Below are 57,671 nucleotides of genomic sequence, written 5' to 3'. Positions count from 1 at the left end.
GCAGTACGAAAAAACAGCGCCAGGAAACTACTGTGACCGAGTATCTGAATTATCCGGTGCGGATCTATCCGGTAGGACGTCTTGACAAGGAATCAGAAGGGCTTTTGCTTTTAACCAACCAGGGAGACCTGGTGAATAAGATCATGCGCGCCGGAAACTATCATGAAAAGGAATATCTGGTGACGGTGAACAAGCCGGTAACGGATGGATTTGTTAAAAAAATGTCATCAGGTGTTCCCATTCTTGATACAGTTACCCGTCCCTGCTTTGTAGAAAAAACAGGGAAAAATTCTTTCCGGATCATTCTGACCCAGGGCTTGAACCGCCAGATCCGCAGAATGTGTGAATATCTTGGATACCAGGTGCTCACCCTGAAGCGGATCCGGATCATGGACCTGACACTGGACGGGCTGAAAGAGGGAGAATACAGGGAAGCGACCAGAATAGAGTGGGAAAATCTGGAGCGTAAAACTGCGGATTCTTCCCAATTGCCTGCATTTTTGCGCCAGGAAATGCAAAGAGTTTCCTTACCAGCTGCAAAAAAGCAAAAGGGTTTCTCTATGAAACCCAAACCAGCTTCAGGTAATCAGAACAGAAAAACAGGAGGACATCATGGAAAATTCTCTACAGCGAATGAAAGAACTGGTAGAAACCCTGAACAAGGCCGCAAAGGCATATTACCAGGAAGACAGGGAAATCATGAGCAATCAGGAGTACGACAGTCTGTACGACCAGCTGGAGCAGCTGGAAAAAGAGACCGGTACCGTTCTCACAAATAGCCCGACTGTCCGGGTGGGATATGAGGCGGTCAACGAGCTTCCCAAGGAGGAGCATCCAAGCCCCATGCTTTCCCTGGACAAAACGAAGGACAGGGAGGTACTTAGGGGGTTCATTGGAAGCCATAAATGTCTTTTGTCCTGGAAACTGGATGGACTGACCATTGTCCTTACTTATGAGAACGGGGAGCTTGTGAAAGCTGTTACCAGGGGCAATGGAATTGTTGGAGAAGTAATTACGAACAATGCAAGGGTATTTCGGAATATTCCGCTTCGAATTCCGTATAAAGGCCAGCTGGTGCTTCGAGGAGAAGCTATTATTACTTATTCTGAATTTGAGCGGATCAATGAGACAATCGGAGATGCAGATGCAAAGTATAAGAATCCCAGAAACCTTTGCAGCGGTTCTGTGCGTCAGCTGAACAATGAGATCACAGCGAAGCGAAACGTACGTTTTTATGCATTTGCGCTGGTTAGCGCCCAGGATGTGGAATTTTATAATTCCAGAGAGCAGCAGTTTATCTGGCTGAAAGAACAGGGCTTTGAGGTTGTGGAATATAAAATCGTTACCTCTGAAAGTCTGGATGAAGCCATGGATTATTTTTCCACTGCGATTGTAAAGAATGATTTTCCATCCGATGGACTGGTTGTCACTTATGATGATATCGCATACGGGGAGTCTTTGGGAAGTACCGCCAAGTTTCCGCGGAATTCCTTTGCTTTTAAATGGGCAGATGAAATGCGGGAAACCAGACTGGTGGATATGGAGTGGAGCCCGTCAAGAACCGGGCTGATCAATCCGGTGGCTATTTTTGAACCGGTAGAATTGGAAGGTACAACAGTAAGCCGTGCAAGCGTGCATAATATCAGCATTGTGAAGGAGCTTAGGCTTGGAATCGGAGACAGAATCAAAGTTTATAAGGCGAATATGATCATTCCCCAGATTGCGGAGAACCTGACAAAGAGCGGGAATCTGGTGATTCCGGATAAATGTCCGGTGTGTGGTCATGAAGCACGTATCCGTCAGGACAATGATGTGGAAACCTTATATTGCATGAATCCTGACTGCGTTGCCAAGAAGATTAAGTCCTTCAGCCTGTTTACCAGCCGTGATGCCATGAACATTGACGGCCTTTCAGAGGCAACTCTTGAGAAATTCATCGCCATGGGATTTATCCATGATTTCGGGGATATTTTTGAAATAGGGAAATATAAGGAACAGATCGTGGAGATGGAAGGCTTTGGACAGAAATCTTTTGATAATCTGATGGCAAGTCTTGAGAAAGCGAAGGAGACGACTCTGGCAAAGGTGATCTACAGTCTTGGAATTGCCAATATCGGTCTTGCCAATGCAAAAGTGATCTGCAGGCATTTTGATGATGATATTGAAAAAATACGTCATGCCGACGAAGAGGAAATCAGTTCTATTGAGGGAATCGGACCAGTAATTGCCAGAAGCCTTGCCGATTATTTTAAAAGTGAAGAGAACAATCAGAAGCTGGAGCATCTGCTTAGCCACCTTCATCTGATCCATGAAGAAAATACTGAAGAGCAGGTATTTGCAGGGAAAACCTTTGTTATTACTGGAAGTGTGGATCATTTTGCCAATCGTTCAGAAGCAAAAGCATATATTGAAGCACGGGGCGGTAAGGTGACAGGCTCTGTGACAAAGAAAACCGATTACCTGATCAATAATGACAAGGCTTCCACATCTTCAAAAAATAAAAAAGCCCAGGAACTGGGAATCCGGATCCTGTCAGAGGAAGATTTTCTTAAGCTGGCGGGAGAGTAGTAGGGATTGTTTTTGAGACATATTATTGAAATAGGTACTTGTTAAGCTACGAGGAGGAAAAGAAATGCCAATTAAAATACAAAGTGATCTTCCGGTAAAAGAAATACTGGAAAAAGAAAACTTATTCGTTATGGACGAGAATCGTGCTATGCACCAGGACATCCGTCCAATCTATATTTTGATCCTGAATCTGATGCCATTAAAAGAGGAAACAGAGCTTCAGCTGCTTCGTTCCCTTTCCAATACTCCTCTTCAGGTAGATGTAAGCTTTATGGCGGTAGAGTCTCACCAGGCAAAGAATACATCGAAAAGCCATCTGAATAAATTTTATCAGACATTTTCTGAATTAAAAGATAAAAAATTTGATGGAATGATCATTACCGGAGCTCCTGTGGAGCAGATGGAATTTGAAGAAGTAGATTACTGGGAGGAAGTAACCAAGATTATGGACTGGTCCGAAACACATGTGACCTCCACGATTTTTCTGTGCTGGGCTGCACAGGCTGCTCTTTATCATTTCTATGGGCTTAAGAAACGTATGCTGGATAAAAAGATGTTCGGTCTTTTCTGGCATAAGGTTATGAACCGTAAAATTCCGCTGGTAAGAGGCTTTGATGACGTATTTCTGGCACCTCATTCCAGACATACAGAGGTTCCGATCGAGGATGTACATGCCTGCAAGGCTCTTACCGTTCTTGCTGAATCTGACGAAGCAGGACTCTTTCTTGCTATGGCAGAAGATGGCCGCAAGATTTTTGTAATGGGACATCCGGAGTATGACCGCGTGACTCTTGACGGTGAGTACAAACGTGATCTGGGAAAAGGTCTCCCTATTGAAATGCCTGAAAATTATTACCGTGATAACAATCCGGAAAACGGGCCGCTTCTTCTCTGGAGAGCACATGCCAATAACTTATATACCAATTGGCTCAATTATTACGTTTATCAGTCAACCCCATATGACCTCTACGGAACCCCTGATTTTTCCAGTATTTCCAAGGAGTGACAGAAACTGGTATTTCATGTAAGGTGTTATAATTTCACGCTGTTTGAGATGAAAATAGTGTCAAAATGGTGTCAGATCCAATAGAAAATGGTGTAGTAATGGCGTAAAAGTGGCATAAAAATGGTGTAGTATATGTGCGAATATAGAAATCCCCCCGGAAGTCAGGTGTACCTTCGGGGGGATTTGTAAATCTGTTTTTGGGAAATCTGCTGTAGGATATAGAAGTGTGATGGCCTTTTGACTAAAGTATATTCTAATTATCTGTACTTCCGGAATCTGGCATCCAGGAAGCCGTGTTTTCTTCAATTACGGCCATTCCACATTTTATGACGAGCGCCTGGTTTTCCTTTAAATTGAGAATTGCTGTTTCGGGAGTTTCCCCTTCTTCTGGTTTATGCAGTTGTATCAGGTTCGTGTAAGCATCGCCGTTTACATCATTTTCTACGGTATTAAAATCCCTGTAAACAGCAATATCTACAGAAGAGTCACGCATTGTACTTAAAGGGGTTACCCTGAAACTGCAGGCTTTTATATCAGTTCCCACCACATAGGTGCCCTGTCCGATCACATTGTCTCCGCCCCGATTGCCGATTTCTACATTGATTTTGTCACGAAGAGTCACAAGATCTTCAGTGCTCATGGAAGCAAGATCAAGTGCGCTCTGCTCGGATGCCTGTACAGGCACAGCAAGAAGACCGATGGTTAAAAGAATAGATGCAAAAGTAGTTCTTTTCATCATAAGTACCCCCTTTAAAAGAAATTATATGTTTACCAGAATTGTATCATATATACGTTTCCATGTATATGAGCAAAGTAAAACAATTTTTACAAGTAGACACAACTATTCCGTCAAAAGAAAAAACTTTACATCTTGTGGATATTGTGCTATACTTTGTAAGTCGAAGTGGTTGTACATTGATAATTCAACACTCGAATTTTGCACCTGTAGCTCAGTGGATAGAGCAGTGGTTTCCGGTACCATGTGCGGGGGTTCGATTCCCTTCAGGTGTGTTGCCTGGAACGATCGGGCGTTCCGGTGCGTTGTATTAAGGAGGACAAGAACTTGGATAATTTCAGAGAATGGTTATCAGATAACCTTCGCTATTTTATGCTTGGCGGAGCGATTCTGTTAATCGTGATTGTCCTGTTTTTCGGTGTCCGTGCATTTATGGGAAGCGGGAAGGGCGATTCCACGAAGGACACAACCGAGAATCAGACATCAGCAGACAAAGACCAGGGAAATGTTCCTTCTTCTCCGGCAAATGATGGGGAGACTGACGGGAAGAAAGACGCCAATCCCATGGAAACAGCTAATGAAGACATTACTTCATTGATCAAGAGCTATTATAAAGCTCTGGGGGATAAAGATATTACCACATTGCGTACATTGGTTGAGAATCTTGCGCCAACAGATGAATCTAAGATTACCAATGCCAAGTACATTGAAGGGTATGAAGCAGGTAATATCTACACGAAAAAGGGGCTTGATGACGATTCCTATGTAGTATATTCCTGTTTTTACTACATCTGTCAGGGTATTGATACAAAGGTACCTGCGCTTGCTGAGTTCTATGTAGTGAAGGACACAGACGGCAATTGGAAGATTGATGGTGCTGCCCATGATGACAGCGACGAGATAACGAAATATGAAGTTTCTTTACGCCAGGATGATGACGTGAAAGAATTGAAGTCCAAGATACAGAAATTGTACGAGGACGCACAGAAGTCAGATTCTGCACTTGCAGCATTCCTTGAGGGGCTTGGAGATGATGTGGCAGGATCCACAGAGACAGCAGATGGCACTACATTGGTTGTAACCGAGGATTGTAATGTACGTGCAGAAGCAAACAGTGATGCAGAAATCATTGGTGGTCTTGCTGCCGGGACTGAAGTAGTTAAGAAGGGCGAGAGCGGAGACTGGATCCTGATTGATTATGAAGGAACAGATGCTTACGTACACAGCAGTCTTCTGGAAGAGAAATCAAAATAAACATAAAAGAGGAATTGTCTGATTGGGCAGTTCCTTTTTTGATTGAAAAATTCTGCCTAAATTACCTGGAGCGTGTTTGAAAAAACATTCCAGATAAAATTTTCTCTGTCATACATACAAAAAGACCAGAATACAAAGTTTATGAATATCTATAAACTTTGCATTCTGGCCTGAATTTAAGTACCTGTCACTAAAATTATTCTAACAATCATCAGAAGGATCCATAAGAGACTCCGTTCTCCAGGGTAATTCCCTTAGCTGCGGCAAGTTCACTTACGGTCACCAGCTGATATCCCTCCTGGATCAGTTCCGGGATGAAAATTTCTGCGGCATCTACGGATTCTTTAAAAATATCATGCAACAAAATAATCTGTCCATCTGCGGCTCCATCCATTACATTTTGTACGATAGAATCTGCATTCTGGGTTTCCCAGTCTAAGGTATCCACAGACCAGAGAATCAAAGGTCTGGCGGCGATACTGGCTACGGTATCGTTGTAGGAGCCGTAAGGCGGTCGTACCACAGTGGCAGCATGTCCGGTCAGTTCACTGATCAGCTGATCTGTACGGGAAAGCTGACTGGAAATATCATCAGAAGAAAGTGTGGTAAGATCAGGGTGGTCGTAAGAATGATTGCCGATTTCGCAGCCAAGTTCTGCCATACGGGTTACAGGCTCCTGAAAGTAATCAACCTCCTGACCTGCAAGGAAAAAGGTGGCTTTGGCATTATTGGCTTCCAGACAATCCAGAAGCCGGTCAGTAAAATCGCTGGGACCGTCATCAAAAGTAAGGGCAACCATTCCCTTGGGTACTGGTGAAACGATATCAGCTTCTGGAGCTGGTGCAGAAGCACCTGCCGCAGAAGCTGTAAGATTATCAGTGCCAGAAGCTGCTGATGCAGTATTCATATAAAACACCAGTCCTGTATCAGAACTATCATCTGCTGAAGCAGGATCGCCCTGCTGTGCGCCATCTGCACCAAAATGGTAAAGCGCACCGTCTATGGTCACATCACCAGTCTGAAGAACACCATCTGCATTCAGATAATAACGTTTCCCATCAAGCTCAAGCCATCCGGTCTGCATAACTCCGTTTTCATTAAAGTAATAGCGGTGTCTGTCTGTATCGGTGAGCCAGCCCTTGTAACCCTCTCCGTTTATCATAAAGTACCAGTCGCTTCCAACTGGTGTCCATACTCCCTGGGAGGCTTCTGGAGAAACTTCAAAAGAAGTATTCTGCTCCTTGGTACCTGTGGCTTCATCTGGTGAAGGTGTAGCTGTTTCTGGAGGCGCTGTGGGAGTGACTGTCTCCTGCACAGATTCTTCATCTGTATTTTCAACGGTGGCATCATCTGGCTGAAGCAAAGAATCATCTGTATTTCCTGCTACGAACATATCAGGAGTCTGGGTATCTGCTATCGGTGAACGGGATGCGGAAGACTGAGTGAAAGTGACTCCGCATGCAAGGCACATAAAAACAGCAGCAACTGCCAGCCCCTTGTTTGTCCGTGGTTTATGGCCAGGCATATAATTCCTCCTTTATGTAGCAATATTTTGTCTTTTCTAATCATACAATATATGACAGAAAAAAACAAGACCGGCTTAATAGTTCCATTCCTTGTGCAATTTGCATGTTTTCAGAAAAAGAATTCACAGAAAATTAGAAAATGTTTATTTGAAATTTACATAATATTCTGCTATATTAAACTGTGATAACGATAATAAAAAAGCATATACAAAAGCTTTTTACAGTTTATTGTTTCTTGTCTGTTACAATAGATGAGAACAGGAAAGAAGAGGAAGCGGTTGCGTAAAAAATCCCATATACTGGTAGCCAGATATCTGGCAGACCAGATACCTGCTGCCAAGAGTCTGCAGTCTCACAGGAAGGCATTCTGCCTGGGAAGTATTCTTCCAGATATCAAGCCCTCCTTTCTGACAAAGAAGCACGAGTATTTCGGTACGTTCGAAGAGATTCAGAATAAGATGAAGACTCTTATTGACAGCAGTCCCCAGGAAGGCAAGGAACGTGTTTACTGGCGCAGATTTGGTGAAGTCATGCATTATATGGCAGATTATTTTACTTTTCCACATAATAAGAATTTTACCGGTAATCTGTATGAGCACAATAAATACGAGAAGCACCTTAAGAATCATCTGAAGCGCTACATAGAGAGCGGCGCAGCAGGACAGATCGTGATTGAACCGGTCAGCTTTGATAACTTTCAGGAACTTGTGAATTATATACAGAAGGTTCATGAGAGATATCTTCTTAAGGAGCGTAATATTGCAGAGGATGTTCAATATATTCTCAGAACTTGTTTACAAGTTATCTGCGGAATCCTGCAGCTTGCCACGAAACGGCTTGGCAGGGAGAATTTATTACTTCTGGCTGCATGCTGATAAGGGAGAGCCAGTGCCGGGAAAACACAGCAATTTCGCTGTGAGACCGGACTGGCTGTTTTTGTGTTCCGGTACATTCTTTTTTTCTTTGGAAAGGCTGTGAAGGTTGATTTAAATAGGTTAGTATGCTACAATAATCCATGTTAATGATTTAATACGAACTGCCTTTGAGGTAAGAACGCATACCTTTATATAGGGGAGTAAAGGGATGTTCATAGAAGAAGGGAGCATCTTTTGAATATGAAGAATAAATATCTGACAAAATGTTTATGTATCACCATGGCAACTGCCATGTCCATGACTGGACCGGTGGGAGCTTTTGCCGCAGACGAGGCATCCTTGTCAGGAATAGAAAATGTTACACAGATAGAGCCTACGGATATTCCGGCGGAGCAAGAAGTATCACAGGAGCCCAGTGAAACTCCGGCACCTGATGATACACCTGTGGTTCCCAGTGAATCACCAGAACCAAGTGAAAATCCGGAACCAGGCGATTCACCGGAACCAGGTGAAAATCCAGAACCCAGTGAAACCCCGGATCCAAGTGAAACGCCGGAGCCCAGTGTGACTCCGGAACCGGACGATACTCCGGTCCCCAGTGTGACCCCGGATCCAGGCGAAACGCCAGAACCCAGTGAAACCCCGGATCCAAGTGTTAGTCCATCTGTGACGCCTGCACTGTCTGCAGAGAGTCAGGAGAAAGTGGCGGGATTGATCAAGGAGATTGACGCTGCATATGCTATGGAGCTTAATGACACTAAGAAAAATAAGGTAAAGGAGCTCCGGAAGACATACGACAGCCTTACAGATACAGAGAAAGCTGCGGTTACCAATTATGATCTGCTTACCGATATGGAGAAGATCATCAGTCAGACATCAGAAGCAGCAGACGATTCCAGTGTTGGCTTTACTGATGGTACCGGTATTCAGGCACTTTATGGGACACCGGTGTACTACGCATCCAATCTCCATGCAGGTAAGGAATTTTATCTGAACAGTCTGCAGGAGAATTATCAGTTGTCTTTCTCGGATGATTTTGCGGACATTATGGATCAGATCGAGAGTGAGTATAAGCAGCAGAACCAGCTTACCGATGTGTCGGATACTACAGGCGGTATTACCACATCTGCAGATGCTCTCCTTGTGCGGAACTGGCAGGATATTCTGGCCGTGTATGTTTATGAGCAGAGTCTGAAAGGAGTTACCTCTTATACACTGGATGCGTCCTGCAAAGATGATCTGGCGGCTATTTTTGCCCAGATGAATCCGGTTATCCGTGATGAGAAGGATTCTGGCAAGGTTACCTATGGAAATTACCATATTAATTACTACATTAAGAAGAATAAGATTCCGAAATCTGAGCGGGGAGTTCTTAAGAAATATCTGGAAACAGACTGTAAGCTTCTCTGTGCTACGGTTACAGCTGCGAAGGGCTTTGTAAGACAGAGCGTAGGAGATGAGGTTTCCGAAGAACGTGTAAATGTAATTACCGCTGCTTATTCCCTTGTAGGAAAGATTGGTTATTTCTGGGGAGGTAAGTCTACTGTGATCGGAATGGATCCCGAATGGGGGGATGTTGAGCAGGTCACAGCAGAGGGAAGCCAGAGCACAGGCTCTTTACGTGCATATGGACTTGACTGCAGTGGATTTGTTACATGGGCGGTTATTAATGGATATAAGGACCAGGCAATGATCGCTGCTGTTGGAAGTGGTACTTCCGATCAGTGGGAGAGAGCAAATGTGGTAAGCGAAGCAGATGCTCAGCCTGGAGATCTGGTTTTCCAGAGAGGACCAGAGGCTGGAAGCTCCAACCATGTAGGTATTATCTGTGGCAAAACAGACGCTGGTGACTGGATCGTAGTTCATTGTTCATCAGGCAAGAACGGTGTTACCGTAGGGGAGGCTTATAGTGCAAGCTTCCGTTACATCCGTCAGCCATCGTTCTACCCGAATGCAGAGCAGGTTGCCCAGATGCGTCAGAGTGGAGAGGCTATTACTACTGCACAGCTTATTCCGGATATTGTTGTATCGAACAATCTGCAGGATCTGATCAATGCGAACCTGTCCACATCTGGAGATCTGGATACCGTTACGATCGATCCGTCTGGTAATGGTACTGTTTCTCCTGGAAGCCTGTATGTTGCCAATAGTCTTCAGGAGCTGTTTGAATCTGGACAGCGGGTAAGTGTTTTCAATGAGGTGACATATGGAGATGCTGCTGAAGTGGGTAGTTCAGATGCAGGTTCGGAAGGCAGTGTAAAGGCAGATAGGACATCTGATATAGATTTTTCGGGAATTATGGTTACCAATTCCCTTCAGGAGCTACTGGCTGCGACAATTGGAATACAGTGAGGTAAAAAGTGCTTCCACACCCATGCTCGGGCAGGAAGCACTTTTGCGTTATACAATATATTTGAAATGTTTTCAGCAGACTGCAATGGACAGTTTTACCGGTTAATACCAGATAATACGTCCTCAATCCACTTATCTGTATTATAATTGTCATCGAAAAATTTTACGATCACCCCATAAGGCTCTTTTTCGTTGGAAAAAGCGTTTGCTTCATCGGTATCTACATGCATGGCAAGACGGTAGCTCCAGTCTACACGGACGACTACATCTGCGTAAATAAGTGCCCGGCCATAGCTTTTGGTGAGTACAAAGATTTCATCATTATCTTTCACCTTAAGAGTGACTGCGTCTGCTGGCGTCATGTGGATGTGCCGTTTGGCAACAATCACCCCATGATCTATGGTAAGCTCTCCTCTGGGACCAATGAGAGTACATCCCGGGGAACCGTCTGTGTCCCCGGATTGCCGGATCAGGCCGGGAAGACCGATCTTGCGTGTATCGGTAAGAGAAAGCTCAATCTGGGTTTCCTTGCGGAATGGCCCGAGAATTGCCATATTTTCGTATTGCCCTTTGGGGCCTTTTACAGTGAGCCGTTCCTGACAGAGATATTGTCCAGGCTGGCTTAATTCTTTTATATAATGAAGCCTGGCATCTTCTCCGAAGAGGAACTGGAAATCTTCCTGGGAAACGTGGATATGCCGGGCTGAGGTTTCAATTGGGATTTTAATGCTCATGGAAATTCCTCCGATATCATACAAAGTGTGAGTGGAAATGCCAGATACTTTACTTTGGCACTTTAATACATAAAGTTTAAGCTTAATGAGAAAAAATAGCAAGACTTTTTTATGTAATAGGAGATTTGGCAGGAAGTGGCTATTACATAAAAAACTACAGGAGTTTATATAATGAAGAAATATTCAGACAGTGGTTTTACATTTGACATCAGAGATGACCATGCTATCGTGATGGAAATGGAAGGAGATCCCCAGGTGATAGAAATACCGGAGGCGGTTGATCATGTACCAGTGACAGAATTAGCAGAATATCTGTTTTCAGGGAAAAACTGCCAGATCATCAGAATTCCTTCAGGAGTGAAGAAAATAGGACGTTATGGTTTCTATAACTGCCGGAATCTGGAAGAATTATGGTTTTCCAGTGACTTTACCGATCTTGGAAGTGGTGCGTTTACCGGTTGCCATAAGATCCGGCGGATGGAAGTTCTGATGAAGGACGAGCAGTCTGGATTGAAGGAAATCCTTTCCGAGGTGGGAGAGGAGCTGCAGGTGCATCTTTATGGAAAAACAGAGGCAATGCTCTGGTTCCCGGAATACTATGAGGAAGGGGTTGAGAACACCCCAGCCAGGATTCTGATGACTGAGGTGCATGGAAGTGGGCTGTATTACCGCAACTGCTTTCAGGGAAAAGTATTTCATTTCCTGGAATACGATAAGCGTTTCGAGATGGCAAGAGCCCAGGAATCCTCAGATTTTCTCCGGGAAATGGTTTATGGAAGACTTCACTGGCCGGAGGGATTGACAGAATCTGCGAAGGGAGAATATGAGAGGTATCTGCTGGAGCACACAGAACAGATCGCTTCAGACTTTATACGGCAGAAAAGAACAGAGGAGCTTGAGTGGCTTCTTTGTACCTATCCACTGGAAGCGTCACAAAGAGATATGTTTACAAGACTTGTGAATCTGGCAGATATAGTAAATTCACCGGAGATTTTGAGCATGCTTATGGAGTATCAGAGAGTACATTTTCCATCCAGAAGGAGAAGCTTTGACTTATGAATGAATTTAGGGGCAATCAATTGAATCCCATACAGGATGCCCAGAATCGGGCGATGGAAGCAGAGTCTATCTGTCAGGATATTCTGTCAGGCGCCAGGAATCAGCTGTATCTGAATATGCGCTTTATGGATTGTGCATTTTCGACGCTTCATTTTCAGGGAGATATGGGAATCCATCCGGTGGGAACAGATGGGAATTTTTTATATTATCAGCCGGAAGAACTGATGGCTTTATTTAGAAGAAGCAGAGAGAGGGTGAACCGGATTTACCTTCACAGCCTTTTGCACTGTATTTTTCTGCACTGCTTTCCCAAAAAAGACAGGGAAGGGAATCCGGAAGTGGATATCCAGTACTGGAATCTTGCCTGTGATATTACAGTGGAGAATCTGATCGACGGACTTTATCTGAAATGTGTGCATCAGCCGGCATCTATGGTGAAGCGGCAGGCTTTGCAGCTGATTCTGGAAGAGGGAAAAGTTCTGACTGCCCAGAGGGTTTACCGGAAGCTTCAGATCTTGCATCTGCCGGAAAACAGGATGCAGGAGCTTCGCAGGGAGTTTGCCCAGGACGATCATAGCAAATGGTATGAGAAGCATCCGGATAGTCCGGTCATGTCCCAGAGGAAAAAGAACTGGGATGATATCCGTAACCGCATGCAGACAGAGATGGAAACCTTTTCCAAAGAAGCAGGAGAAGGGGGTGAGGCACTTGCCTCACAGCTTCGGGCCCAGAACCAGAAACGATATGATTACAAAGAATTTTTACGGAAATTTTCTGCTTTAAAAGAAGAAATGAAAGTGGATATGGACACTTTCGATTATATATTTTACAATTATGGAATGAACCTGTATGGCAATATGCCGCTGATCGAACCCTTGGAGACAAAGGAAGAGCGAAAGATAGAAGATTTTGTGATCGTGATCGACACCTCCATGTCCTGTAAGGGAGAGCTTGTCCAGAAGTTTCTGGAAGAGACTTACAGTGTATTGGAAGAGTCGGAGAGCTTTTTCAGGAGGATTCATGTGCATATTCTTCAGTGCGATGAGAAAGTCCAGTCAGATGTGGTGATTGAAAATGCCATGCAGTTAAAAGAATATATGTCCCATTTCACAGTAAGGGGAGGCGGCGGAACCGATTTTCGTCCTGCTTTTACCTACGTGGAACAGCTTATGCGCGCGAAGAAATTTACCAGACTTCGGGGACTGATTTATTTTACAGATGGGTATGGAGTCTATCCTGCCAAAATGCCGCCCTATGAAACGGCATTTGTGTTTATGAAGGAGGATTATCAGGATATTGATGTACCGCCGTGGGCGATCAGGCTGATCCTTGATGAAGAGGACCTGACGGCAGGCAATGCATGAAAAACTATGTGGCGAATACGCCAGATAGGATATGAAGTATTAATCTGTAAAAGGCGAGGAGAACATTATGAATATCAAACGGGCAAAAGAGGAAATACGCAATACCATAGAAGCTTACCTTCTGAAGAATGAATATGGAGAGTATGAAATTCCGGTTATGGCCCAGCGCCCTATTTTTCTTATTGGTGCGCCAGGAATCGGAAAAACCCAGATCATGGAACAGATTTCCAGAGAGTGTAAGGTAGGACTGGTTTCCTACACCATTACACATCATACCAGACAGAGCGCCATTGGCCTGCCTTTTATTTCCAAAAAGGAATTTGATGGAAAGGAGATGGCAGTTACCGAATATACCATGAGTGAGATCGTAGCATCTATTTATGAGAAGATCCAGGACTCCGGCCTCAGGGAGGGAATTCTGTTTATCGATGAGATCAACTGCGTTTCTGAAACCCTGGCACCTGCCATGCTGCAATTTCTCCAGTGTAAAACCTTCGGAAGCCATAAGATACCAGAGGGCTGGCTGATCGTGGCTGCAGGAAACCCGCCGGAATACAATAAATCTGTCCGGGAGTTTGATGTGGTGACTATGGACCGTGTAAAGAAAATCCAGGTGGAGCCGGATTTTGACGCATGGAAAGAATACGCTTATGCAAGAAATATTCATCCGGCGGTAATTTCTTATCTGAACACACGGCCATCCAATTTCTACAAGATGGAAAGCACGGTAGATGGTAAAAATTTTGCCACCCCAAGGGGCTGGGAGGATTTGTCAAGGCTGATCCAGGTATATGAAAAGCTGGGAAAAACGGTGGACAAAGAGGTGGTAGTCCAGTATATCCAGCATCCACAGACTGCAAGGGATTTCGCGAATTATCTGGAGCTTTTTTATAAATACCGGACAGACTATCAGATTGATGAGGTGTTAAGTGGACACATTGATGATATTCTGGTAAAAAAGGCAGCACATGCATCCTTTGATGAGAAGCTGAGTGTAACGGGGCTTCTACTTTCGAGGCTGAATAAGAATTTCCAAAAGGTGCAGGATAAGGAAGAAAAGCTTGCCACTGTTTTTGAGATTTTAAAGGAGGCAAAGGCGCCTCTCATGGAAAGCCAGAAAGACCAGCCTGTGGTTTATATGGAGGATGTGAAGAAACGGTATCAGGCAGAGTTCGCAGCAAAGAAAAAAGCCGGCCTTTTATCCCGGGAGGGAGCCCATCATGATCAGCAGGTGCTGGACACTCTGGAAGCTTATGTGATAAATCTGAAAAAAGAAGAGGTTCAGGATGGGGAAAGGGCATTCTCACTTCTGAGAGACTGGTTTAATGAAGAAAAAGAAACATACGATCAGGAATTTGACCAGAGTGCAGGTCAGCTGGAATATGCTTTTGATTTTATGGAGAGCGCTTTTGCCGGCGGCCAGGAACTGGTGGTATTTATAACGGAGCTGAATACCAGCAACCCGGCAGTTTCTTTTCTTCAGGAGTATTCCTGTGAGAGATATTACCGCTACAACAAAGATCTTTTATTCCGGGAAAATACAAGAGCGATTCTGGAACGGATCCGGCAGCTTGGATAAGGAGGCTGAATGAAAAGAAGAAAACCCTGGAAAATTATTTTTGTCCTTCTTTTTGCATTGGCGGTCATATTTGGAATCTATGTTTATCAGCAGCAATATGAACCGTCAGACCTGATCGCGAAAATGGGAGAAAAAATACTGGATAATGCGCCGGAAGTATTTTCCGGCGAGCCAAAAGAAGTCCGGGACTTACGGAAACAGGAAATTCCTGCTTCGGATTCAGATGGAGTGCGCCAGGAGTATTATTTTAGTCTGTTAAATGAAGAAGAGCAGAGGGGCTATCGGGAGATGGTAGAGGGAATCAAGGCAAGAAAGAAGGAGTTTTACCTTACAATCTACCAGGACGATACGGTTAATAAAGTGTATCATGCTGTTCTCATGGATCATCCGGAATTGTTCTGGGTACATAACCGGAAGCAGGTATATAAAACCACTTTTTCAGACGCTAATTACTGTATGTTTTCCCCAGGATACAGTTATACAGAGGATGAGATGGCAGAAATACAGGCAGCCGCCCAGAAGGCCTGCCAGGAAGTAAGTGCCCTGCTTCCAGAGAATGCGGATGACTATGAGAAGGCGAAAACCGTATATACCTATCTGATCGATAATGCCAGATATCAGGAGTCGGAGGATGACCAGAGCATGGCGGGCATCTTCTGGAAAAAGCAGGCGGTCTGTGCCGGATATGCAGGAGCGGCCCAGTATCTTCTGGAATATCTTGGAGTACCCTGTATTTACGTGGAAGGCAGTACTGTCGGAAGCACAGAAGGGCATGCCTGGAACATTATCACCCTGAATGGGGAGTATTATTATTTTGATGCCACCAATGGTGACCAGCCGGAATTTCTGGAGGGCGACGCTGTCCAGCTGGCAGAGCACAAGACGATTCTATATGATTACCTGTGTCCATTTCCTGCAGAGTATGAAATGACTTATACACCGTCTGATGAATTTGCAGTTCCCACATGTACAGCCACAGCCATGAATTTTTATGTGCTGAATCAGGGCTGCTTCGACAGTTATGATTATCAGGAGATCCTGGCTTACTGTCAGATGCGGCTGAACAACGGGGCAGCAGTGGTAAGGTTTAAATTTTCAGACCAGGAAGCATTTGACCAGGCAAAAGCAGACTGGATCAATGGAGATGCCATCCAGGAGGCTGCAAGGTACTACATGACCTTGTATGGAATGAGCCAGGTAGAATATCACTATGGTATTCTGGAAAATATGAAAACTATTTACTATATGTTCTAAGTATTATAAAATGTAATTCCCATAAATCCATCTGGCGGATATGCCGCATCGATGAAATGTGAAGCATTTTGGAGATTGGATATGGATAGTTATTATAAAATAATATGAGATAACAGGAAGGAGGCATAAAAGAATGCTTGAGATTTTGAAAAATGTTATGAGTATTGCAGCCAGGGTCCACGATATGCAGATCGCAGGTACATTATCCATGGTTTTGTTTGGTGTGGTACTGGTATTTGGAATTATGAACTGTGTCCTTGGCTATCGGCTCCTCAGATTCTGGATGATGCTCTTTGGATTTCTGATCGGAGCTGGAATCGGTCTATTTGCCATTTACGAAATTGGTCTTGGAGATAAGCTGTATTATGCGGTGGGAATGATCGGTGTAGGACTGATCCTTGCGATTCTCTCCTTTGCAGTATTTAAAGCCGGTATTTTTATTATGGGTGCCGGGCTGGGACTTACCCTTACCGTTTATGTGATTCATCCAACTACTTCTTTTAGTTTTTTCATCTGTCTGCTTGCAGGCGTGGGACTTGGAATGCTTGCGCTTCGCTATGAACGGGAAGTGATCATTGTAGGAACCAGTATTCTGGGCGGTATTTTAAGCGGATTTGCCACAGCCAAGCTGGCGAATATGGAAGAGATTCCTTTTGGAATCATTTTTTCCATAGGATTTGCACTTGTAGGAATGCTGATTCAGTTCGCTATCAATAAGCCAAGATATGAGGACGAGGAGGATTACAGGGAGGAGCTGGAAGAACGGCCACGAAAGAAAAGAGCAGAGGCTGACAGAAAAGAAAAATCCAACAGAAGAATGTATGTGGATGATTACGGGGAAGATGATCCGGAAGGAGAATATCTGGAAGATGATTTTGATGAAGCGGATAACTCTGATATCCCATCATATGGCGCTTCCAGAAAGAAACATAAAGGAGTAGATCCGATAGATGACCTGGATGATGATCTGTCAGATGCAGATGATGAGGAAATTGATGAGATTCTGGATGAGTACGGTGTGGACGAGGACGACGTGATCGAGGAGTACCTGGAAGACTATTACGGTGAAAATAAGAAAAAAGGTACGAACAGGAATGGAAAAAAGAGTGTGAAAAAGAGCGTAAAGAAGGCTGGCACAAAGAAAACCGGCAAAACCAGCGCAAGTCCATATAGAAACAGAAAATAAGCAATTATCTGTGTGCAACAAATAACAGCTTGTTCCAAAATGATAATTTTGTTATAATGCGAAATTATCTGGAACAAGCTGTTTTGTTTATACCATTATTGAACCAGAGCCGATGTCTGGATTTGTTCTGATATTTGTTTAAAACTCAATTTCCTTCAGATATCTGGAAAGTGCATCCTGCCAGGTTGGAAGCGGAGTAAAGCCGTTTTCAACCAGTTTCTTTTTGTCAAGGCGGCTGTTAAATGGACGGGCTGCTTTGGAAACTCCATATTCAGCGGTTGTGACAGGAAGAACGGTCACTTTGTCTTCCGCATATTCGGTATGTCCAAGCTCTACTGCCTGGCGGAAGATCTCTTTGGTGAAATCATACCAGCTGATATAACCGCCCTCGTTGGTGGCATGATAATAGCCATATTTGTCTGTGAGGATCATATCGATCATCAGACGGGCGAGATCATAGGTGTAGGTAGGAGTACCGATCTGGTCGTTAACTACTTTTAAGGTATCGTGAGTCTTAGCAACATTTAACATGGTTTTGATAAAGTTTTTGCCGTTCCGGCCAAATACCCAGGCAATACGGATGATGAAAAATTTATCAACATTGTTATAAACTGCCAGTTCCCCGTCAAGCTTGGTCTGACCGTAAACATTAAGAGGCTTGTATGCTTTGCAGTCTGGCTCCCAGGGAGTAGTGCCCTGACCATCAAACACATAGTCTGTGGAGAGATACATCATTTTGATACCAAGCTTTTTGCAGACCTTTGCGATATTTTCAGTGCCAAGAACATTGACTTTGCGGACCGTTTCCTGTTTATCTTCATCCTCAGCTGCGTCTACAGCTGTCCAGGCAGCACAGTGTACCACGCCGTCTACGCCAGCTTCTGTGATCGCTTTTTCTACAGCGTCAGCATCTGTGATATCCACAGAAACATAAGGCATTGTGGTAACGGCGGATCCATCCTGAATCCCGCTGTATGAAGGGGCAAGGTCAGAACCTACCCCTTCGTATCCGCGTTTATTAAGTTCGTTCATTACATCGTGGCCGAGCTGGCCGGCAACACCTGTTACAAACAGTTTCATATCTGTCAGCCCTCCTTAGCGGTTGCCGTACATTTTTTCGTAATAATTCTGATATTCGCCGGAGATAATGGTTTCCCACCATTCCTTATTGTCCAGGTACCACTGGATGGTCTTCTTGATACCATCTGCGAATTTGGTTTCCGGAAGCCAGCCGAGCTCGTTGTGGATCTTGGTCGGGTCGATGGCATAACGCATGTCATGTCCTTTACGGTCTGTTACATAGGTGATCAGGCTTTCTGGCTTGCCAAGTTCTTTGCAGATGATCTTAACGATATCAATATTTTTCATCTCGTTGTGTCCACCTACGTTATAAACTTCGCCGACACGTCCTTTGTGGATGATCAGGTCAATTGCGCGGCAGTGATCTTCTACATAGAGCCAGTCACGGACATTTTCACCTTTTCCATAAACTGGAAGAGGTTTGTCGTTTAATGCATTTGCGATCATAAGCGGAATCAGTTTTTCCGGGAAATGATATGGACCATAGTTGTTGGAGCAGCGGCTGATGGATACTGGCAGACCGTAGGTCCTGTGGTAAGCAAGTACCAGAAGGTCAGCAGATGCTTTGGATGAGCTGTATGGGCTGCTGGTGTGAATCGGGGTTTCCTCTGTGAAGAACAGGTCTGGCCGGTCGAGTGGCAGGTCACCGTAAACCTCATCTGTGGAAACCTGATGATAACGTTTAATTCCGTATTTGCGGCATGCGTCCATGAGAACAGCAGTACCGATGATGTTTGTGTTCAGGAAAACCTCCGGGTTTTCGATGGAACGGTCAACGTGACTTTCTGCTGCGAAGTTTACAACCATATCCGGATGCTCTTCCTCGAAAAGCTTGTAAACAGCTTCGCGGTCAGTGATGCTTTCTTTTACAAAACGGAAGTTCGGGTTATCCATAACCGGTGCCAGAGTGGAAAGGTTACCTGCATAGGTAAGGCAGTCCAGGCAGATGATACGGTAATCCGGGTATTTTTTTAACATGTGGAAAATAAAGTTGCTTCCGATAAATCCGGCACCGCCGGTAACAATAATATTCATGGTATGATTCTCCTTTGATTTCTATAGATTCTGGTAACTGTTTAGTGAAGTACATCCATATATTTGCCGTCCAGTACGTCCTTCAGATACTGGCCATACTGATTTTTCTTCAGCACGTTGTAAACTTCCATAACCTCTTCTTTGGAAATCCAGCCATTTAAGTAAGCGATTTCCTCAAGGCAGGCAATCTTACGGTGCTGATGGGTTTCAACCGTTTTTACAAAGTTGGTAGCGTCAACAAGGCTCTCATGTGTACCGGTATCCAGCCATGTGAAGCCCTGGCCGAGAAGCTCTACATTTAACTGTCCTTTTTCCAGGTAAATGCGGTTCAGATCTGTGATCTCAAGCTCACCGCGGGCACTTGGCTTTAAGTTCTTTGCATATTCTACAACTTTATTGTCATAGAAGTAAAGTCCGGTTACACAGTAATTGCTCTTAGGCTTTGCAGGTTTCTCCTCGATGGAAACGGCTTTTCCATCCTGGTCAAATTCTACGATACCGAAACGCTCCGGATCGTCTACATAATAGCCAAATACAGTAGCTCCTTTTCCAGTACTTGCATTCTCAACAGCTGCTTTCAGACGTTTCTTAAGGCCATGTCCTGCGAAAATATTATCGCCAAGAACCATGGCAACGGTGTCGTTTCCAATGAACTCTTCGCCAATGATAAAGGCCTGTGCAAGTCCGTCCGGGCTTGGCTGGATAGCATAGGTAAGTGAAACGCCGAACTGATGTCCGTCACCAAGAAGCTCCTTGAAACGTGGGGTATCCTGTGGTGTGGAAATGATCAGGATATCACGGATCCCAGCGTTCATCAGAACGGACATGGGATAATAGATCATTGGTTTATCATAAATTGGAAGCAGCTGCTTGGAGGTAACCATGGTCAACGGGTAAAGTCTGGTACCGGATCCACCGGCTAAAATAATTCCCTTCATAATGTTGTGTCTCCTTTTGGTTTGATAATGCCAGGGATAAATCCGTCGTTCGTATATGCTGCCAATAGAATCATGTAAGAAAAGACGCAGCATTTAATTCCCTGACCTGTGTCTGTAAATATATTATAAAAGGTGACCTTACGTTACCTTCAAGGGCTTTTTTGAAATTCATTCAGATTTGTTACTTTTTCACAAAGAAATACGCCTGCATCTTTGGTAATATGGAAACCATTTTCCGTTTTTTTCTTAACAAGGGTGCGAAAGTCTTTATAGCGGTCTGGCAGGTACTGGTTCTGATTGCCGTGACAGGATAGAATATAGGAAATCAGCGGCTCCGCGTCTGTGACGATCAGCTCATCTTCATATGCTTTCCAGGTAATCTGCTGAAAATAGGGGGAAAGAATGCCGGCTCCGTTTTCCCTGCCGAACCGTTCATATAGCCTGTCGGCAGAAAGAGCGATCCGTTCATCAAAAGACTGGACCAGAAGACTGATCTCCCGCATATGCCTGGATCCATAGGTGCTGCAGAGAAAACGGCCGCCTGGTTTCAGGACTTTTGTGACATTCTGGCAGACTTTTCCAATATCTTCACAATAAAAAAGAACATGGTTGGCAATCACAAGATCAAAGGTTCCAAGGTTTGAAGGAATGGTATGACAGTCAAAAGGTTTAAAGGAAAAACGGGAATCTTCTCCTCCGATGGCACGTCTTGCGTCACGGAGCATCCCCTCTGAAATGTCGGAGAGTGTGATGTGCACATCTTGGGGAAGCCTGGAAATATTCTGGGTCCACAGCGCACCGTCACCGCAGCCAAGCTCCAGAATATGCATTCCTTCTTTGATCTGGCATTGTTCATAGATCCAGGGAAACCAGCCCTTTTGGTTTACGGAATAAAGACTGTGCAGGTTAATCCTGGAAGAAATATTGGATGCGTTCTGGTACTGGTTTTTCAGACTTTTTTCCATGACAGTCAGGTGAATCAGATCCAGCATACGGCTCCAGTCTACCGTATGTTCCTGGGAAATGGCCTGGGCTGTGTCTTTTAATGTCTTTTCCACAAGCTGCATCTGCTCGATCCGGTCCTGTACCAATTTTAACTGGACGTTCAGTGCATTCTGCATAAAATGGCTGTCGGGATCCTCAATGGTCATTTCCCGGATATCCTCCAGAGAAAAACCAAGGTATTTCAGAAGCAGGATCTGCTGAAGTCTTGCAAAATCCGTATCTGTATAAAATCTTGCTCCGGCTTCGGAGACAAAAGAGGGTTTCAGGATATCATGCTGGTCATAATAGCGGATGGTGCGAAGGGTTACCCCGGCCATCCGGGCAAACTGGCCGGATGAATAGTAGCCGTCTTTTTTCAAAAAATACCTCCCGGGCTGAAAAGGAAATTTCAGCTCTTAATCAGTTATGAATTTGAATAGTTACAACATAATTATAAAAAAGTCCGGCTTCTGGTGCAATGGGAAATTTATATTGGCAGTTTTTGTACTTGGGAAAAAACGGAAGTGTGGGCAGATTTTGTCGTAATAAAACGAACTCTTTTTCTTGTGCTTTTATTACGGCTGTGCTAAGCTTTAACCAGGGTCAGCAGGACCAGATAATAATTCTTGAAACTGACAGTTCTGTCAGGTTTTTTCCACAATAAAATGTAAAGAGGAAAAGAAAAATGGACAGGAGGTTAATATGAATCTATTTGATTTTACCTACTGTGGAAACTATAACCGCCAGATCCAGAATCTGGCCAGGATATCGCCGGAGAAGTGGAGCTTTGGAGATTCCGAAGATTATGGAATCCTGAAAGGATATCTGGAAAATACGTTCCGCAGGCTGTATGAGGAAGGTAAAGTTACAGAAGAAAAAGAATATGCACTGTTTCACACAGGACTCTTTAATCAGTATTATCAGCCGATTTATGCCTATTTTATACCGAATATTGTGCCAGACAGGCAGAAATGGTATCTGGAAGGGTTTTATACCGATTATTCACTTTTGAAAATTAAAATCAGGGATCTGCCGCCAAGAGCAAGCTATGTGGAAAATCCATCCGATCTGGTATTTGACACAAAATTGCCTGTAGTACCCCAGTATGAACATATTTTTGATGATGATGACAATGTGCAAAGGCTGCCAAGTGCAGTGCGGGAGAATGGGATGCGTGTACAGCTTTTTGATGGGGCGCTCCAGCAGACCAGGAGAATCCTGGAGGCTGATTATAAGGCGGCCATACCGCAGTATTACAATCATTCCATTCAGCTCTTGATTCCAATCTGTCTTCAAAACCCAGGGGTTCCGGATCTTGCCCTGGCCTGTATGAAAACTCCTGATGGGACAAAGTATCTGGGCAGGACCTGTCTGACACTTCGGATGGCCTATCACAACGCCAGACTTCTGGCAAGACTGGATGGAAGCTGGCTGCGGGCAGATATGCCAAGTGTGAAAGAACTGTGACTTTATTTTGTAGGGTCTGTTCAAAAAGAAAAAAACGTGTTACAATCTATTTCACAAAAGAGGAAACGCAGGAGAAGGCATGAGAATCGAATTAAAAGAGGAAAAACAGGATAAAGCACCGGAAATAGATGAAAATGACATCCGGTTCAAGCACGAATCTGACCTGACGAAAAAGGAAAAACGCCAGCTTGAGAAAATGAAGCTGTCCAGTATGGGGCTGGGTGGTAAGCTTCAATATATCTGGGCATATTATAAGCCGCAGATGGCAGCTGTGGTGGCGGTGATCGCCATTATCTTTTTTGCGAGGGATCTTTACCAGAATTCCAAGATCAAAACGGCACTTACGGTTATGGTGATCGACTCCTATGGGATGAAACAAGAGGAAGCCGAGAATCAGGTGGAGAAAGATCTGGGAATTGAGGAGGATCCTTACCAGGTTGTTACGGTAGATGAGAGTCTTCGTACAGGTGATGACGGGGTAGCGCTGGAAAGTTACAGTCAGATGGCGTTTACCACCAAGGTGGCAGCCAGGGCCGTGGATGTACTGATCGGTTCCGAGGCTTATATGGACAGCTTTGAGAATAAAGAGGAATATTTTACAGATCTGACCCAGCTTTTACCAGAGGATGTTTATGAAGCATTCGGGAACCAGGAGGACAAATACAGCATCAGTATTTCTTCTGCCCAGCTGGCAGATGAGCTTGAAGTTGCCTATGAGCCGGTCAAGATAGGCATTCTGGCCAATTCGGAAAATGTGGAAAATGCTGTAAAGTGGTTAACGGCACTTGCAAATGAGCTATAACCAGCAAGAGGTTTTCAGGGGTGAAGGAGCTTTTGCTTATAAAAGAAGGCAGGGGATGTGTTTTTACAAAAACGCACATTCTCTGCCTTTTGCTCATGTTTTAGGAATTCCTGGCAATTACATGTTTTTCAACAAAAGCAAGAATGCCATATAGAAACATTGCAATGATACATAGGATCACAATGGACATTAAGACCCAGGTAAGCTTGAAGAAGCGGTGACACATTCTGATAGAGATTTTTTAGGGAAAGTTGGGAAAAAGTTATGAGAGTTTTAATGACCGGGAATACCAGTTATATTACAAATGAATTTCTGGAAGAAGCTTTTCCGGAATCCAAGGTTATGGTGCTTGGAAATAAAAAACTGAAGACCTTACGGAAAAAGGGAATTATATCCAGACCGTTTTCAGAAACAGAACAGGAGCTTGCGGATATTTTCCGGACATATGAATTTGAGGCCGTGGTATATTTTTCAAATTATCTGACTTTTCATGGGGAAGCGGAGGGAGAAGCGGAAACCATACGGAAAATCCTGCAATACTGCAAAAACAAAGAAGACTGCCATATTCTATATCTGACCGGTCCGGAGGCATTGTTTGACAAGCCTACCGGGAAGACACTATTGGTTCGCAGTGCAGAAGATTTGTGCCTAAGCTATGCCAGGATGTATGGTCTTCAGCTGAAAATCGTAAGAATGCCATATTTATATTCGGCTGTTTATGAAAAAGACTATATTTATAAAGTTTTTTCTGAAATACAGGAAAATGGAAAAATCACCTTTAAAGAGGGAAAAGACCAGCAGCTGTTTTTTCTTTGCGGCATGGATCTGGCAAGGCTTTTATATAAGTTGTACGACAACTGGAATGAGAACGAAAAGATTCTTGAGGTTCCAGCAGTATTTAAGGACACGGTCTGGGATTTCGGGGAAAAATTGGAGAAATTAGAGCCCCATGTACAGCTTATATATGAAAATACAGCAGTGCAGGAAAATATAACCAGAAAGGATCCGGTAATACGGCAGCGATATGGCTGGTTCCCGGTAATATCCATGACAGAGGAGCTGTCAGAGCTGTATGGGCAATACCAGGAAGCCAGAGGGATAAAACCTGGAAAACTGGATGTACTAAAAAGTCAGGCCCAGTTTAAGATGATCGATCTGCGTGTTGTATTTATTGTGATATTTGGAAGCCTGTATGGCCTGAATTATGGAATTGCCGCTGCTGCTGCCGAATCAGTTTCTCTTCTGGGGGCATATGCGGCAGAAGGGAATAACTGGTATACCCTGTTCTATGAGCCATCGAACTGGATCCCTTTTATCTTTTATTTCACAACAGGTGCTGTGTGCGGTTATGTCCGGAGAAAAAATAAAGAAAATACAGAATTTATCATGGGAAAAAATAAACTGATACAGGAAAAATTTTTATTTATGCGCCAGTTGTATCAGGAGACTCTTCAACCAGAAGGTGAGATTATCGAGAAAAAAGAAATTGATATGCTGTTGACCTCTGTTTTGCCAAAGATCCAGGTTGTCACCAGAACTGTTCTGGACACGGATGAGATAAAAAATCTTCTGAAAGAGGGATACCGTCTGTCTGTGGGAATTGAAGATCCAATGACAAAAAAGCCTTCCCTGAGACTTGCCATGGAATGTGCATATGAAAACGGAAGAAATATTCTGTGGGGAAATAGGTTATAGCTTGTGGAACAATATAGACTGTGAAATAATATAGCAAATGTCGGTTGGAGGATGGCAAAATGGCAGAAAAAACAGTAAAATACGAATATGAATACGGTTTGTGCAAAAGAACACATTACCGGGGGCTTTGGTGTGTGCGTTACGAGGGCGTGCCGGGGCACATGGAGAAAGCCGGAATGGCATGCAGCTGTGCCGTAGATGGCTGTGATAAGGACTGTGCGGTAATGGAAAGTGCAGATCCGGTGATTGACCCGGAGTGGGAATGGCACATGCTGGATAAGCCGCCGCTGAATTGATGACCTGACGTTCCTTTTGCAGACCCTGAGTTCAAACACTTTATAGTACAGGCATAAAACGTTTTAGGGAGTTTTATCCTGGGTATCATTATGCAGGATAACGGCATATAGTAGAATAAGGCGTGAAAACCGGAGAATGATATGGAAGAAGTGTTTGGAGCGCAGCCAGATTCTATGGAAGAAAATCCTATATACAGCCGGAAAAATCATTTGGGGATCACGAAAAAAGAGATTCTGGAAAAAATGGCAGAGATTCTCTGTGATGAGAAGCTGATTACAGAAGTGGAATGTTTAAATCTGAAAAGAAAAATAGAAAAATACGGTGACACCTTATGATCCGGGCGGTTATCTACTGCAGGTGCAGTACGGAAGAAGCGTGTCAGAGAGATGCTCTGGTAAGACAGGCGGCGGAAGCAAGAGAATGCGTCCGCCGCTTGAACTGGTTTCTGGCAGATGAATATATTGAAAGCAGGTCTGGAACCAGCATCAAAGGAAGAACGGAGTATCAGAGACTTTTTGCGGATCTTGAGAGTGATCAGTTCGATGTGGTTGTAATAAAATCACAGGACAGACTGATGCGCAATACCAGAGAATGGTATATTTTTATTGACCGGCTTGTAATCTGCAAAAAGAGGCTGTATCTATATCTGGAAAATCGTTTTTATAGTACGGATGACGCTCTGCTTACCGGAATCAAGGCAATTCTGGCAGAGGAATACAGCAGGGAGTTGAGCAGAAAAATCAACAATGCCCACAGAAACAGACAGAAGACAGGAAGTGCCCTGATGCTGACATCAAATACATATGGATACCGGAAACTGCCAGACAAAAGCTTTGCCATCATTGAAAATGAAGCAAAGATAAAAAGACAGATGTATGAGCTTTGTGCTGCCGGTTATGGGAGCAGAACCATTGCCCGGATTTTGCGGGAAAGCGGGTTGTGTAAGCGAAATGGAAAATTTTTTTCAGATTCAGATATTCGTCGTATGATCCGTAATCCTATTAATAAAGGCACAGTGGTAATGAATCGGAAACACTATGATTTTGACACCAAAATGACGGTGAAAAACGAAAAGGATCAGCTTTACATATACGAAAACAGAATTCCGGCAATCGTCTCAGAGAACTTATGGGAAAAAGCAAACAGAGAAATTGATAACAGAAAAATAAAGAAGGAGAGAGCTGATAACAGGAAAAACGTTGAATGGAAAGCCCAGGCAAATCAGAATGTTCCTGAAATTACTATAAAATATCTGGCAGGTATGGGAAAAAATAAGGGAAAACATGTTCTCAGTAACCATCTGGTCTGCGGCTTATGTGGGGCTCCCTTTTACCGGACCACAAGAAAAAGAAAATGTGATCGGGTTTATGAATGGAAGTGCAGGACTTATCTGGAACAAGGGAGAAAAAAGTCAGGAAAAACAGGGGGATGTGAAAATATCCATCTGGAAGAAAAGCTGCTTTTTTTCATACTGTATAAAATCTTTTTCCCAGATTCCCTGTCTGCCTGGGAAAATTCATTAAAAACTGCAATGCAAAAGCTGGTCCATGAATGCTTTGCGGAAGAAGAAAAGAAAGACAGGGAAACATCGTCCATTCTCTTGAAAAAAATAGAAAGCCAGCAAAAGCTCCTGCTTGATAAATATCTGGAAGGAATTGTGGAAGAACAGCAGTTTCGGGAAAAACAGAAGCTTTTGCAGAAAAAATACAACGAAGAAATAAGCAGAATGGCCGCAGGAAAAAACAGCAGCCATCTGAAGCCAGATGGCAGGCTGGTAGAAGAAAGATTGCTGGAAATGGAAGAATTTTTGGGGAAGAGAGATATTGTTTCCAGGGCGATGGTGTTATGCATGCTAAAAGATGAGGATAAGATCATGGTTTTTCCTGAGTATCTGGAAATTTGGGGAAAATGCTATGAACTTAATGTTACTGTTCGCTGAAAGCATTCGGCGAGGTGTTTTTTGTGACCGAAGGTCACAGAAAACCCGAGAGTTGCGGCGCGAAATCATGCGAAAGCATGATTTCTGTGCATCGCGAAGCGTGTTGCTGTGAACGGAGTGAACAGTAACAATTTAAGTCTTTTCTGCCATGGGGAAAATGAATTATTGCGGTATTTTGTTTTCATGTGATATGATATAAAAGATCAAATCTTTTGTCAGAAAGGAACTATTTTATGAATATCAGGAAATCACAGGAAAAGGATCTGCCGCAGATTCTTGGTTTATATAAGATTGCAAGGGAATTTATGAAAAAGAATGGAAACCCGAACCAGTGGGAAGACCGCTATCCGGAAGTATCTACGGTAGAAAATGATGTAAAGCGGGGGATTTCCTATGTATGTGAGGAAAATGGAAAAATTGCAGGAACCTTTGTATTTTTTATAGGGGAAGATCCCACATACAGAGTGATCGAGAATGGAAACTGGCATAGTGACCAGACACCATACGGTGTTATTCACAGAGTGGCTTCTGATGGAACGGTCAGGGGCGTGACGAAGGCAGCTTTTTCCTATGGAATGGAAAGAAGCGGCTATCTGCGCATTGATACCCATGAGGATAACAAGCCTATGCAGGGAGCGTTGAAGAAATTTGGGTTCAGAAAATGTGGGACGATCTATCTGGAAAGAGGTGCAAAGCGGATTGCGTTTGACTGTTTGGAAGAGTGGCTTAAATAGAATTAAGCAGTTAACGTCAAATTACTTTGAATTTATTTTTGAAATCTATTTCCTTTTTTGAAGTGTAGAAAAAGACTGCTTCGTTATAGAGAATTGGAAAGCGGATCACTGGTTATGTGAAAATACAAAAGCCACATGCTGTAACAGAGCTTTTGGCAAATAAACTTTCTGGGTTTAAGAAAAATGGAAAAATATCAGAACGTGTGCACACAGGAATGTCTGACTGCCATATATGATTAGATATCCAAGCCCTTGTCTTGCACCGATGAACTCCCCGATGATGACACCTACAAGGCAAAGCCCGATGTTTACCTTCATGTTTGCCAGAATCATGGGAATGGAAGCAGGCAGGACAATTTTTAATAATTCATCCTTTTTTCCACCCCCAAGTGTACGGATCAGCTTCAGCTTTTCAGGAGGTATCTCTTTGAAGCCTGTGTACAGGTTCAAAATAGAACCGAAAATAGCCACTGACATACCAGCTACGATGATGGTGCGCTGGCGTGCGCCAAGCCACACGATGAGAAGCGGGGCCAGTGCAGATTTTGGAAGACTGTTCAGGACTACCAGATAAGGCTCCAGTACTTTTGCAAGCCTTGGGCATCCCCATAGCAGGATGGAAATGCCAAGCCCAAGCAGGATCACAAAGAAAAAGCTAAGGAGCGTTTCTTTTAATGTGGCACCAATGTGAATAAATAAAGACTGGTCTTTTGCCATTTTCACAAAGGTTTCCAGAAGCATGGATGGACTGCTGAAAATAAAGGAGTCGATCCAGTGGAGGCGTGACAGGATCTCCCATTGCGCCAGAAAAATAAGAAAGACCAGAAGCCTTGCACTTATGACAAGGTAACGGTCCTTTTTCTGACGGAGCAGATATGCTTTTTGGGCATGAGAGGGTTCATGCATTCTGATTCAGCTCCTTCCAGATGAGATTGAAGTAGGTTTTGAAAGCAGGATCATTTCTTGAGGTAAGAGGTGTGCGGTCTTTTATATCCAGATTTATAGGCACGATTTTTAATACAGTAGCAGGCCGTCTGGAAAGAATCAGTACCCGGTCAGCCATGCTGATGGCTTCGGAAATGTCATGCGTGACCAGAATGGCTGGCTTCCTTTGCTTTTTCAGGATTTTTCCAATGTCATCGCTTACATTCAGCCGTGTCTGGTAATCAAGAGCTGAGAATGGCTCGTCGAGAAGGAGAAGCTCAGGTCTTAAGACCAGGGTGCGGATCAGGGCGGCGCGTTGGCGCATACCACCGGAAAGCTGGCTTGGACGACAGTTTTTGAATTTGTCCAGTTCATAGAGCTTTAGCATTTCATCTGCATAAGCAAGATTCTGGCTGGTAAGTTCCTTTCGTATTTCCAGTCCCAGAAGAATATTCCGGTATATACTGCGCCATTCCAGAAGATGGTCTTTTTGCAGCATATAACCAATGCGTGTGCTGCCTTTGCAAAGCGGTTTCCCATCCATAAGAATGGTACCTTGCTCAGCATCCAATAGTCCACTGATAAGATTTAGCAAAGTAGACTTTCCACAGCCGGAGGGTCCTACGATAGCAAGGAATTCTTCCGGCATAAGCTCAAAGGATATATGGGAAAGGGCAGCCGTTTCCCCGGAAAGGCTATGATAAGAAAGGCTGACATCCTTTACTTCCAAAAGCGGATTCATAATAAAACCTCCATTTTAGTATAATTTATGATATGCTTTTAAGTAGGGGTATGCTATAATGAAGTAATCTATCTGGGCGTAGCACAGATAGATTACGCTACGCAAACGAAGCGAAGCGGAGTTCGCGGTTCCCGTCTGGGCGTAGCACAGATAGATTACGCTACGCAAACGAAGCGAAGCGGAGTTCGCGGTTCCCGTCTGGGCGTAGCACAGATAGATTACGCTACGAGGGCGTAGCGGAGATACAAATCAATTATCTATGAGAAAGAAAATATTAATATGAGCAAAAAGCAAACGGTTTTCAACCTGTTATTTCTGGTAATCGTTTTCGGCCTTACCATGTATCTGGTTTTTCGAGGTAAGGATATTGGGGATATTATCAGTACTGCGAGGGAGGCAGATGGCAGATATCTGATCCTGAGCCTTATATGTGTGGTGCTTTTTATCCTGGGTGAATCGGTTATCATTTTTTATATGATGAGGACGCTTGGAGCTGGTGTGAAGATGAGTCATTGTGCATTATACTCCTTCGTCGGATTTTTTTTCAGTTGCATTACACCATCTGCGTCAGGCGGACAGCCAATGCAGATCTTTTATATGAAAAAAGATAAATTGCCAATTCCGGTTACGACGCTGGTGCTGATGATCGTTACGATCACATATAAGGCTGTACTGGTGGTGATCGGTGTGCTGGTCTGCCTTTTTGGCGGAGATTTTCTCAGAGGCTATCTGGGGGATTACATGTGGGTGTTTTATCTGGGGGTAGGATTAAATGTGTTCTGCGTGACCTTTATGATGATACTGGTGTTTGCCCCGGGGCTTGCCAAATGGATCATGGTAAAAGGCTTAAAAATAATTGAGCACATACGGATCCTGAAACCGAAGAAAGCCCGTCTTGAGAAGCTGGAAGCATCCATGGATCAGTACCATGCGACAGCGGCATTCTGGGCAAGCCATAAGCGGATCATATTGAATGTCTTTGTGATCACATTTATACAGAGATGTATTTTATTTACGGTGACCTATTGGGTTTACCGTGCCCTGGGACTTCATGAGTATGGACTCCTGACGATTACTATTTTGCAGGCGGTGATTTCCGTGTCAGTGGATATGCTGCCTCTTCCGGGAGGTATGGGAATCAGCGAGACATTATATATGGTGATGTTTGTGCCAGTGTTTGGCAGGCTGTTGCTGCCATCCATGCTGCTGAGCCGCGGAATTTCCTACTATGGACAGATGATGATCAGTGCGTTGATGACCTGTGTGGCACATATGACGATTGGAAGGAAAAAAGAAGAGATACAAAGGATGTAACAAAGATTATGAAGGAAGAACGTTTGAAAAAGGAGAAACAGGATATGCTTGGATTTTATGATTATACGGTGGTGCTTACTTACATAAGCCTTGCCATTTCAGTTTTTGGGATGACGAGAGCACTTGCAGGAGATTTTAAGGTTGCGATTTTATGTCTGGCCTTGTCCGGACTTTGTGATATGTTTGATGGGAAGATTGCCCGCACGAAGAAGAACCGCACGGAAGATGAGAAAAAATTTGGAATTCAGATTGATTCCCTGTGCGATGTGGTATGCTTTGGGGTATTTCCGGCAATGATCTGTTATTGCCTGGGAATGAACCATGTGCCTGGAGTTATTATTCTCTGCCTGTACTGCGTGGCGTCTGTGATCCGTCTGGCTTATTTTAACGTAATGGAAGAAAAAAGACAGAATGAGACATCGGAGCTGCGGCAGTATTATCAGGGGCTGCCGATTACATCCATGGCAATTATCCTTCCTTTTCTTTACCTGCTTCGCAGAGGCTGCGGAAAAAATTTCTTAATGGTGATCCATGTAGCTGTGGTAGTAGTCGGGGTTCTTTTTATCAGTGATTTCAAGGTGAAAAAACCGCAGAATCCCATGGTGATCCTTATGGTTGCACTTGTGGCCCTGGCACTTTCCATGATGTTCCATCTGCTTTAAGGAGAGACTATGAAGTATATAGACAGAAAGGGAAATATAACAATTGAAGATAATGGGCAGGACAAATTCCTGCGCCATCTTTATAATGACCGGGGTGGCCGCCTTTGCCTGAAGGTGCTTATCCAGCCGTTTGTTACGAAGCTGGGGGGCTGGTTTTTAAATACCAGACTTTCCGCCTTCATGGTGCCAGGATTTGTAGAACACAACCGTATTGACCTGTCTGTCTGTACCAGGCAGAAGTTTTACTCTTACAATGATTTTTTTACCAGAAGATTAAAAGAAGGACAGCGCCCTGTGGCAGAGGATGAGAGCGTACTGGTCAGTCCGTGTGATGGAAAGGTTACAGTGAGCAGAATCGGAAGCGATTCCCGCTTTTTTATAAAAGATACACCGTATACCTTAGAACGGCTTCTTGGTAACCCGAAACTGGCAGGACATTATCTTGGCGGTTACGCTGTGATCCTGCGTCTGACCGTAGATGATTACCATCATTACTGTTATGTGGCAGATGGCTGGAAGTCTCCGGCAGTTAGAATTCCGGGGGTTTTTCATACAGTCAATCCTGCTGCAAACGAGGTGTATCCAATCTATCATGAGAACACGCGGGAATACTGTTTGTTAAAGACCGAAAAGTTTGGCACCATTACCATGATGGAAGTGGGAGCTATGATGGTTGGAAAGATCACCAACCTGGACCAGGATGCCTGCCAGGTGAAGAAGGGCGCAGAAAAAGGTTATTTTGAATTTGGAGGTTCGACCATTGTACTGCTGATCCAGAATGGAAAGGTGAGACTGGATGCAGATCTGATAGAAAACTCAGAAAATGGATATGAAACAATTGTGAGAATGGGTGAGAGAATTGGCAAATCTAAATTATCAAAAAGAGCTTGAAAAATTAATTTTGCAGCAGCAAAAAGAGGGGAAAGTTCCAAGGCTTTTCCTTCATGCCTGCTGTGCACCATGCAGCAGTTATGTCCTGGAATATCTTTCCAGGTTTTTTTCTATTACAGTGTTTTTTTATAATCCCAATATTTCCCCTAAGGAGGAATATGAGAAAAGAGTGGAAGAAATCCGCAGGCTGATCAGTGAGATGAAGTTTCTCCATCCGGTAACCCTGGTAGAGGGTGAGTACAGGCCAGAAGATTTTTATGCCATGGCCAGAGGAATGGAGGATGTGCCGGAAGGCGGAGAGCGGTGTTTTAAATGTTACCGGCTCAGAATGGAAGCTGCAGCCAGATTAGCCAGGGAAGGCGGATATGATTATTTTACCACCACTCTTTCCATCAGCCCTCTTAAAAATGCGGCAAAGATTAACGAGATCGGACAGGAACTTGCCGGAATTTATAAGGTGGAGCATCTGCCGTCTGATTTTAAGAAAAAGAACGGGTATAAGCGTTCTATTGAGCTTTCCCATGAATATGGATTATACCGGCAGAATTATTGCGGATGTGTGTTTTCCAGGCGGGAAAGATTGAAGCAGGAGAGCATGGAATAGCCAAAGTCCTATGGAAATACTCTTTGCAATTGGGAAAAAGTGTGTTAAACTAGCACTTGATTGTAGTAAAGTCAGAAAGAATTTGCAAAGTATCAGAGAGTACCGTGGTATTTCGAAGATGAAACAGGAGAACTCTGGGAAAATTTGCAGGAAATGAGGAAAAACATATGGCACAGCTTTGGGGCGGACGTTTCACCAAAGAAACCGATAAACTGGTTTATAATTTTAATGCGTCCATTTCATTTGATCAGAAATTTTATGAGCAGGATATCCGTGGAAGCAAGGCTCATGTGAAAATGCTTGCTAAGCAGGGAATCCTTACCGAAGAAGAGCGCGACCAGATCCTGGAGGGATTGGAAGGTATTCTGGCCGATGTGAAAGCAGGGAAGCTTGCGATTACGTCAGAGTATGAAGATATTCACAGCTTTGTGGAGGCGAACCTGATCGACCGCATCGGAGACCCGGGAAAGAAACTCCACACAGGAAGAAGCCGTAATGACCAGGTGGCGCTGGATATGAAGCTTTATGTACGAGATGAGATCGATGCCATTGACCAGGAGGTGAAATCTCTTCTTGAAGCACTTCAGAAGATCATGGAGGAAAATGTGCATACTTATATGCCTGGTTTTACCCATCTTCAGAAGGCACAGCCGGTTACCCTGGCACATCATGTAGGTGCATATTTTGAAATGTTCCGCCGGGACAGAAGCCGCCTTTTTGATATCCGTAAGAGGATGAATACCTGCCCGCTTGGCGCAGGAGCTCTTGCAGGAACTACCTATCCCCTTGACCGGGAGTATACGGCACAGCTTCTGGACTTTGATGAGCCGACCAGAAATAGTATGGATTCGGTATCAGACAGAGATTATGTGATTGAGCTGTTATCCGCACTTTCTACGATTATGATGCATCTCAGCCGTTTTTCAGAAGAGATTATTCTCTGGAATTCCAATGAGTACCGTTTTGTGGAAATAGATGACGCGTACAGCACCGGAAGCAGTATTATGCCACAGAAGAAGAATCCGGATATTGCAGAGCTGGTAAGAGGAAAGACCGGACGTGTATATGGTGCGCTGACTTCTATGCTGACCACCATGAAAGGAATCCCGCTTGCATACAATAAGGATATGCAGGAGGATAAAGAGCTTACATTTGATGCTATCGATACAGTGAAGGGATGTCTGGCTCTGTTTACAGGTATGGTATCCACTATGCAGTTTAATAAAACAAATATGGAAGCAAGTGCCAAGAATGGATTTACCAATGCAACAGACGCTGCAGATTATCTGGTGAACCATGGAGTGCCATTCCGTGATGCACATGGAATTGTAGGCCAGCTGGTCCTGAAATGCATTGATAAGGGAATTTCCCTGGATGAGCTGTCTCTTGACGAATATAAAGAGATCAGTCCGGTGTTTGAGAAGGATATTTATGAAGCGATCAGCATGAAGACTTGTGTGGAAAAACGAATTACGCTTGGGGCACCAGGGCCGGATGTAATGGAAAAAGTCATTGCAGGCAATAAAAAATATCTGGAAGAGAATTAATTTTATTGTTATTGTCTCTGAATAGTGATATTTTATTACTTTAATTTGATAAAATTTAAGAAAGTACTTGCATTTTTTACATACTTGTTATAGTATGTCATAGAAATACACATGTACGCAGAGGAAAGAATGAGGAGAATTGTTATGAGTGAAAAACTTAGAGTCGGTATTTTAGGTGCTACCGGAATGGTAGGTCAGAGATTTATTTCCCTGTTAGAGAACCATCCATGGTTCGAGGTCGTAACTGTTGCGGCAAGCCCGAGAAGTGCAGGAAAGACATATGAAGAGGCTGTTGGCGGCAGATGGAAAATGGATACACCAATGCCGGAAGCTGTGAAGAAGCTTGTGGTTATGAATGTTAATGAAGTGGAGAAGGTTGCGTCCACTGTTGACTTTGTATTTTCTGCTGTAGATATGTCCAAGGATGAGATTAAAGCAATCGAGGAAGCTTATGCGAAGACAGAGACACCGGTTGTTTCCAATAACAGTGCTCACAGATGGACCCCGGATGTGCCGATGGTAATCCCGGAGATCAATCCGGAGCATTTTGAAGTGATCAAATACCAGAAAGAACGTCTTGGAACAAAGAGAGGTTTTATCGCTGTTAAACCAAACTGCTCTATTCAGAGCTACGCACCAGCTCTTACTGCATGGAGAGAGTTTGAACCATATGAAGTAGTTGCCACTACATACCAGGCAATTTCCGGTGCCGGAAAAACATTCAAGGACTGGCCAGAAATGGAACACAATATTATTCCATATATCGGTGGTGAGGAAGAGAAGAGTGAGAAAGAGCCACTTCGTATCTGGGGTAAAGTTGAGGATGGTGTGATCGTTCCTGCAAAAGAGCCGGTTATCACATGCCAGTGTGTCCGTGTGCCGATCCTGAATGGACATACAGCAGCTGCATTCGTGAAATTTAGAAAGAAACCAACCAAAGAGCAGCTTGTAAAAGCACTTGTAGAGTTTAAGGGCATTCCGCAGGAGCTGAATCTTCCAAGTGCACCGAAGCAGTTTATCCAGTATCTTGAAGAGGATAACCGTCCACAGATTACAGAGGATGTTAACTTTGAAAATGGAATGGGTGTATCAATCGGAAGACTTCGTGAGGACACTGTTTATGACTGGAAATTTATTGGCCTTTCCCATAATACGGTAAGAGGCGCTGCTGGCGGTGCTGTGCTTTGTGCAGAGACACTGAAGGCCCAGGGATATATCCAGGCAAAGTAATTAGAAGAAACAACAGGCTGCAGAGCTGATTATTTTAGAAGGAGGAATGTTGTCGGAGACGGTAGCATTCTTCCTTCTGACGTTTGGCCAGACGACGATTTGCTGAATAGGTTGGATAGACGACCAAAATTGAAAACTGACCGTTTACGGAAAAGATGATTCATGCTACAATGAGTGACACAAGGAAATATTCCAGGAGAAAGAGCAGGAGGTGAATCTATGAGTGACAGAGAGCGGATCCGCTTAACCAAGTATTCCCATACATCTGGCTGAGCAGCGAAAGTTGGTCCGGGGACCCTTGCCCAGGTTCTGGGTAAGTTGCCTAAGTTTTATGATAACAATTTACTTGTAGGGACAGAGTCTTCCGATGATGCGGCTGTATATCGGATCGCAGATGAACTGGCAATGATCCAGACGGTGGATTTCTTTACGCCAATCGTGGATGATCCTTATACCTTTGGACAGATCGCAGCAGCGAATGCATTAAGCGACGTATATGCCATGGGCGGAGAGCCGAAGCTTGCATTAAACATTGCTGCATTTCCTAATTGCCTTGATCCGGAAATCCTGGGCGAGATTCTGCGGGGCGGCGCAGATAAAGTGCTGGAGGCTGGTGCCACACTTGCAGGAGGTCATACCATTCAGGATGATGAACCGAAATATGGATTATGTGTTACCGGATTTGTGAATCCTGCGCATATGTGGAAGAATGTTGGTGCGGTAACCGGTGATGTGCTGATCCTTACGAAACCACTTGGAACAGGAATCCTTTCTACAGCGGTAAAAGGGGAGATGGCTTCCGCAGAAGAAACTGCCTATGCCGCTATGGTAATGTCAACTCTGAATAAATATGCCAGGAATCAAGTGGCAGATCTTCGGATTCATGCCTGCACCGATGTAACTGGCTTCGGACTTGCGGGACATGCCCTTGAGATGGCCAGAGGAAGTGACAGGACTTTTTGTATTTCGCTTAGTTCTCTTCCGGTGATGAAGGGAGCACTTGATTATGCTTCTATGGGATTTCTTCCGGCTGGTGCATACCGTAACCGGGAATTCGCAGAGGAAGCCTGTGAGTTTGCATGGAAGGATACAGAAAGCACCCAGGATGTGATAGTAGAGCTGTCTGCACGGGAGGATATTTTATTTGATCCACAGACCTCAGGAGGGCTTCTTCTGAGTATAGATCCTTTGGATGCCACAGAGGCAGTTAGACGATTGTCATCCCTGTCTCTCCCATGTGCTGTTATCGGAAGTGTAATAGATATACAAAAGAAACACCTTGCTTTTGTGAAATAACTCCTAATTGATAAAAAAATATCACTTTCTATTGTGAAAAATACATCAAAGTGCTATAATGAGTAAAAACAAAGTGGAGGTGTTTTTTATGAATTATGAAGATGTGCAAAAGGTTTCGAACGCAGCCAAAAACAAAATCGGTCTGCTGAACGGCAATTCCCTGAAGTACTTCCTTCGGGCTGTAATGGCTGGCTTTTTTATCGATGTGGCAGTTATTTACAGCAATGTTATCGGAAGTGTATTTTCAGGATCAGATCCGGCATGGGGAAAATTCCTGGGAGCCATGGTGTTCTCCATTGCAGTTCTTCTGATCAGCCTGGTTGGCGGTGAGCTGTTTACCGGCAATAATATGGTAATGGCATTTGGCGCCTTCGATAAGAGTGTATCCTGGGGGGATGCAGGCAAGGTATGGCTGGTAAGCTACCTTGGAAATTTTGTCGGATGTCTGATTTTTGGCCTGTTCTTTGTATGGGCAGGGGCGTCTGGCACTGGCGATTATTTCGCAGGCTTTATCAATAACAAACTGACGATCCCGATGGGACAGATGTTTTTCCGGGCAGTACTTTGTAATTTCTTTGTATGTCTGGGTGTGCTTTGCGGAATTAAGCTGAAAAGTGAAACCGGAAAGTTCCTTATGATCGTAATGTGTATTTCAGCATTCGTTTTCAGCGGATTTGAGCACTGCATTGCAAATATGGGAATTTTCGTAGTAAGCCTTGGTCTGGTAGATGGCCTTTCCATTGGTCTCATGCTGAAGAGTATGTTGATCGTTACCCTTGGAAATATGGTGGGAGGTGCTCTTTTACTGGCATGGCCATTAAGAAAGATGAGTGCAGATAAATAATATGTCAAAAGCTTTATACATAGCCGAGAAGCCAAGTGTGGCCCAGGAATTTGCTAAAGCTTTGAAATCAGGCGGTGCAAGACGGGATGGTTATATCGAGTCAGATACCTGCGTGGTGACCTGGTGTGTAGGACATCTGGTCACCATGAGCTATCCCGAGAAATATGATATGAAGTATAAAAGGTGGAGTTTAGATACCCTGCCTTTTTTGCCGCGTGATTTTAAATACGAAGTGATTCCTGGTGTAGAAAAACAGTTTCAGATTGTGAAAGGGCTTCTCAACAGGCCAGATATAGATACCATTTATGTGTGTACCGACTCCGGACGTGAAGGAGAATATATATACCGTCTGGTAGCCCAGATGGCAGGAGTGAAAGACAAAACACAGAAACGTGTGTGGATTGACTCCCAGACGGAAGAAGAGATTCTCCGCGGTATCCGCGAGGCAAAGGATATTTCTGAGTATGATAATCTTGCCGCAGCTGCTTATTTGCGGGCAAAAGAAGATTATCTGATGGGAATAAATTTTTCCCGTGTATTGACTTTACGGTATGGAAATAGTGTAACCAATTATCTTGGAGGAAAATATCAGGCGATTTCCGTTGGACGTGTCATGACCTGTGTGCTTGGGATGGTAGTCCGCCGGGAACGTGAAATACGTGCGTTTGTGAAAACGCCATTTTACAGAGTGGTGAGCAGTATTGCTCTTGAGGGAGAAAACTTTGAAGGAGAGTGGAGAGCTGTAGAGGGCAGCCGTTATTTCCAGTCCCCTGTTTTATATAAAGAAAATGGTTTTAAGAAAAAAGAAGACGCAGAGAAGCTGATCAGTGATTTAAGTGTACAGCAGCCGCTGACTTGTACGGTAGAGAAGATAGAGCGGAAGAAGGAGAATAAGAATCCGCCTCTTTTATTTAACCTGGCAGAGCTACAGAACGTCTGTTCCAAACTGTTCAAGATAAGCCCGGATGAGACGCTTTCTATTGTTCAGGAATTATATGAGAAAAAACTGGTTACCTATCCAAGAACAGATGCCAGGGTTTTGTCCACCGCTGTTGCCAAGGAAATCTATAAAAACATTTCCGGGCTGCGGAACTATGCCCAGGCCGGAGATGCTGCCCAGGGCGCCTTGGAACTTGGGGCATATAAAAATATTGCAAAGACCCGTTATACCAATGATAAACAGATCACGGACCATTATGCGATCATTCCTACTGGTCAGGGACTTAATGCGCTCCGTGGACTTTCACTGACTGCCCAGCGAGTATATGAAACGATCGTAAGACGTTTCCTGAGCATTTTTTATCCGCCAGCTGTTTACCAGAAAGTAAGCCTTGTGACGAAAATGCAGAATGAAGCTTTCTTTTCTTCATTTAAAGTTTTATTAAGTGAGGGATATCTGAAAATAGCGTCCAATTCTTTTGCCAAAAAGAATATGGCAGATACCGGGAAATCTTCTGAAGGAGATCCTGAAGGTGAAGTTTCCTGTGATGAAGCGTTACTGGCTGCATTGCAGAAACTGAAAAAGGGTGATATACTGAATATCACTGGTCTAGGTATTAAGGAAGGGGAGACATCCCCGCCGAAGCGGTATAATTCCGGATCCATGATCCTGGCAATGGAGAATGCAGGTCAGTTGATCGAGGATGAGGATCTTCGCTCCCAGATCAAGGGAAGTGGAATCGGTACCAGTGCGACCAGGGCTGAGATATTGAAGAAGCTATTTAATATACGGTATTTATCCCTGAATAAGAAAACACAGGTGATTACGCCCACACTTCAGGGAGAGATGATTTACGACGTGGTGAATTGTTCCATACGGCAGCTGCTGAATCCGGAGCTGACCGCCAGCTGGGAGAAGGGACTTACCTACGTGGCAGAGGGATCTATTACAGAGCAGGAATATATGGATAAACTAGAACGCTTTGTAAGGCTTCGGACCAAGCAGGTAGAAGACAGCAATTTTCAATACGCGTTGCGGCAGTTTTTTGATGCGGCTGCACAATATTATAAGAAACCGGAGAAAACGGCTGGTGTGAGAGCAGGCACTGCATCAAAAGGCGGTAAAGCGTGAGAACTTGAAACATATAAAATGAGGAGGATGTATGATGTTAAAAGATTTTACTATTGCAAATATGCTGGACATGACACAGACCATCGCAGGAGAACTTTTTGAGGGAAAAACCTACCCGTGGGAAGTTCTTCCGGAAATTGGTGATTTCATTGTAAAATTAGGAAAGACTCTTGACCCGGCAGAGTATGATTATCTGGAAGGCGATATCTGGATCGCAAAATCTGCGAAGGTCGCACCTACAGCCTGTATCAATGGCCCAGCCATTATTGGAAAGAATACAGAGGTGCGTCATTGTGCTTTTATCCGTGGCAAGGCACTTGTTGGAGAGGGCTGTGTAGTAGGTAATTCCACAGAGCTTAAGAATGTTGTTCTTTTTAATAATGTTCAGGTTCCGCATTATAACTATGTTGGAGATGCAGTGCTTGGCTATAAATCCCATATGGGGGCAGGTTCTATCTGCTCAAATGTAAAATCTGATAAGAAGCTTGTTGTTGTGAAAGATGGCGGGGAGAAAATCGAGACAGGGCTTAAGAAATTTGGTGCCATGCTTGCAGACCATGTGGAGGTCGGCTGTGGTTCCGTGCTGAATCCTGGAACAGTGATCGGAAGAAATACCAATATATACCCACTTTCACCGGTACGTGGATGCGTACCAGCAAACAGCATCTACAAGAACAAAGATGAGATTGTGGCGAAACAGTAATAAATTACTTGCATGTGTGTAAGAAAATAAAAGATCTGATGTATATAAAAATGTCCTGACGAAATTGTAGTCAGGACATTTTTAGTGAAAAGAATTGTGCAGCTGGCATATTTTTAAGAATTTTTGCTTTCAAGCATAGGTCAGATTCCAAACCAGAACTTTCGAATTATAGTCAATATGGCAATATGTAACGGATAAAAAGCATAGAAAAAATATTTTGCCCATTTTCCCTGGATAAAACCCCGTTTACCGTTGTACATATTAAGGGAAAGGAAAGCGAAGCAGGCCTTCCACTCATAAATCAGCCAGCAGCTTCCGATCACAGCCTGGGCTGGCTTATACTGGTGGAGCCAGTACATGATCAGAAGAAATACATATCCTTTGTATCCATAATCTGCCTTGAGATAATAGGAAACGGCCAGAAGCAGAAGCATACAAATAAGCTGCATGGTTGCATTTTCTTTAAAATGTTCGATGAGGCAGAAGGCAAGGTATCCAAGGAATAAGGTGAAAAATACATTCTGCTTATCTGGAAACAGAAGAGTACCGTTTTGTGCAAAATTCCACGGAATTTCGGAGATACATGCAAAAATCAGAAGATTTCTTCCGTACTTAAACCGGTTATGTGTGTGGAAAAAACCTTCTACCAGCAGAAAACAGAAAATCGGAAATGCTGCGCGTCCCACGTCACGCATGATCCGGTATAAAGAATAATTGGTACTGCCTATTTGAAATAAGGGGCTGTTTGAGGGGGTGTAATACCGCAAAAGAAAAGAAGCAGTGTGGTCAATAAGCATTATGATCATGGCCAGTACTTTCAGGGCGCTTCCGCTTAAAATACGGAATTTTTCCGGTAAAAAGGATGTTGAAACGGGTGTTGTCATATTCAAAACCTCCTGTTATATTTTCGTGGTGATTTCCTGAAGGGACATGTCTGCTCGGGAAATCACCATGAATGAAAGGTGATTGTTCCGTGCCTTTGGCGCTCCCGCACAGGAACTGCATAATAAATGGACTGTATTTTGCCAGATTGACGTTGCATAACGACGATCTGTTTTAGTTTACCATGAAAACAAAATCCGCACAATAGAAGTCCCATAAATGGTACCGACAAGTTTTTCGTATTTTTTGCAAAATATGACTAGACGAAACGGAGATTTTGTGAGAAAATAACACTAGGTTGTTAGGTCTTTAACAACGATTAAGTAATCAACACTGAAAGGAGTCTTAAAATGATTTACACTACTGAAGTTGAAAACATGTGCCCAGTAGCTAAGGGTGCAAAACATGAGCCAGCTCCGATTCCGGAAGAAGGCCAGTGGGTCCATGCAAAGAAAATTGAAGATATCTCTGGTTTTACACATGGTGTAGGCTGGTGTGCTCCTCAGCAGGGTGCCTGTAAGCTGTCCTTAAATGTTAAGAATGGTGTAATCGAGGAAGCCCTTATCGAGACAATCGGATGCTCCGGTATGACACATTCTGCAGCTATGGCAGCAGAGGTTCTTCAGGGTAAGACAATTCTTGAAGCATTAAATACAGACCTTGTATGTGATGCAATCAATACAGCAATGAGAGAACTGTTCCTTCAGATCGTTTACGGACGTACACAGAGTGCATTCTCTGATGACGGTCTTGCTGTAGGTGCAGGTCTTGAGGACCTTGGTAAAGGTCTTCGTTCCCAGGTTGGTACAATGTACGCTACCAAGGAAAAAGGAGTTCGTTATCTGGAAATGGCAGAGGGCTATGTAACAGGTATCGCTCTTGACGAAGACAACGAAGTAATCGGATATCAGTTCGTTTCCCTTGGAAAAATGACTGACTTTATCAAAAAAGGTGATGATCCTAACACCGCATGGGAAAAAGCAAAAGGTCAGTATGGCCGTGTAGCTGATGCTGTTAAGATTATTGACCCAAGAAAAGAGTAAGCCACAAGCGAAAGGAGACGAACAGAAATGGCATTATTTGAAGGATATGAGAGAAGAATTGCCCAGATCAATTCTGTATTAAATAGCTATGGAATCAGCTCCATCGAAGAAGCTGAGAAAATCACAAAAGACGCTGGTCTTGATGTTTATGACCAGGTTAAGAAAATTCAGCCGATCTGCTTTGAGAACGCTGCATGGGCTTACACAGTAGGCGCTGCAATCGCAATCAAGAAAGGCTGCAGAAGAGCTGCTGACGCTGCTGCTGCAATCGGAGAAGGACTTCAGGCTTTCTGTATTCCAGGATCCGTTGCTGACCACAGAAAAGTAGGTCTTGGACATGGTAACCTTGGTAAAATGCTTCTTGAGGAAGAGACAGAGTGCTTCTGCTTCTTAGCAGGTCATGAGTCCTTCGCAGCTGCTGAGGGTGCTATCGGTATCGCTGAGAAAGCAAACAAAGTACGTCAGAAACCATTACGTGTTATCCTGAACGGACTTGGAAAAGATGCTGCTCAGATCATTTCCCGTATCAACGGATTTACATTTGTTGAGACAAAATATGATTACAAAGAAGCTAAATTAAATGTAATCTATGAGAAACCATATTCAAACGGACTTCGTGCTACTGTTAAATGCTACGGTGCAGATGACGTTCAGGAAGGTGTTGCTATCATGCATCACGAGAACGTTGGCGTTTCCATCACTGGTAACTCCACTAACCCGACACGTTTCCAGCATCCGGTTGCAGGTACATACAAGAAAGAATGTATCGAGCAGGGCAAGAAATACTTCTCCGTTGCTTCCGGCGGTGGTACAGGACGTACCCTTCACCCAGATAACATGGCAGCAGGTCCTGCTTCCTATGGTATGACAGATACTATGGGACGTATGCATTCTGACGCACAGTTCGCTGGATCTTCTTCCGTACCGGCTCACGTTGAGATGATGGGTCTTATCGGAATGGGTAATAACCCAATGGTTGGTGCTACTGTTGCTGTAGCTGTTTCTGTTGAGGAAGCTGCTAAGGCTGGTAAGTTCTAATTAATAGATAAAAAAGCATATTATATCATATAAAAACAAGGCACTTTCACCAAAAATGGAAGTGCTTTTGTTTTGCCCACAAAGTTAACACGGAGGGCTTGCCTCATAAACTATTCTTATTTTTGGCCCTTTTAGGATTGACTTTTATAATGCCTGGACTTACTATGAGGTTATGAATCTTCTTCAATGAGAAGACTTAGTAAACCGTGAAGCGCATCTTAAAAAGGGAGGTATGCGGAATGAAAAAGTCAACATGGAAAGAAAGAATCAGTAAGTTTTTGGCAATTGTGCTTGTCTTTGGAATTGTATTGAGTTGTACTAATATTGAACAGGCACAAGCTGCATCTAAGAAAAAGACTTATTATTATGGTACTGTGCTTAACAGAACAAAAGGCGGTAGAAAATATGGCTCTTGGCAGCCGGGAACTAAGAAAGTGACATATACCAGTAAGTCTATTACATTCTATGGTTCTTTTATGAAGAGCACAAAAGCATCCTTACAGTTCAATAAAAAGAATTTTGTGAAATATGGTAAAAAGACATTCAAGTTAACATCTAAGACAAAATATTACTGGACGGATGAATATGGAAAAATCCCAGCAAAAAAATACGAAGCATTGAGATGCTGCAAGAGCTTAAATGGACTTATGGTAGCTCTTAAAGTAACAAATGGAAAGGTTGTATCATTAACGTTTTATTCATAATGGGAATTAGAGGATCAGAGATGGTCCTCTTTTTTGCGCTCTGCTACCTGATTGGAAAATAGGCTGATAATTTGGAGATTGTCGCTATTGGGCGTTAAAAAATATATAGCTACCCATATCGAAACAGATAATGAATTACAATTTGGGCGGACGTGAGAGAATATTAAATACGCCAATGTCTGATATAGGCAATTACGGCTCAACAAATTTACAATCAAAAAAGAGGCAGAGGCTGCTGCTTATTGTAATTCACAAACCCATCAAATCTCTATCACAATTTTATCACAGATTCCAGGTATATTAATAATCAAACAAAGGCGATAACCTTTTTCATCGTATAGATTAATTTTCTTTTTCATACTAGCCAGGGCTTTTTATCAGTCCTGGCCCTCCTTTTTTATAAAGCAAAAATCTGATGCTGATTCTACGCTTCTATATCCAGCTTTACGTTAAAATAATAATCCAGATAGAAAATCATGAATAATTAATACAACGTTCTGACCAGCGTTGCGAATGGTGTTTTGAAATGGATATTCCGTTGACGAAAAGAGGATTCTATGGTAAAACTTTACTATGCCGAAACATTACAGGAGGTTGACCGAAAATGGCAAAAGAAGCAAAAACAAACGCAATGAGAATGCTTGACAGACAGAAAGTAAAATACGAAACTCTGGCTTATGAGTGTGATGAATTTATTGATGGAATACACTGTGCGGACATTACAGGAGCACCATATGAACAGTCCTTTAAGACTTTGGTCATGGAAGGAAAAAGCGGTGGCTATTACGTCTTTGTAGTCCCTATTGAAAAAGAAGTAGATCGTAAAGCGGCTGCGAAAGCAGTTGGGGAAAAAACGGTAGACATGATCCATGTAAAAGATATTACAAAGATTACAGGATATGTCCGGGGAGGATGCAGCCCGATAGGAATGAAGAAACCATTTCCTACTGTTTTTGATGCATCAGCCGGAAATTTCCAAGAGATATACATAAGCGGAGGGAGAATTGGACTGACGCTAAAAGTTCCTGTTGCAGATTTGCTGAAGGTGACGAATGGTAAGCTGGCAGAGATAACAGCAGTGGAACAGTAAGCAAGGATTACAGGTAATGTTAGCGTATATGATATAATATACATACAAACAGGAAATGCCGTGTTAAAAGCTTCTTTTGAATATGCGAGGATGAAGCTAAAGCTGTCATACATGTGATATTTCCTAAATGCGAAGCAGATTTAATTATGTGAAGGAATAAGTCCCATAGGGGATAGTAAGGAGGCTTTATGAAAGAAGGAAAGAGATTTAAGAAACTGCTGCTTGGATTGGCTGCAGCTGCCATGACTGTAATGTGTGCCATGCCGGTATCCGCGGCAACCAGATCATTTAGCACATCAGTAAAGAAGGGCGAATGCATCCATATTGTAAATGAAAACATCAGTGGAAATGCTATTAGTAATTACATTTTAAGCATTACACCGAAGACTTCTGGAACCAGATATGATATAGTGTATGCGTACAGTGGGGAAGCGCTGGCACTTAAGAATTGCCGTAAGGCTTCTGGTAACATTAAGAATTCTACCTATTTTAAAGCAAATAAGACTGCAAATAGGGGAATCATTGCATGTATTAAAGCTGTTTCAGGCTCAGTTGATGTGAAGGTAACCATTACTTCTAAGAATTCCAAGGCATCGGTCAAGAAAAGCATTATGAAAAATCATAGCCCGCTGAAATCCTTTAAAGTAACAAAGGGCAGGAAACTGTGGCTGAAACGAAATGGCAGCAACATTACGACATTGCCCGTGGTTATTGCCGCGCAGAGTGGTACGGCCATTAAAAGAACATTGACTAAGACTTCTTACGAAACATATAATTTTAAAAGCAGCAGTGTTTTGCTTAGAAGATATGTAAATAATAAGCGGAAACTAAATAAGAACCGTTCTTATTCTTCCACATATGGAAAAACCAGATACTATTCATTCCTTGTTCCAGCGAATTCAAAGGGAACAGCCTATACAGGAGAAATGGCAACGACAAAAGGAACGGTCACCTATTATTATCCGGCAGATTATCTGAATGTTGTTGGAGGCTGGAGTTATACATCTAAAGCAAAATGAATATGAAATAATGGCGGGAAATGCCATTTGGTAAAAAAAACAGGAGAAGATTCTGCGTAGAATCATTCTCCTGTTTTTTGGTGTGAAAATATCCGCGCTAGCAGACTTTCCTGTTTAGTTATCCTGTGCGTCTTCCTCTGTGATTTCAAAGACATGACGCTTTTTAGCCATCTCATCGCTTGCGAGATATTCGTCATAAGTGGTGATCTTGTCGATCATTGTACCATTTGGAAGGATTTCCATGATACGGTTAGCGGTTGTCTGAACAAACTGATGATCATGGGAGGTGAAAAGAATTACGCCTGGGAATTTGATCAGACCATTATTCAATGCAGTGATGGATTCCATATCCAGGTGGTTGGTTGGCTCGTCCAGAATCAGGATATTGGCACCGGAAATCATCATCTTTGAAAGAAGACAACGAACCTTCTCGCCTCCGGAAAGAACGCGGACACGTTTTACACCGTCTTCGCCTGGGAAAAGCATACGTCCAAGGAACCCTCTTACGTAAGTCGCATCCTTAATCTCAGAATACTGTGTCAGCCAGTCGGTGATAGTAAGATCGTTATCAAACTCCTGTGTATTGTCTTTTGGAAAATAAGCCTGTGTAGTGGTGATTCCCCATTTATAATTACCCTCATCTGGTTCCATTTCGCCAGTGATGATCTTGAAGAAGGTTGTGATAGCCTGTTCATTAGCGCCAACGAATGCAACCTTATCTTCACGGCCAAGAGTGAAGGAAATATTATCCAGAACCTTAACACCGTCAATTGTTTTGGAAAGATTTTCTACCATGAGAACTTCATTTCCAATCTCGCGGTTCGGGCGGAAATCAATATATGGATACTTACGGCTGGAAGGACGCATATCATCCAGCTGGATCTTTTCAAGAGCACGCTTACGGGAAGTGGCCTGCTTGGATTTGGAAGCGTTAGCACTGAAACGGGAAATAAATTCCTGCAGCTCTTTGATCTTTTCTTCTTTTTTCTTATTGGCTTCTTTCATCTGCTTGATAAGAAGCTGACTGGATTCATACCAGAAATCATAGTTGCCGGCATACAGCTGGATTTTTCCATAATCAATATCAGCAGTCTGTGTACATACCTTGTTCAGGAAGTAACGGTCATGGGAAACCACGATGACAGTGTTGTCAAAATTGATCAGGAATTCCTCAAGCCATTCAATTGCCGGGAGATCCAGATGGTTGGTAGGCTCGTCGAGAAGCAGGATATCCGGATTGCCAAAGAGAGCCTGGGCAAGAAGTACCTTAACCTTCATACTACCAGTAAGGTCTGCCATCTGTGCATAGTGGAATTCGGTGTCGATTCCAAGACCGTTCAGAAGAGTAGCAGCATCGGATTCGGCCTCCCATCCATTCATTTCTGCAAACTCACCTTCCAGTTCACTGGCACGGATACCATCTTCATCGGTAAAATCTTCTTTTGCATAAATGGCTTCTTTTTCCTTCATGATCTCATAAAGGCGAAGATTTCCCATGATAACAGTATCAAGAACAGTATAAGCATCATATTTGAAGTGATCCTGCTGTAAAAAAGAAAGACGCTGGCCTGGTGTGATCACAATGTCTCCTTTTGTTGGCTCAAGCTGACCGGAAAGAATCTTAAGAAAAGTAGATTTTCCGGCACCGTTAGCTCCGATAAGACCGTAGCAGTTCCCTTCTGTAAATTTAATATTAACATCTTCGAAAAGAGCTTTCTTTCCAACTCGCAAAGTAATATTGTTTGCTGAAATCATATTTTCCTCCTATTAAATACCTTGTCCTTATGAAACACACATAATAATAAGTATAGCCGATTTTCATTTTATCGTAAACTGGCAAATTTGCAACAATTATTTCTGGTTTTTCCACTCTTTTACAGCATAAACATGCAGAAAGGTGACAAAATCATAAAACCTTGTACTTTACAAAAAAAATCACCGCTGTTATAATTTCAAAATACGATGCCTGAAGGAATATTATAGCTGCAAATGCAGACCTGCAGGAGAATTTTTTTGAACTTGACTGGAGGACAGAGAATGCCGAAAAAGCAGATCTATTTAACTGGATTTATGGGAACAGGGAAAAGTACGATTTTAAATTGTCTGCATGAGCTTTGTGGTTATCAGAAAGTGGAGATGGATGAACAGATCGTTTTAGAACAGGGAATGAGCATTTCTGATATTTTTGCAGAAAAAGGGGAAGAATGTTTCCGGAATATGGAGTCGGAGCTTGTGAAAAGAATATCCGCCATGGATAATGTGGTGGTATCGTGCGGGGGCGGAACCGTTATGCGACAGTGTAATGTGGATGAAATGAAGAAGAATGGAATAATCGTACTTTTGACAGCGGAGCCGCAGACGATTTACGAGAGAGTAAAGAATAGTCATAACAGGCCGCTTCTGGAGAAAAATATGAATCCAGAGTACATTGCCAGTTTGATGGAAGCAAGACGACAGAAGTATGAAGCTGCTGCAGACTTTGTTGTGAAAACAGACAATCGGACAGCGGAAGAAATATGCCTGGAGATAAATAAACATCTCGAAACGTACGATAATTCAAAAAAAGATGTGAAATTAATGTTAAAAAAATTAAAAAACTGTTGAAAAGATAATTGGAAATTGATATACTTTAAACAACTTGGGAGGGAAAGATAAAAGGGACATCATATAATTTTTAGTATGATTTGTGTCTAGTAAGGAGAAAGGTTACGGATATGTTTATTACGAGAGAATGCGATTATGCAGCAAGAGTTCTTCGGGCACTGTCAGGGAAGACCCGCCTTAGCGTTAATGAAATCTGCGAGAGGGAATCTATTACCGCTCCCTTTGCCTATAAGATTCTTAAAAAGCTTCAAAAAGCCGGTATTGTGAAAGGATACCGTGGAGTACATGGGGGATATGCTTTGAATAGAGCACTTACAGAGCTTACATTGTTTGACGTATACAGTTCTATTGATCCGGATATGTTTATTATTGAATGTATGGCATCTGGTTATGAATGTCCCACAGATGGACGGGGAGATCATCTTCCGTGCTATATGCATAGAGAACTTTGCGAGATTCAAAAGGGTGTCTGGGAAATGCTTAAGAGAAAATCCCTTCAGGAAGTTCTTGTACCGGAAATGTAATAAAGAGCATGATCATAAATAATAGAAAGATAATTACAGATAGTTTGTGAGAAAACAGGTCAGTCAGACTCTATAAAAGAGTTTTGGCTGGCTTTTTTTGCTACGCTACGATGGTAGAAGTTGAAGGCTTTTGATAACTTTTGTATGTGATAATGTACAAAAAACAAAATGGACATCATTGGAAGATTATGCTATAATGTCATATGGACTTTTAGACACATGTTGTCTAGAAATATTATTTTCATCAAACCTTTAAGGAGGAAAAACAAACTATGGCAAGAAAGATGAAAACCATGGATGGTAACCATGCAGCCGCTCATGCATCATACGCTTTTTCTGATGTAGCTGCAATTTACCCGATCACCCCTTCATCTGTTATGGCTGAGGCTACAGACGAGTGGGCAACCCAGGGAAGAAAGAACATCTTTGGACAGGAAGTACAGGTAACAGAGATGCAGTCTGAGGCTGGTGCTGCTGGTGCAGTACACGGATCTCTTGCAGCTGGTGCCCTTACTACTACCTATACAGCATCCCAGGGTCTGTTACTGATGATCCCGAACCTTTATAAAATCGCTGGAGAGCAGCTCCCGGGCGTATTTAACGTATCCGCTCGTGCACTTGCTTCCCATGCACTTTCCATTTTCGGAGATCATTCCGACGTTATGGCCTGTCGTCAGACCGGTTGTGCAATGCTGTGTGAATCTTCCGTACAGGAAGTTATGGACCTTACTCCGGTAGCACATCTTGCAGCAATCAAAGGTAAAGTTCCATTCATCAACTTCTTCGATGGATTCCGTACATCCCATGAGATCCAGAAAATCGAGACATGGGATTATGAAGACCTGAAAGATATGGCAGATATGGATGCTATCCAGGCATTCCGTGATCACGCACTGAATCCAAACCATCCATGTCAGAGAGGTTCCGCTCAGAACCCGGATATCTTCTTCCAGGCAAGAGAGGCATGTAATCCATACTATGATGCTCTTCCGGCAGTAGTACAGGAGTACATGGACAAAGTTAACGCTAAGATCGGTACCGATTATAAACTGTTTAACTACTATGGAGCTGCAGACGCAGAGCACGTTATCGTAGCTATGGGTTCTGTAAATGATACAATCGAGGAGACAATCGATTATTTAATGGCAGCTGGCAGAAAAGTTGGTGTTGTTAAAGTTCGTCTTTACAGACCATTCTGTGCACAGGCTCTTATCGATGCTATTCCTGAGACAGTTAAACAGATCACAGTTCTTGACAGAACAAAAGAGCCAGGAGCTCAGGGCGAGCCTCTGTATCTTGATGTGGTTGCTGCACTTAAGAACAGCAAATTTGACGGCGTTAAGATCTTTACCGGACGTTATGGACTTGGTTCCAAAGATACAACACCGGCTCAGATCGTAGCTGTATATGACAATACTGAGAAAGAGAAATTTACTCTTGGTATCGTTGATGATGTTACAAACCTTTCCCTTGAGACAGGCGCTCCGCTTGTAACTACTCCAGAGGGAACAACAAACTGTAAGTTCTGGGGACTCGGTGCTGATGGTACTGTAGGTGCTAACAAGAACTCCATCAAGATCATCGGTGACAATACAGATATGTACGCTCAGGCATACTTTGATTATGACTCCAAGAAGTCCGGTGGTGTTACAATGTCCCACCTTCGTTTTGGTAAGAAACCGATCAAATCTACATACCTGATCCACAAAGCAAACTTTGTAGCCTGCCACAATCCGTCCTATGTTAATAAATATAACATGGTACAGGAGCTGGTTGACGGTGGTACATTCCTTCTGAACTGTGCTTGGGATATGGAAGGACTTGAGAAACATCTTCCAGGACAGGTGAAGGCATTCATCGCTAACCATGGTATCAAATTCTACACCATCGACGGTGTTAAGATCGGTATCGAGACTGGCATGGGACCAACACGTATCAACACAATCCTTCAGTCCGCATTCTTCAAACTTACCGGAATCATTCCGGAAGATCAGGCTATTGATTTGATGAAGGCTGCTGCTAAAGCAACATACGGACGTAAAGGTGATGATGTTGTTCAGAAGAACTGGGCTGCTATCGATGCTGGTGCTAAACAGGTTGTTGAGATCCAGGTTCCAGAAAGCTGGAAGAACGCTGCTGACGAAGGTCTGCACATGACTCATGCTACAGAGGGACGTCAGGAAGTTGTTGATTTCGTTAACAACATTCAGGCTAAAGTTAATGCACAGGAAGGTAACACACTGCCTGTATCTGCATTTAAAGATTATGTTGATGGTACCACACCATCTGGTGCAGCTGCATACGAGAAACGTGGTATCGCTGTAAATATTCCTGTATGGAATCCGGAAAACTGTATCCAGTGTAACAGATGTGCATATGTCTGCCCACACGCAGTTATCCGTCCGGTAGCTCTTACAGAGGAAGAGGCTGCTAAAGCTCCAGAAGGAATCAAAACATTACCAATGACTGGTATGAAAGAGTATCAGTTTACTATGACTGTATCCGCTCTTGACTGTACAGGATGTGGTTCCTGTGCAAATGTCTGCCCAGGTAAGAAAGGTGCGAAAGCCCTTGCTATGGAAAACCTTGAGGCAAACATGGGAGAGCAGAAATACTTTGATTATGGTGTAACTCTTCCGGTTAAAGAAGACGTTATCGCTAAATTCAAAGAGACAACTGTTAAGGGAAGCCAGTTCAAACAGCCACTTCTTGAGTTCTCAGGAGCTTGTGCTGGATGTGGTGAGACACCTTACGCAAAACTGATCACCCAGCTGTTTGGTGACAGAATGTACATTGCAAATGCTACAGGATGTTCCTCTATCTGGGGTAACTCTTCACCTTCTACACCATATACCGTAAATGCTAAGGGTCAGGGTCCTGCATGGGGCAACTCCTTATTCGAGGATAATGCTGAGTTTGGTTATGGTATGCTTCTTGCTCAGAAAGCTATCCGTGATGGCCTGAAAGCAAAAGTTGAAGATGTTGTAGCTAATGGAAATAACGACGATGTTAAAGCTGCTGGTCAGGAATGGCTGGATACTTTCGCATGTGGTGCTACCAATGGTGCAGCAACCGAGAAATTAGTTGCAGCTCTTGAGGCTTGCGGATGCGACAAAGCAAAAGACATCCTTGCACAGAAAGACTTCCTCGCTAAGAAATCCCAGTGGATCTTCGGTGGTGACGGATGGGCTTATGATATCGGATTCGGTGGTGTTGACCATGTTCTTGCAAGTGGACGTGATATCAACGTTATGGTATTCGATACAGAGGTTTATTCTAATACAGGTGGACAGTCTTCCAAGTCTACACCTACAGGTGCAATCGCACAGTTTGCAGCTGGTGGTAAAGAGACCAAGAAGAAAGATATGGCTTCTATCGCAATGAGCTATGGTTATGTATATGTTGCTCAGATTTCCATGGGTGCTGACTTCAACCAGGCAATCAAAGCTATTGCAGAGGCAGAGGCTTATCCGGGACCATCACTTATCATCGCATACGCTCCATGTATCAACCATGGTATCAAGAAGGGTATGTCCAAAGCTCAGACAGAGGAAGAGCTTGCTGTTAAGTGTGGATACTGGCATAACTTCCGCTTCAATCCAGCTGCTGAAGGAAACAAGTTCAGCCTTGATTCCAAAGCACCGGATATGACAGATTATCAGGAGTTCTTAAATGGTGAGGTTCGTTATAACTCCTTACAGCGTCAGAATCCTGAAAAAGCTGCAAGATTGTTCGCTAAGAACCAGTCTGAGGCTAAGGCAAGATATGAGTATCTGCAGAAGCTGATCACTCTGTACGGAACAGAGGAATAAGATTTATCCGCGGCAGGTCCGCATTATAAATATAGAGTATAAGCGTGTAGCGCTTATCGTGTCGTAGCGTAAAGTAAGCCTGCGATACCGTCTGAATAGCCGGTATTGCAGGCTTTTCTTGTTCTCTTGGTAAATGAAAGATAATATTCGGTTATATTTTGAATGGAAACAATAACCAAAAGGTTAATACTGAATAACTAAACGGGACTTCTGAATAAGATATTTATTTTATATAATAAAATTACGGAAAGATAGATGGCCATTTATCCCTAATAAAAGAGAACAGGAGAGAAAAAGAAAATGCTGGAACTTAACTGGAGTGATGTCATAAGCACTCTCACCCAGATCAAATGGTATCTGATTGCAATCGGGATTATTATAGGCGTTGCAATCATTGCTATGATTGCATGTTTAAAACTTGTAAAAACAAAGAAGTACATAATCCGTACCCAGGCTTTTGTGGCTATGGTAGTAGGCGTCACTATTGTTGTAAACCTGATTTGTACAGGACCTTTGTATACATTGCTTTCTCTTGCATCTGGTACAGGGGTATTGACTGAAGAAAGTATAACAACAGCCGAAAAACTGGCACAGGAAATAGCAGAAGAAGGAATTGTTCTTTTAAAAAACGAAAATCGTGCACTTCCTTTATCTGACAATAAGAATCTGAATGTATTTGGATGGGCTTCTACAAATCCCTGCTATGGTGGAACCGGTTCAGGAGCTTTGAATGACAATTACCACATTGTAAATCTTTTGGAGGGTCTGTCAAATGCAGGATTCAAAACCAATACAGAGCTTTCTGATTTTTATAAGAGTTACAGAGAAGATCGCCCGGTAATCGGAATGTTTGATCAGGACTGGACACTTCCGGAACCGCCGGTATCTGACTATTCAGACAGTCTTATAGAAGATGCAAAAGAGTTTTCACCAAATGCTGTGGTCGTGCTCACCCGTGCCGGTGGAGAGCAGACGGATCTTCCAAGAGATGTGTCTTCTGTAACTTATACGAATAACTCGGAAGATTATGAAGATTTTCCAGAAGGAACTCATTATCTGGAGCCAAGTCAGAGTGAAAAAGATATGATTGATCTTGTATGCCGGAATTTTGACAATGTTATTCTGGTTTACAACGGTGCAAATACAATGGAATTGAATGTTGCAGATCAATACGACCAGATCAAAAGCGTGATCTGGTGTCCTGGAACAGGCCAGAATGGATTTAATGCCTTAGGAGAAATACTTTCCGGAGATATCAACCCATCTGCGAAAACAGCAGATACCTTTGTGAAAGATCTGACAGTGGCTCCAAGCTGGAACAATTTTGGCGATTTTCAGTATGATAACATGGATGAGTTTAAAATCTCTGACAGTGATCCATATGTACCTGGAACCGTACCACATTTTGTAAATTATACAGAGGGCATTTATGTGGGATATAAGTTTTATGAAACGGCATCCCGGGAAGGTCTGTTTGATTATAATGATGCAGTTCAGTATCCGTTTGGCTATGGCCTTAGTTATACAACCTTTGAACAGAAAATGGATCAATTGAAACAGATGAAAATGGAAATATCAGTTTCGATGTTAATGTGACAAACACAGGTGATGTGGCAGGCAAAGATGTTGTGGAAGTATACTACAATCCTCCATATATCAATGGAGGAATCGAAAAAGCTTCTGCTAATCTGATTGCTTATGAAAAAACAGATTTGCTGGAGCCAGGCGCTTCTCAGAAGGTAACCATTTCCTTTACCGCTGAAGATATGGCGTCTTATGATGAAAGCGGAAATGGACATTATGTCCTGGAGGCTGGAAATTACGAAATTTCTATTAATTCTGATTCTCATAATCAGATTGATTCCCAGATATACAGAGTAACGGATGATATTGTTTATGATGAAAATAGTTCCAGATCTACCGATAAGGCTGCTGCAAAAAATCAGTTTGATTTTGCAAGAGGAAACCTGACCTATCTGTCAAGAGAAGATGGCTTTGCAAACTATAGAGAAGCTTTGGCTGCACCGACTACTTATAGTATGCCTGATGATGACAAGGTTATGTTTGTAAATAACTCGAACTTTGAGCCAGAGGAAGACACCAGTGTAACCATGCCGACAACTGGGGCTAAGAATGATATTACTATTCTGGAGCTTCGCGGCGCTGATTATGATGATGAAAAATGGAATGATCTTCTTGACAATCTTACGATTGACGAGATGGTTGACATGATTGCTCTTGGTGGGTATCAGACTGCACCTGCGAAGAGTATCGATAAAATCGCTACTACAGATTTGGATGGTCCGGCTTCTTTGAATAACAACTTTACAGGTGTTGGTTCTATTGGCTTCCCGGCTGAAGTTATGCTGGCAAACAGCTGGAATGTAGAACTGGCATATGAATTTGGAGAAACTATTGGCATGATGGCAGATGATATGAATGTATCTGGATGGTATGCGCCGGCAATGAATATTCACCGCTCTGCATTTGGCGGACGTGATTTCGAGTATTATTCAGAAGATCCGCTCCTTTCTGGAAAATTTGCAGCAAATGCAGTAGAAGGTGCAAAAAGCAGAGGAGTCTATGCATATATCAAGCATTTTGCACTGAATGACCAGGAAACAAACCGTTGGGAAATGATTTGTGTATGGGCAAATGAGCAGGCAATCCGTGAACTTTATCTGAAACCATTTGAGATTGCAGTAAAAGAAGGCGGGGCAACTGCACTTATGTCTTCTTACAACTATATTGGTACACAATGGGCGGGGTCTAGTGCGCCTCTTCTGATTAATGTGCTCAGAAACGAGTGGGGATTCAAAGGAGCTGTCATTACAGATTATTTCGCAGATTTCGGATATATGGATGCTACCCGTTCTATTTACAATGGCGGTTCAAGCTGTCTGATCAACCGTGATGTAACTACGAACTATATTACCGATACTAAAAATCCGGTAACCGTTTCCCATATGCGTGATGCATGCCACGACATTCTTTATACAGCTGTAAACAGTCGGGGATTTGAGGAAGAGAATCTGACTTCAGGACCAATGATCTGGCAGATCATTCTTGTTGTAGTTGATGTCGTACTCGCAGTATTACTGATTCTCTTTGAAGTATTTATAGTGCGTAATGGGTACAAAAAACGTAAAAGCATGGTAATAAAGGTGTCTGAAGCTACACAAGGGGAAAGTAACGAATAACAAATAAGGCTATATAACATATCTCCATAAAAAGGCGCGTGAAAAATGAATTTTCATTTTTTATGCGCCTTTGCGATATTATAAAAACAAAATGCACAAAAAATATAAACTTTTTTGTAAAAAATGCTTGACGATTCCTTGCGACAGTGGTATAGTAAACAAGCTGTCACAAGGAATTGCTTCTGAAACACTGAAAAATAAAACAGTTTTCAGAAAATTTAAATTAACTATTGACAATCGACTGAACTTATGATAAAGTAACCAAGTCGCTTGAACAGAACGACAGAAACAAACAACTTTAGATATGATCTTGAGAAACTCAAAAACTTTTGAAAAAAGTTCTTGACAAGCCTTGAAAGATATGATAAAGTAAACAAGCTGTCGCAAAGAGATGACAGCGAACAACCTTGATAACTAAACAGTGAAACACATACGATTCTCGAAAATTTCTTTATACAATTCA

General features: G+C 43.1%; 46 protein-coding genes, 1 tRNA gene and 2 pseudogenes (1 of these 49 running past the window's edge). 38 read left to right on the top strand and 11 right to left on the bottom strand.

Annotation, left to right across the window (positions count from 1 at the left end; translation table 11 throughout):
- The 3 genes and pseudogenes from ACTQWB_RS15045 to metA form a co-directional block, all read left to right on the top strand.
- Nucleotides 1-428 (top strand): annotated as a pseudogene (locus tag ACTQWB_RS15045) (pseudouridine synthase); its annotated part reaches 226 nt to the left of the window's first position; the annotation flags it as partial.
- A gap of 184 nt (nucleotides 429-612) precedes the next feature.
- Nucleotides 613-2,568: an NAD-dependent DNA ligase LigA gene (ligA, locus tag ACTQWB_RS15040; RefSeq protein ID WP_441502260.1), complete on the top strand. Its 1,956-nt coding sequence runs from the start codon at nucleotides 613-615 to the stop codon at nucleotides 2,566-2,568.
- Between the two features lie 64 nt (nucleotides 2,569-2,632).
- On the top strand, nucleotides 2,633-3,574 hold the full coding sequence (gene metA / locus ACTQWB_RS15035) for a homoserine O-acetyltransferase MetA (protein WP_441502261.1): 942 nt from the start codon (nucleotides 2,633-2,635) through the stop codon (nucleotides 3,572-3,574).
- 253 nt (nucleotides 3,575-3,827) lie between these two features.
- On the opposite strand, the gene ACTQWB_RS15030 is transcribed toward metA, so the two are convergent.
- Nucleotides 3,828-4,313, bottom strand: a complete 486-nt coding sequence (locus ACTQWB_RS15030) for a hypothetical protein (RefSeq protein ID WP_441502262.1) — start codon at nucleotides 4,311-4,313, stop codon at nucleotides 3,828-3,830.
- 200 nt (nucleotides 4,314-4,513) lie between these two features.
- Between ACTQWB_RS15030 and ACTQWB_RS15025 the strand changes: the two genes are divergently transcribed.
- Both ACTQWB_RS15025 and ACTQWB_RS15020 read left to right on the top strand, forming a co-directional pair.
- Nucleotides 4,514-4,585 (top strand) — tRNA-Arg (locus tag ACTQWB_RS15025).
- Between the two features lie 52 nt (nucleotides 4,586-4,637).
- Entirely contained in the window at nucleotides 4,638-5,564 is a 927-nt protein-coding gene (locus tag ACTQWB_RS15020; RefSeq protein ID WP_441502263.1) for an SH3 domain-containing protein, read from the top strand.
- Between the two features lie 211 nt (nucleotides 5,565-5,775).
- Here ACTQWB_RS15020 and ACTQWB_RS15015 read toward each other — a convergent pair whose 3' ends face one another.
- Entirely contained in the window at nucleotides 5,776-7,089 is a 1,314-nt protein-coding gene (locus ACTQWB_RS15015) for a polysaccharide deacetylase family protein (RefSeq protein ID WP_441502264.1), read from the bottom strand.
- A 279-nt stretch (nucleotides 7,090-7,368) separates the two neighbouring features.
- Between ACTQWB_RS15015 and ACTQWB_RS15010 the strand changes: the two genes are divergently transcribed.
- Entirely contained in the window at nucleotides 7,369-7,965 is a 597-nt protein-coding gene (locus ACTQWB_RS15010) for a zinc dependent phospholipase C family protein (protein ID WP_441502265.1), read from the top strand.
- Nucleotides 7,966-8,205: 240 nt separating this feature from the next.
- Entirely contained in the window at nucleotides 8,206-10,317 is a 2,112-nt protein-coding gene (locus tag ACTQWB_RS15005; RefSeq protein WP_441502266.1) for an NlpC/P60 family protein, read from the top strand.
- A gap of 95 nt (nucleotides 10,318-10,412) precedes the next feature.
- Here the strand turns inward: ACTQWB_RS15005 and ACTQWB_RS15000 are convergent, their stop codons facing one another.
- Nucleotides 10,413-11,051 carry a PduL/EutD family phosphate acyltransferase gene (locus ACTQWB_RS15000; RefSeq protein WP_441502267.1) on the bottom strand — a complete coding sequence of 213 codons (639 nt, stop codon included), beginning with the start codon at nucleotides 11,049-11,051 and terminating at the stop codon, nucleotides 10,413-10,415.
- Nucleotides 11,052-11,222: 171 nt separating this feature from the next.
- On the opposite strand from ACTQWB_RS15000, the gene ACTQWB_RS14995 reads away from it, so the two are divergent.
- The 5 genes from ACTQWB_RS14995 (at nucleotide 11,223) to ACTQWB_RS14975 (ending at nucleotide 17,493) form a co-directional block, all read left to right on the top strand.
- The gene (locus tag ACTQWB_RS14995) at nucleotides 11,223-12,110 is read left to right on the top strand and encodes a leucine-rich repeat domain-containing protein (RefSeq protein ID WP_441502268.1); all 888 of its coding nucleotides are present in this window, start codon (nucleotides 11,223-11,225) and stop codon (nucleotides 12,108-12,110) included.
- Nucleotides 12,107-13,474 carry a vWA domain-containing protein gene (locus ACTQWB_RS14990; RefSeq protein ID WP_441502269.1) on the top strand — a complete coding sequence of 456 codons (1,368 nt, stop codon included), beginning with the start codon at nucleotides 12,107-12,109 and terminating at the stop codon, nucleotides 13,472-13,474. Before ACTQWB_RS14995 ends, ACTQWB_RS14990 begins: the two co-directional genes overlap by 4 nt.
- A gap of 67 nt (nucleotides 13,475-13,541) precedes the next feature.
- On the top strand, nucleotides 13,542-15,053 hold the full coding sequence (locus tag ACTQWB_RS14985; protein WP_441502270.1) for an AAA family ATPase: 1,512 nt from the start codon (nucleotides 13,542-13,544) through the stop codon (nucleotides 15,051-15,053).
- 9 nt (nucleotides 15,054-15,062) lie between these two features.
- A complete protein-coding gene (locus ACTQWB_RS14980) occupies nucleotides 15,063-16,307 on the top strand; it encodes a transglutaminase domain-containing protein (RefSeq protein ID WP_441502271.1) in 1,245 nt (414 codons plus the stop codon).
- 133 nt (nucleotides 16,308-16,440) lie between these two features.
- A complete protein-coding gene (locus ACTQWB_RS14975) occupies nucleotides 16,441-17,493 on the top strand; it encodes a TMEM198/TM7SF3 family protein (RefSeq protein ID WP_441502272.1) in 1,053 nt (350 codons plus the stop codon).
- A gap of 138 nt (nucleotides 17,494-17,631) precedes the next feature.
- Here the strand turns inward: ACTQWB_RS14975 and rfbD are convergent, their stop codons facing one another.
- From rfbD to ACTQWB_RS14955, 4 genes are all read right to left on the bottom strand, one after another.
- Nucleotides 17,632-18,573, bottom strand: a complete 942-nt coding sequence (gene rfbD / locus ACTQWB_RS14970) for a dTDP-4-dehydrorhamnose reductase (RefSeq protein WP_441502273.1) — start codon at nucleotides 18,571-18,573, stop codon at nucleotides 17,632-17,634.
- A 15-nt stretch (nucleotides 18,574-18,588) separates the two neighbouring features.
- The gene (gene rfbB, locus ACTQWB_RS14965; protein ID WP_021926781.1) at nucleotides 18,589-19,608 is read right to left on the bottom strand and encodes a dTDP-glucose 4,6-dehydratase; all 1,020 of its coding nucleotides are present in this window, start codon (nucleotides 19,606-19,608) and stop codon (nucleotides 18,589-18,591) included.
- A gap of 41 nt (nucleotides 19,609-19,649) precedes the next feature.
- On the bottom strand, nucleotides 19,650-20,546 hold the full coding sequence (rfbA, locus tag ACTQWB_RS14960) for a glucose-1-phosphate thymidylyltransferase RfbA (RefSeq protein ID WP_441502274.1): 897 nt from the start codon (nucleotides 20,544-20,546) through the stop codon (nucleotides 19,650-19,652).
- 149 nt (nucleotides 20,547-20,695) lie between these two features.
- On the bottom strand, nucleotides 20,696-21,910 hold the full coding sequence (locus ACTQWB_RS14955) for a MerR family transcriptional regulator (protein WP_441502275.1): 1,215 nt from the start codon (nucleotides 21,908-21,910) through the stop codon (nucleotides 20,696-20,698).
- A gap of 322 nt (nucleotides 21,911-22,232) precedes the next feature.
- Between ACTQWB_RS14955 and ACTQWB_RS14950 the strand changes: the two genes are divergently transcribed.
- From ACTQWB_RS14950 to ACTQWB_RS14920, 7 genes are all read left to right on the top strand, one after another.
- The gene (locus ACTQWB_RS14950) at nucleotides 22,233-22,997 is read left to right on the top strand and encodes a DUF3825 domain-containing protein (RefSeq protein ID WP_441502276.1); all 765 of its coding nucleotides are present in this window, start codon (nucleotides 22,233-22,235) and stop codon (nucleotides 22,995-22,997) included.
- 79 nt (nucleotides 22,998-23,076) lie between these two features.
- Nucleotides 23,077-23,799: a hypothetical protein gene (locus ACTQWB_RS14945; RefSeq protein ID WP_441502277.1), complete on the top strand. Its 723-nt coding sequence runs from the start codon at nucleotides 23,077-23,079 to the stop codon at nucleotides 23,797-23,799.
- A gap of 264 nt (nucleotides 23,800-24,063) precedes the next feature.
- A complete protein-coding gene (locus tag ACTQWB_RS14940; RefSeq protein ID WP_441502278.1) occupies nucleotides 24,064-25,494 on the top strand; it encodes a hypothetical protein in 1,431 nt (476 codons plus the stop codon).
- Between the two features lie 59 nt (nucleotides 25,495-25,553).
- Nucleotides 25,554-25,790 (top strand): hypothetical protein, encoded by a 237-nt coding sequence (locus ACTQWB_RS14935; protein ID WP_441502279.1) that lies wholly within the window; start codon nucleotides 25,554-25,556, stop codon nucleotides 25,788-25,790.
- 141 nt (nucleotides 25,791-25,931) lie between these two features.
- The gene (locus ACTQWB_RS14930; protein WP_441502280.1) at nucleotides 25,932-26,126 is read left to right on the top strand and encodes a hypothetical protein; all 195 of its coding nucleotides are present in this window, start codon (nucleotides 25,932-25,934) and stop codon (nucleotides 26,124-26,126) included.
- The gene (locus ACTQWB_RS14925; protein ID WP_441502281.1) at nucleotides 26,123-27,730 is read left to right on the top strand and encodes a recombinase family protein; all 1,608 of its coding nucleotides are present in this window, start codon (nucleotides 26,123-26,125) and stop codon (nucleotides 27,728-27,730) included. Before ACTQWB_RS14930 ends, ACTQWB_RS14925 begins: the two co-directional genes overlap by 4 nt.
- 233 nt (nucleotides 27,731-27,963) lie before the next feature.
- On the top strand, nucleotides 27,964-28,464 hold the full coding sequence (locus tag ACTQWB_RS14920; protein WP_441502282.1) for a GNAT family N-acetyltransferase: 501 nt from the start codon (nucleotides 27,964-27,966) through the stop codon (nucleotides 28,462-28,464).
- 174 nt (nucleotides 28,465-28,638) lie between these two features.
- Here ACTQWB_RS14920 and ACTQWB_RS14915 read toward each other — a convergent pair whose 3' ends face one another.
- On the bottom strand, nucleotides 28,639-29,370 hold the full coding sequence (locus tag ACTQWB_RS14915; RefSeq protein WP_441502283.1) for an ABC transporter permease: 732 nt from the start codon (nucleotides 29,368-29,370) through the stop codon (nucleotides 28,639-28,641).
- The gene (locus ACTQWB_RS14910) at nucleotides 29,363-30,130 is read right to left on the bottom strand and encodes an ABC transporter ATP-binding protein (RefSeq protein ID WP_441502284.1); all 768 of its coding nucleotides are present in this window, start codon (nucleotides 30,128-30,130) and stop codon (nucleotides 29,363-29,365) included. The genes ACTQWB_RS14915 and ACTQWB_RS14910 overlap by 8 nt, the downstream gene beginning before the upstream one ends.
- Nucleotides 30,131-30,409: 279 nt before the next feature.
- On the opposite strand from ACTQWB_RS14910, the gene ACTQWB_RS14905 reads away from it, so the two are divergent.
- The 10 genes from ACTQWB_RS14905 to ACTQWB_RS14860 all read left to right on the top strand — a co-directional run bounded on the left by ACTQWB_RS14905 (nucleotide 30,410) and on the right by ACTQWB_RS14860 (nucleotide 41,292).
- Nucleotides 30,410-31,444, top strand: a complete 1,035-nt coding sequence (locus ACTQWB_RS14905; RefSeq protein ID WP_441502285.1) for a lysylphosphatidylglycerol synthase transmembrane domain-containing protein — start codon at nucleotides 30,410-30,412, stop codon at nucleotides 31,442-31,444.
- A 44-nt stretch (nucleotides 31,445-31,488) separates the two neighbouring features.
- A complete protein-coding gene (locus ACTQWB_RS14900; RefSeq protein ID WP_441502303.1) occupies nucleotides 31,489-32,106 on the top strand; it encodes a CDP-alcohol phosphatidyltransferase family protein in 618 nt (205 codons plus the stop codon).
- A gap of 9 nt (nucleotides 32,107-32,115) precedes the next feature.
- Nucleotides 32,116-32,997 (top strand): phosphatidylserine decarboxylase, encoded by an 882-nt coding sequence (locus ACTQWB_RS14895; RefSeq protein ID WP_441502286.1) that lies wholly within the window; start codon nucleotides 32,116-32,118, stop codon nucleotides 32,995-32,997.
- Nucleotides 32,966-33,601, top strand: a complete 636-nt coding sequence (locus ACTQWB_RS14890; RefSeq protein ID WP_441502287.1) for an epoxyqueuosine reductase QueH — start codon at nucleotides 32,966-32,968, stop codon at nucleotides 33,599-33,601. The genes ACTQWB_RS14895 and ACTQWB_RS14890 overlap by 32 nt, the downstream gene beginning before the upstream one ends.
- Nucleotides 33,602-33,768: 167 nt before the next feature.
- Complete coding sequence (gene argH, locus ACTQWB_RS14885) at nucleotides 33,769-35,148, top strand: argininosuccinate lyase (RefSeq protein ID WP_441502288.1); 1,380 nt, start codon at nucleotides 33,769-33,771, stop codon at nucleotides 35,146-35,148.
- Nucleotides 35,149-35,292: 144 nt separating this feature from the next.
- Nucleotides 35,293-36,378 carry an aspartate-semialdehyde dehydrogenase gene (asd, locus tag ACTQWB_RS14880; RefSeq protein WP_441502289.1) on the top strand — a complete coding sequence of 362 codons (1,086 nt, stop codon included), beginning with the start codon at nucleotides 35,293-35,295 and terminating at the stop codon, nucleotides 36,376-36,378.
- A gap of 219 nt (nucleotides 36,379-36,597) precedes the next feature.
- Nucleotides 36,598-37,674 carry a selenide, water dikinase SelD gene (gene selD / locus ACTQWB_RS14875; RefSeq protein WP_441502290.1) on the top strand — a complete coding sequence of 359 codons (1,077 nt, stop codon included), beginning with the start codon at nucleotides 36,598-36,600 and terminating at the stop codon, nucleotides 37,672-37,674.
- 88 nt (nucleotides 37,675-37,762) lie between these two features.
- Nucleotides 37,763-38,518, top strand: a complete 756-nt coding sequence (locus tag ACTQWB_RS14870) for a formate/nitrite transporter family protein (RefSeq protein ID WP_441502291.1) — start codon at nucleotides 37,763-37,765, stop codon at nucleotides 38,516-38,518.
- Between the two features lies 1 nt (nucleotide 38,519).
- Nucleotides 38,520-40,589, top strand: a complete 2,070-nt coding sequence (locus ACTQWB_RS14865; RefSeq protein ID WP_441502292.1) for a DNA topoisomerase — start codon at nucleotides 38,520-38,522, stop codon at nucleotides 40,587-40,589.
- Nucleotides 40,590-40,623: 34 nt separating this feature from the next.
- Complete coding sequence (locus ACTQWB_RS14860) at nucleotides 40,624-41,292, top strand: acyltransferase (protein ID WP_441502304.1); 669 nt, start codon at nucleotides 40,624-40,626, stop codon at nucleotides 41,290-41,292.
- Nucleotides 41,293-41,432: 140 nt separating this feature from the next.
- Here ACTQWB_RS14860 and ACTQWB_RS14855 read toward each other — a convergent pair whose 3' ends face one another.
- On the bottom strand, nucleotides 41,433-42,176 hold the full coding sequence (locus tag ACTQWB_RS14855) for a TraX family protein (protein WP_441502293.1): 744 nt from the start codon (nucleotides 42,174-42,176) through the stop codon (nucleotides 41,433-41,435).
- A gap of 348 nt (nucleotides 42,177-42,524) precedes the next feature.
- Here ACTQWB_RS14855 and ACTQWB_RS14850 point away from each other — a divergent pair, with 348 nt between their 5' ends.
- The 5 genes from ACTQWB_RS14850 to ACTQWB_RS14830 all read left to right on the top strand — a co-directional run bounded on the left by ACTQWB_RS14850 (nucleotide 42,525) and on the right by ACTQWB_RS14830 (nucleotide 47,068).
- Nucleotides 42,525-43,217: an iron-sulfur cluster assembly scaffold protein gene (locus tag ACTQWB_RS14850; RefSeq protein ID WP_118581434.1), complete on the top strand. Its 693-nt coding sequence runs from the start codon at nucleotides 42,525-42,527 to the stop codon at nucleotides 43,215-43,217.
- A 27-nt stretch (nucleotides 43,218-43,244) separates the two neighbouring features.
- A complete protein-coding gene (locus tag ACTQWB_RS14845; protein ID WP_441502294.1) occupies nucleotides 43,245-44,255 on the top strand; it encodes a GGGtGRT protein in 1,011 nt (336 codons plus the stop codon).
- Between the two features lie 239 nt (nucleotides 44,256-44,494).
- Complete coding sequence (locus ACTQWB_RS14840) at nucleotides 44,495-44,959, top strand: hypothetical protein (RefSeq protein ID WP_441502295.1); 465 nt, start codon at nucleotides 44,495-44,497, stop codon at nucleotides 44,957-44,959.
- A 604-nt stretch (nucleotides 44,960-45,563) separates the two neighbouring features.
- On the top strand, nucleotides 45,564-46,049 hold the full coding sequence (gene ybaK, locus ACTQWB_RS14835) for a Cys-tRNA(Pro) deacylase (RefSeq protein WP_441502296.1): 486 nt from the start codon (nucleotides 45,564-45,566) through the stop codon (nucleotides 46,047-46,049).
- Between the two features lie 188 nt (nucleotides 46,050-46,237).
- Nucleotides 46,238-47,068, top strand: coding sequence for a hypothetical protein (locus ACTQWB_RS14830; protein ID WP_441502297.1), 831 nt, complete (start codon nucleotides 46,238-46,240; stop codon nucleotides 47,066-47,068).
- Nucleotides 47,069-47,182: 114 nt separating this feature from the next.
- On the opposite strand, the gene ACTQWB_RS14825 is transcribed toward ACTQWB_RS14830, so the two are convergent.
- Entirely contained in the window at nucleotides 47,183-48,823 is a 1,641-nt protein-coding gene (locus tag ACTQWB_RS14825) for an ABC-F family ATP-binding cassette domain-containing protein (protein ID WP_118581462.1), read from the bottom strand.
- A gap of 282 nt (nucleotides 48,824-49,105) precedes the next feature.
- Between ACTQWB_RS14825 and ACTQWB_RS14820 the strand changes: the two genes are divergently transcribed.
- The 4 genes and pseudogenes from ACTQWB_RS14820 to ACTQWB_RS14805 all read left to right on the top strand — a co-directional run bounded on the left by ACTQWB_RS14820 (nucleotide 49,106) and on the right by ACTQWB_RS14805 (nucleotide 57,208).
- Complete coding sequence (locus ACTQWB_RS14820) at nucleotides 49,106-49,672, top strand: shikimate kinase (RefSeq protein ID WP_441502298.1); 567 nt, start codon at nucleotides 49,106-49,108, stop codon at nucleotides 49,670-49,672.
- Between the two features lie 110 nt (nucleotides 49,673-49,782).
- Nucleotides 49,783-50,196 carry an RrF2 family transcriptional regulator gene (locus ACTQWB_RS14815; RefSeq protein ID WP_441502299.1) on the top strand — a complete coding sequence of 138 codons (414 nt, stop codon included), beginning with the start codon at nucleotides 49,783-49,785 and terminating at the stop codon, nucleotides 50,194-50,196.
- A 272-nt stretch (nucleotides 50,197-50,468) separates the two neighbouring features.
- Nucleotides 50,469-54,008 (top strand): pyruvate:ferredoxin (flavodoxin) oxidoreductase, encoded by a 3,540-nt coding sequence (gene nifJ, locus ACTQWB_RS14810; RefSeq protein ID WP_441502300.1) that lies wholly within the window; start codon nucleotides 50,469-50,471, stop codon nucleotides 54,006-54,008.
- Nucleotides 54,009-54,308: 300 nt separating this feature from the next.
- Nucleotides 54,309-57,208, top strand: a pseudogene (locus ACTQWB_RS14805) (glycoside hydrolase family 3 N-terminal domain-containing protein).
- The last annotated feature ends 463 nt before the right edge of the window (nucleotides 57,209-57,671 follow it).

Source organism: Blautia sp. HCP3S3_H10_2, assembly GCF_052122375.1.
Taxonomy (GTDB): domain Bacteria; phylum Bacillota; class Clostridia; order Lachnospirales; family Lachnospiraceae; genus Blautia_A.
Note: the sequence above shows the minus strand (reverse complement) of the source record. Positions and strands in the feature narration are given on the sequence as shown.

Coding starts and splice junctions, on each gene's coding strand:
- ligA (WP_441502260.1), top strand. CDS start 613: ATGGAAAATTCTCTACAGCGAATGAAAGAACTGGTAGAAACCCTGAAC.
- ACTQWB_RS14930 (WP_441502280.1), top strand. CDS start 25,932: ATGGAAGAAGTGTTTGGAGCGCAGCCAGATTCTATGGAAGAAAATCCT.
- ACTQWB_RS15015 (WP_441502264.1), bottom strand. CDS start 7,089: ATGCCTGGCCATAAACCACGGACAAACAAGGGGCTGGCAGTTGCTGCT.
- ACTQWB_RS14815 (WP_441502299.1), top strand. CDS start 49,783: ATGTTTATTACGAGAGAATGCGATTATGCAGCAAGAGTTCTTCGGGCA.
- ybaK (WP_441502296.1), top strand. CDS start 45,564: ATGGCAAAAGAAGCAAAAACAAACGCAATGAGAATGCTTGACAGACAG.
- rfbB (WP_021926781.1), bottom strand. CDS start 19,608: ATGAATATTATTGTTACCGGCGGTGCCGGATTTATCGGAAGCAACTTT.
- ACTQWB_RS14895 (WP_441502286.1), top strand. CDS start 32,116: ATGAAGTATATAGACAGAAAGGGAAATATAACAATTGAAGATAATGGG.
- ACTQWB_RS14825 (WP_118581462.1), bottom strand. CDS start 48,823: ATGATTTCAGCAAACAATATTACTTTGCGAGTTGGAAAGAAAGCTCTT.
- ACTQWB_RS14990 (WP_441502269.1), top strand. CDS start 12,107: ATGAATGAATTTAGGGGCAATCAATTGAATCCCATACAGGATGCCCAG.
- ACTQWB_RS14900 (WP_441502303.1), top strand. CDS start 31,489: ATGCTTGGATTTTATGATTATACGGTGGTGCTTACTTACATAAGCCTT.
- ACTQWB_RS14820 (WP_441502298.1), top strand. CDS start 49,106: ATGCCGAAAAAGCAGATCTATTTAACTGGATTTATGGGAACAGGGAAA.
- ACTQWB_RS14850 (WP_118581434.1), top strand. CDS start 42,525: ATGATTTACACTACTGAAGTTGAAAACATGTGCCCAGTAGCTAAGGGT.
- ACTQWB_RS15030 (WP_441502262.1), bottom strand. CDS start 4,313: ATGATGAAAAGAACTACTTTTGCATCTATTCTTTTAACCATCGGTCTT.
- ACTQWB_RS14870 (WP_441502291.1), top strand. CDS start 37,763: ATGAATTATGAAGATGTGCAAAAGGTTTCGAACGCAGCCAAAAACAAA.
- ACTQWB_RS15005 (WP_441502266.1), top strand. CDS start 8,206: ATGAAGAATAAATATCTGACAAAATGTTTATGTATCACCATGGCAACT.
- argH (WP_441502288.1), top strand. CDS start 33,769: ATGGCACAGCTTTGGGGCGGACGTTTCACCAAAGAAACCGATAAACTG.
- ACTQWB_RS14995 (WP_441502268.1), top strand. CDS start 11,223: ATGAAGAAATATTCAGACAGTGGTTTTACATTTGACATCAGAGATGAC.
- ACTQWB_RS14935 (WP_441502279.1), top strand. CDS start 25,554: ATGGCAGAAAAAACAGTAAAATACGAATATGAATACGGTTTGTGCAAA.
- ACTQWB_RS14940 (WP_441502278.1), top strand. CDS start 24,064: ATGAGAGTTTTAATGACCGGGAATACCAGTTATATTACAAATGAATTT.
- rfbA (WP_441502274.1), bottom strand. CDS start 20,546: ATGAAGGGAATTATTTTAGCCGGTGGATCCGGTACCAGACTTTACCCG.
- asd (WP_441502289.1), top strand. CDS start 35,293: ATGAGTGAAAAACTTAGAGTCGGTATTTTAGGTGCTACCGGAATGGTA.
- ACTQWB_RS14860 (WP_441502304.1), top strand. CDS start 40,624: ATGTTAAAAGATTTTACTATTGCAAATATGCTGGACATGACACAGACC.
- ACTQWB_RS14915 (WP_441502283.1), bottom strand. CDS start 29,370: ATGCATGAACCCTCTCATGCCCAAAAAGCATATCTGCTCCGTCAGAAA.
- ACTQWB_RS14865 (WP_441502292.1), top strand. CDS start 38,520: ATGTCAAAAGCTTTATACATAGCCGAGAAGCCAAGTGTGGCCCAGGAA.
- ACTQWB_RS14910 (WP_441502284.1), bottom strand. CDS start 30,130: ATGAATCCGCTTTTGGAAGTAAAGGATGTCAGCCTTTCTTATCATAGC.
- ACTQWB_RS14830 (WP_441502297.1), top strand. CDS start 46,238: ATGAAAGAAGGAAAGAGATTTAAGAAACTGCTGCTTGGATTGGCTGCA.
- ACTQWB_RS14905 (WP_441502285.1), top strand. CDS start 30,410: ATGAGCAAAAAGCAAACGGTTTTCAACCTGTTATTTCTGGTAATCGTT.
- ACTQWB_RS14920 (WP_441502282.1), top strand. CDS start 27,964: ATGAATATCAGGAAATCACAGGAAAAGGATCTGCCGCAGATTCTTGGT.
- ACTQWB_RS14945 (WP_441502277.1), top strand. CDS start 23,077: ATGAGAATCGAATTAAAAGAGGAAAAACAGGATAAAGCACCGGAAATA.
- ACTQWB_RS14845 (WP_441502294.1), top strand. CDS start 43,245: ATGGCATTATTTGAAGGATATGAGAGAAGAATTGCCCAGATCAATTCT.
- ACTQWB_RS14985 (WP_441502270.1), top strand. CDS start 13,542: ATGAATATCAAACGGGCAAAAGAGGAAATACGCAATACCATAGAAGCT.
- nifJ (WP_441502300.1), top strand. CDS start 50,469: ATGGCAAGAAAGATGAAAACCATGGATGGTAACCATGCAGCCGCTCAT.
- ACTQWB_RS14925 (WP_441502281.1), top strand. CDS start 26,123: ATGATCCGGGCGGTTATCTACTGCAGGTGCAGTACGGAAGAAGCGTGT.
- ACTQWB_RS14975 (WP_441502272.1), top strand. CDS start 16,441: ATGCTTGAGATTTTGAAAAATGTTATGAGTATTGCAGCCAGGGTCCAC.
- ACTQWB_RS14840 (WP_441502295.1), top strand. CDS start 44,495: ATGAAAAAGTCAACATGGAAAGAAAGAATCAGTAAGTTTTTGGCAATT.
- rfbD (WP_441502273.1), bottom strand. CDS start 18,573: ATGAAACTGTTTGTAACAGGTGTTGCCGGCCAGCTCGGCCACGATGTA.
- ACTQWB_RS14855 (WP_441502293.1), bottom strand. CDS start 42,176: ATGACAACACCCGTTTCAACATCCTTTTTACCGGAAAAATTCCGTATT.
- ACTQWB_RS15000 (WP_441502267.1), bottom strand. CDS start 11,051: ATGAGCATTAAAATCCCAATTGAAACCTCAGCCCGGCATATCCACGTT.
- ACTQWB_RS14950 (WP_441502276.1), top strand. CDS start 22,233: ATGAATCTATTTGATTTTACCTACTGTGGAAACTATAACCGCCAGATC.
- metA (WP_441502261.1), top strand. CDS start 2,633: ATGCCAATTAAAATACAAAGTGATCTTCCGGTAAAAGAAATACTGGAA.
- ACTQWB_RS14980 (WP_441502271.1), top strand. CDS start 15,063: ATGAAAAGAAGAAAACCCTGGAAAATTATTTTTGTCCTTCTTTTTGCA.